Annotated in this window: 52 protein-coding genes and 1 pseudogene (2 of these 53 cut by a window edge); 24 read left to right on the forward strand and 29 right to left on the reverse strand. The window is 63.3% G+C overall.

The features are described 5' to 3' along the window. Positions 1-297, forward strand: the end of a protein-coding gene (locus UP10_RS12510; RefSeq protein ID WP_044587642.1) for an acyl-CoA dehydrogenase family protein. The gene continues 864 nt to the left of window position 1, outside the view; the window shows 297 of its 1,161 coding nt (coding positions 865-1,161); its start codon lies beyond the left edge, outside the window; the stop codon is at positions 295-297. 17 nt (positions 298-314) lie between these two features. Further along, positions 315-1,115, forward strand: coding sequence for an enoyl-CoA hydratase/isomerase family protein (locus UP10_RS12515; protein WP_044587643.1), 801 nt, complete (start codon positions 315-317; stop codon positions 1,113-1,115). Positions 1,116-1,276: 161 nt separating this feature from the next. Here UP10_RS12515 and UP10_RS12520 read toward each other — a convergent pair whose 3' ends face one another. The 4 genes from UP10_RS12520 to UP10_RS12535 form a co-directional block, all read right to left on the reverse strand. Continuing rightward, complete coding sequence (locus UP10_RS12520) at positions 1,277-3,391, reverse strand: acetate--CoA ligase family protein (protein WP_044587716.1); 2,115 nt, start codon at positions 3,389-3,391, stop codon at positions 1,277-1,279. Positions 3,392-3,548: 157 nt separating this feature from the next. After that, the gene (locus UP10_RS12525) at positions 3,549-4,304 is read right to left on the reverse strand and encodes a VOC family protein (RefSeq protein ID WP_044587717.1); all 756 of its coding nucleotides are present in this window, start codon (positions 4,302-4,304) and stop codon (positions 3,549-3,551) included. A gap of 15 nt (positions 4,305-4,319) precedes the next feature. After that, complete coding sequence (locus UP10_RS12530; RefSeq protein ID WP_044587718.1) at positions 4,320-5,114, reverse strand: enoyl-CoA hydratase; 795 nt, start codon at positions 5,112-5,114, stop codon at positions 4,320-4,322. 146 nt (positions 5,115-5,260) lie between these two features. Next, a complete protein-coding gene (locus UP10_RS12535; RefSeq protein ID WP_044587644.1) occupies positions 5,261-6,466 on the reverse strand; it encodes an ABC transporter substrate-binding protein in 1,206 nt (401 codons plus the stop codon). Positions 6,467-6,620: 154 nt separating this feature from the next. Between UP10_RS12535 and UP10_RS12540 the strand changes: the two are divergent. From UP10_RS12540 to UP10_RS12550, 3 genes and pseudogenes are all read left to right on the forward strand, one after another. After that, positions 6,621-7,405: pseudogene (locus tag UP10_RS12540) on the forward strand (thermonuclease family protein). Positions 7,406-7,495: 90 nt separating this feature from the next. Further along, positions 7,496-8,962: a M48 family metalloprotease gene (locus tag UP10_RS12545; protein WP_044587645.1), complete on the forward strand. Its 1,467-nt coding sequence runs from the start codon at positions 7,496-7,498 to the stop codon at positions 8,960-8,962. 191 nt (positions 8,963-9,153) lie between these two features. After that, positions 9,154-9,912 carry a transporter gene (locus UP10_RS12550; RefSeq protein ID WP_044587646.1) on the forward strand — a complete coding sequence of 253 codons (759 nt, stop codon included), beginning with the start codon at positions 9,154-9,156 and terminating at the stop codon, positions 9,910-9,912. Here the strand turns inward: UP10_RS12550 and UP10_RS12555 are convergent. After that, entirely contained in the window at positions 9,909-11,219 is a 1,311-nt protein-coding gene (locus UP10_RS12555; protein WP_044587647.1) for an MFS transporter, read from the reverse strand. The two genes, UP10_RS12550 and UP10_RS12555, sit on opposite strands and share 4 nt — an antisense overlap. A gap of 194 nt (positions 11,220-11,413) precedes the next feature. Between UP10_RS12555 and cyoA the strand changes: the two genes are divergently transcribed. From cyoA to UP10_RS12600, 9 genes are all read left to right on the forward strand, one after another. Continuing rightward, positions 11,414-12,580 carry a ubiquinol oxidase subunit II gene (gene cyoA, locus UP10_RS12560; RefSeq protein ID WP_044587648.1) on the forward strand — a complete coding sequence of 389 codons (1,167 nt, stop codon included), beginning with the start codon at positions 11,414-11,416 and terminating at the stop codon, positions 12,578-12,580. A gap of 9 nt (positions 12,581-12,589) precedes the next feature. Next, on the forward strand, positions 12,590-14,593 hold the full coding sequence (gene cyoB / locus UP10_RS12565; protein ID WP_044587649.1) for a cytochrome o ubiquinol oxidase subunit I: 2,004 nt from the start codon (positions 12,590-12,592) through the stop codon (positions 14,591-14,593). Then, positions 14,590-15,219 (forward strand): cytochrome o ubiquinol oxidase subunit III, encoded by a 630-nt coding sequence (gene cyoC / locus UP10_RS12570; RefSeq protein ID WP_044587650.1) that lies wholly within the window; start codon positions 14,590-14,592, stop codon positions 15,217-15,219. Before cyoB ends, cyoC begins: the two co-directional genes overlap by 4 nt. Next, on the forward strand, positions 15,216-15,599 hold the full coding sequence (cyoD, locus tag UP10_RS12575; RefSeq protein ID WP_044587651.1) for a cytochrome o ubiquinol oxidase subunit IV: 384 nt from the start codon (positions 15,216-15,218) through the stop codon (positions 15,597-15,599). The genes cyoC and cyoD overlap by 4 nt, the downstream gene beginning before the upstream one ends. A gap of 26 nt (positions 15,600-15,625) precedes the next feature. Next, positions 15,626-16,432: an SURF1 family protein gene (locus UP10_RS12580; protein WP_044587719.1), complete on the forward strand. Its 807-nt coding sequence runs from the start codon at positions 15,626-15,628 to the stop codon at positions 16,430-16,432. Between the two features lie 28 nt (positions 16,433-16,460). Beyond that, positions 16,461-17,792 carry an ATP-binding protein gene (locus UP10_RS12585; RefSeq protein WP_044587720.1) on the forward strand — a complete coding sequence of 444 codons (1,332 nt, stop codon included), beginning with the start codon at positions 16,461-16,463 and terminating at the stop codon, positions 17,790-17,792. Continuing rightward, the gene (locus UP10_RS12590) at positions 17,782-18,318 is read left to right on the forward strand and encodes a response regulator transcription factor (protein ID WP_044587652.1); all 537 of its coding nucleotides are present in this window, start codon (positions 17,782-17,784) and stop codon (positions 18,316-18,318) included. Before UP10_RS12585 ends, UP10_RS12590 begins: the two co-directional genes overlap by 11 nt. Positions 18,319-18,647: 329 nt before the next feature. Next, positions 18,648-20,411, forward strand: a complete 1,764-nt coding sequence (locus tag UP10_RS12595; RefSeq protein WP_044587653.1) for a cytochrome c biogenesis protein DipZ — start codon at positions 18,648-18,650, stop codon at positions 20,409-20,411. Between the two features lie 5 nt (positions 20,412-20,416). Beyond that, positions 20,417-21,070: a DUF1543 domain-containing protein gene (locus UP10_RS12600; protein WP_245321720.1), complete on the forward strand. Its 654-nt coding sequence runs from the start codon at positions 20,417-20,419 to the stop codon at positions 21,068-21,070. On the opposite strand, the gene UP10_RS12605 is transcribed toward UP10_RS12600, so the two are convergent. The 6 genes from UP10_RS12605 to UP10_RS12630 all read right to left on the reverse strand — a co-directional run bounded on the left by UP10_RS12605 (position 21,067) and on the right by UP10_RS12630 (position 28,627). After that, complete coding sequence (locus UP10_RS12605; RefSeq protein WP_044587654.1) at positions 21,067-21,486, reverse strand: RidA family protein; 420 nt, start codon at positions 21,484-21,486, stop codon at positions 21,067-21,069. The genes UP10_RS12600 and UP10_RS12605 overlap by 4 nt on opposite strands. A 130-nt stretch (positions 21,487-21,616) precedes the next feature. Continuing rightward, complete coding sequence (locus UP10_RS12610) at positions 21,617-22,453, reverse strand: CarD family transcriptional regulator (RefSeq protein ID WP_082077077.1); 837 nt, start codon at positions 22,451-22,453, stop codon at positions 21,617-21,619. A 419-nt stretch (positions 22,454-22,872) separates the two neighbouring features. Continuing rightward, positions 22,873-23,211: a ferredoxin FdxA gene (gene fdxA / locus UP10_RS12615; RefSeq protein ID WP_044536374.1), complete on the reverse strand. Its 339-nt coding sequence runs from the start codon at positions 23,209-23,211 to the stop codon at positions 22,873-22,875. 188 nt (positions 23,212-23,399) lie between these two features. After that, the gene (locus UP10_RS12620) at positions 23,400-23,684 is read right to left on the reverse strand and encodes an RNA-binding S4 domain-containing protein (RefSeq protein ID WP_044587655.1); all 285 of its coding nucleotides are present in this window, start codon (positions 23,682-23,684) and stop codon (positions 23,400-23,402) included. A 9-nt stretch (positions 23,685-23,693) separates the two neighbouring features. Further along, the gene (locus UP10_RS12625; RefSeq protein ID WP_044587656.1) at positions 23,694-27,182 is read right to left on the reverse strand and encodes a helicase-related protein; all 3,489 of its coding nucleotides are present in this window, start codon (positions 27,180-27,182) and stop codon (positions 23,694-23,696) included. Between the two features lie 593 nt (positions 27,183-27,775). Continuing rightward, positions 27,776-28,627 carry a DUF3108 domain-containing protein gene (locus tag UP10_RS12630; RefSeq protein ID WP_502692177.1) on the reverse strand — a complete coding sequence of 284 codons (852 nt, stop codon included), beginning with the start codon at positions 28,625-28,627 and terminating at the stop codon, positions 27,776-27,778. A 395-nt stretch (positions 28,628-29,022) separates the two neighbouring features. On the opposite strand from UP10_RS12630, the gene rpmB reads away from it, so the two are divergent. After that, the gene (rpmB, locus tag UP10_RS12640; protein ID WP_044587659.1) at positions 29,023-29,331 is read left to right on the forward strand and encodes a 50S ribosomal protein L28; all 309 of its coding nucleotides are present in this window, start codon (positions 29,023-29,025) and stop codon (positions 29,329-29,331) included. Positions 29,332-30,123: 792 nt separating this feature from the next. Further along, the gene (locus UP10_RS46620) at positions 30,124-30,687 is read left to right on the forward strand and encodes a hypothetical protein (protein ID WP_502692178.1); all 564 of its coding nucleotides are present in this window, start codon (positions 30,124-30,126) and stop codon (positions 30,685-30,687) included. Positions 30,688-30,699: 12 nt separating this feature from the next. On the opposite strand, the gene UP10_RS12650 is transcribed toward UP10_RS46620, so the two are convergent. Further along, positions 30,700-30,900: a hypothetical protein gene (locus UP10_RS12650; protein ID WP_502692179.1), complete on the reverse strand. Its 201-nt coding sequence runs from the start codon at positions 30,898-30,900 to the stop codon at positions 30,700-30,702. Between the two features lie 570 nt (positions 30,901-31,470). Between UP10_RS12650 and UP10_RS12655 the strand changes: the two genes are divergently transcribed. Continuing rightward, positions 31,471-31,659, forward strand: a complete 189-nt coding sequence (locus UP10_RS12655; protein WP_044536364.1) for a hypothetical protein — start codon at positions 31,471-31,473, stop codon at positions 31,657-31,659. A gap of 443 nt (positions 31,660-32,102) precedes the next feature. On the opposite strand, the gene UP10_RS44115 is transcribed toward UP10_RS12655, so the two are convergent. Next, complete coding sequence (locus tag UP10_RS44115) at positions 32,103-32,489, reverse strand: hypothetical protein (RefSeq protein ID WP_156179814.1); 387 nt, start codon at positions 32,487-32,489, stop codon at positions 32,103-32,105. Between the two features lie 1,051 nt (positions 32,490-33,540). Here UP10_RS44115 and UP10_RS12670 point away from each other — a divergent pair. After that, on the forward strand, positions 33,541-33,765 hold the full coding sequence (locus tag UP10_RS12670; protein ID WP_044536363.1) for a hypothetical protein: 225 nt from the start codon (positions 33,541-33,543) through the stop codon (positions 33,763-33,765). 44 nt (positions 33,766-33,809) lie between these two features. On the opposite strand, the gene UP10_RS12675 is transcribed toward UP10_RS12670, so the two are convergent. Both UP10_RS12675 and UP10_RS12680 read right to left on the reverse strand, forming a co-directional pair. Continuing rightward, positions 33,810-34,772 carry an alpha/beta hydrolase gene (locus tag UP10_RS12675; RefSeq protein ID WP_044587724.1) on the reverse strand — a complete coding sequence of 321 codons (963 nt, stop codon included), beginning with the start codon at positions 34,770-34,772 and terminating at the stop codon, positions 33,810-33,812. 66 nt (positions 34,773-34,838) lie between these two features. After that, positions 34,839-38,291 (reverse strand): acyl-[ACP]--phospholipid O-acyltransferase, encoded by a 3,453-nt coding sequence (locus tag UP10_RS12680; RefSeq protein ID WP_044587725.1) that lies wholly within the window; start codon positions 38,289-38,291, stop codon positions 34,839-34,841. Positions 38,292-38,375: 84 nt separating this feature from the next. On the opposite strand from UP10_RS12680, the gene UP10_RS12685 reads away from it, so the two are divergent. Next, positions 38,376-38,555, forward strand: a complete 180-nt coding sequence (locus UP10_RS12685; RefSeq protein ID WP_197086789.1) for a hypothetical protein — start codon at positions 38,376-38,378, stop codon at positions 38,553-38,555. 34 nt (positions 38,556-38,589) lie between these two features. On the opposite strand, the gene UP10_RS12690 is transcribed toward UP10_RS12685, so the two are convergent. The 8 genes from UP10_RS12690 to cobS form a co-directional block, all read right to left on the reverse strand. Then, positions 38,590-38,847, reverse strand: a complete 258-nt coding sequence (locus UP10_RS12690) for a hypothetical protein (protein ID WP_044587726.1) — start codon at positions 38,845-38,847, stop codon at positions 38,590-38,592. 165 nt (positions 38,848-39,012) lie between these two features. Next, entirely contained in the window at positions 39,013-39,432 is a 420-nt protein-coding gene (locus UP10_RS12695; protein ID WP_044587663.1) for a hypothetical protein, read from the reverse strand. 105 nt (positions 39,433-39,537) lie between these two features. Further along, positions 39,538-40,629: an LLM class flavin-dependent oxidoreductase gene (locus UP10_RS12700; RefSeq protein WP_044587664.1), complete on the reverse strand. Its 1,092-nt coding sequence runs from the start codon at positions 40,627-40,629 to the stop codon at positions 39,538-39,540. Between the two features lie 27 nt (positions 40,630-40,656). Continuing rightward, positions 40,657-41,769 (reverse strand): NADH:flavin oxidoreductase/NADH oxidase, encoded by a 1,113-nt coding sequence (locus UP10_RS12705; protein ID WP_044587665.1) that lies wholly within the window; start codon positions 41,767-41,769, stop codon positions 40,657-40,659. Between the two features lie 124 nt (positions 41,770-41,893). Then, complete coding sequence (locus UP10_RS12710) at positions 41,894-42,997, reverse strand: esterase-like activity of phytase family protein (RefSeq protein WP_044587666.1); 1,104 nt, start codon at positions 42,995-42,997, stop codon at positions 41,894-41,896. Between the two features lie 3 nt (positions 42,998-43,000). Then, positions 43,001-44,899: a cobaltochelatase subunit CobT gene (cobT, locus tag UP10_RS12715; protein WP_044587667.1), complete on the reverse strand. Its 1,899-nt coding sequence runs from the start codon at positions 44,897-44,899 to the stop codon at positions 43,001-43,003. Then, positions 44,896-45,306, reverse strand: coding sequence for a GNAT family N-acetyltransferase (locus UP10_RS12720; RefSeq protein WP_044587668.1), 411 nt, complete (start codon positions 45,304-45,306; stop codon positions 44,896-44,898). Before UP10_RS12720 ends, cobT begins: the two co-directional genes overlap by 4 nt. A 3-nt stretch (positions 45,307-45,309) precedes the next feature. Then, complete coding sequence (cobS, locus tag UP10_RS12725) at positions 45,310-46,308, reverse strand: cobaltochelatase subunit CobS (RefSeq protein WP_044587669.1); 999 nt, start codon at positions 46,306-46,308, stop codon at positions 45,310-45,312. Between the two features lie 290 nt (positions 46,309-46,598). Here cobS and UP10_RS12730 point away from each other — a divergent pair, with 290 nt between their 5' ends. Further along, positions 46,599-47,261 (forward strand): DedA family protein, encoded by a 663-nt coding sequence (locus UP10_RS12730; protein ID WP_044587670.1) that lies wholly within the window; start codon positions 46,599-46,601, stop codon positions 47,259-47,261. A 3-nt stretch (positions 47,262-47,264) separates the two neighbouring features. Here the strand turns inward: UP10_RS12730 and UP10_RS12735 are convergent, their stop codons facing one another. Next, the gene (locus UP10_RS12735) at positions 47,265-48,488 is read right to left on the reverse strand and encodes a citrate synthase family protein (RefSeq protein WP_044587671.1); all 1,224 of its coding nucleotides are present in this window, start codon (positions 48,486-48,488) and stop codon (positions 47,265-47,267) included. Positions 48,489-48,564: 76 nt separating this feature from the next. On the opposite strand from UP10_RS12735, the gene UP10_RS12740 reads away from it, so the two are divergent. The 4 genes from UP10_RS12740 to UP10_RS45185 all read left to right on the forward strand — a co-directional run bounded on the left by UP10_RS12740 (position 48,565) and on the right by UP10_RS45185 (position 53,297). Further along, complete coding sequence (locus UP10_RS12740; RefSeq protein WP_044587672.1) at positions 48,565-49,659, forward strand: citrate synthase/methylcitrate synthase; 1,095 nt, start codon at positions 48,565-48,567, stop codon at positions 49,657-49,659. Between the two features lie 379 nt (positions 49,660-50,038). Next, positions 50,039-51,238 (forward strand): tyrosine-type recombinase/integrase, encoded by a 1,200-nt coding sequence (locus UP10_RS12745; RefSeq protein WP_044587673.1) that lies wholly within the window; start codon positions 50,039-50,041, stop codon positions 51,236-51,238. Between the two features lie 499 nt (positions 51,239-51,737). Continuing rightward, on the forward strand, positions 51,738-52,442 hold the full coding sequence (locus tag UP10_RS12750) for an HK97 family phage prohead protease (RefSeq protein WP_082077075.1): 705 nt from the start codon (positions 51,738-51,740) through the stop codon (positions 52,440-52,442). A 330-nt stretch (positions 52,443-52,772) separates the two neighbouring features. Then, positions 52,773-53,297 (forward strand): hypothetical protein, encoded by a 525-nt coding sequence (locus UP10_RS45185; RefSeq protein WP_044587675.1) that lies wholly within the window; start codon positions 52,773-52,775, stop codon positions 53,295-53,297. Positions 53,298-53,468: 171 nt separating this feature from the next. On the opposite strand, the gene UP10_RS12760 is transcribed toward UP10_RS45185, so the two are convergent. From UP10_RS12760 to UP10_RS12780, 5 genes are all read right to left on the reverse strand, one after another. Continuing rightward, positions 53,469-55,238: an adenylate/guanylate cyclase domain-containing protein gene (locus tag UP10_RS12760; RefSeq protein ID WP_044587676.1), complete on the reverse strand. Its 1,770-nt coding sequence runs from the start codon at positions 55,236-55,238 to the stop codon at positions 53,469-53,471. 225 nt (positions 55,239-55,463) lie between these two features. Next, complete coding sequence (locus UP10_RS45190; protein WP_197086790.1) at positions 55,464-56,210, reverse strand: hypothetical protein; 747 nt, start codon at positions 56,208-56,210, stop codon at positions 55,464-55,466. Between the two features lie 89 nt (positions 56,211-56,299). Further along, positions 56,300-56,704, reverse strand: coding sequence for a hypothetical protein (locus UP10_RS12770; protein WP_156179818.1), 405 nt, complete (start codon positions 56,702-56,704; stop codon positions 56,300-56,302). A gap of 115 nt (positions 56,705-56,819) precedes the next feature. Then, on the reverse strand, positions 56,820-57,362 hold the full coding sequence (locus UP10_RS12775) for a hypothetical protein (RefSeq protein ID WP_156179820.1): 543 nt from the start codon (positions 57,360-57,362) through the stop codon (positions 56,820-56,822). Positions 57,363-57,631: 269 nt separating this feature from the next. Next, a protein-coding gene (locus UP10_RS12780) for a hypothetical protein (protein ID WP_156179822.1) crosses the window boundary here: on the reverse strand, positions 57,632-57,671 show its end. 743 nt of this gene lie beyond the right edge of the window; only the last 40 of its 783 coding nucleotides appear in the window; its start codon lies off the right edge, out of view; the stop codon is at positions 57,632-57,634.

Genomic DNA, 57,671 nt, shown 5'->3' on the forward strand with positions numbered 1-57,671 from the left:
GTGGCGCAGGTCCACACCATGCGCCGCATGTCGGTGTCGGTGGCGGGCATGCTGCAGGCCGGCAAGGAGCCGGTGGTAGAGGCCTCGATCGTCAAGGACATCGGCACGGTGTGGGAGCAGCAGCTGCCGCACCGCGTCCGCGATCTCGCCGCCTTCGTCGAGGAGACCGCGACCAACCGCGAGACGCTGGAGAAGCAGCTCGATTTCGCCATCAAGACCGCACCCAAGCTGACGATCCAGGGCGGCACCACCGAGGTGCTGCGCGGCATCATCGCCCGCGGGTTGGGTTTGCGCTAATTCAACGAGGACACATCATGACCAAGTACACGGATATCGGCGTCGAGACCCATGGCCATGTCGGCCTGATCGAAATTCGCAAGCCGCCGCTGAATTTCTTCGACGTCGCGCTGATCAACCAGATCGCCGACGCGCTGGAGGAGATCGACAACAATATCGAGATCCGCGCCTCGGTGCTCGCAGCGCAGGGCAAGGCGTTCTGCGCCGGCGCCAATTTCGGCGATCCGGCCCGCCAGGAGCAGGAAGATCGTACCAAGAGCGATCCGGCCTCGAACCTGCCGATCAATCATCTCTACGTTCAGGCGGTCCGCATCTTCCGCAACAAGAAGCCGATCGTCGCGGCAATCCATGGCGCCGCGATCGGCGGCGGCCTCGGGCTTGCGGTCTCCGCCGACTTCCGCGTCGCCTGCCCCGAGGCGCGCTTCTCGGCGAATTTTACAAAACTCGGCTTCCATCCGGGCTTTGGTCTCACCGCGACGCTGCCTGAGCTGATCGGCAAGAACAACGCCGAGCTGATGTTCTACACCAGCCGGCGCGTCACCGGCGAGGAGGCCTATCGCTGGGGCCTCGCCAATGTACTGGTGCCGCAGGACCAGGTGCGGGCCGAAGCGATGAAGCTCGCGCAGGAAATCGCCGAATGCTCCCCGCTCGGCCTGGTCTCGACCCGCGCCACCATGCGCGCCGGCCTCGCCGACCGCGTACTCGCCGCAACCAACCACGAGCTGGCCGAGCAGACCAAGCTGCGCGCGACCGAAGACTTCAAGGAAGGCGTCAAGGCGACCTCCGAACGCCGGGTGGCGAATTTCAAAGGGCGGTAGGCCTCTCGCACAAATCTATCAACGCGTCGTCCCGGCGCAGGCCGGGACCCATACGCCGCGGCCCGCGGAAGGGGCACAAGCGGAGTCGGCTTCTTCTCCCAACCGGATTCGGTGGTAATGGGTCCCGGCCTTCGCCGGGACGACGTTGGGGGGATGGCTCGCTAAACCTTTGGCACCACCAGCGCATCCACGATGGTGACGCCCTGCCCTTCGGCGTGCACCAGCACCGGGTTGACCTCGATCTCGGCGATCTCGCGCGCGTGCCGTGATGCCAGCATTGAGATATCCGAGATCAACTTGGCCAGCGCTGCGACATCGGCCTTCGGCGCGCCGCGGAAGCCCTGCAACAACGGTGCGGCCTTTAGTGTCTCGAGCATCGCGGATGCCTCCGCAGCACTGACCGGCGCGGGACGATAGGCCACATCCCTAAACAGCTCCGTGGTAATGCCGCCGAGCCCCACCATCACCATCGGCCCGAACGTCGTGTCCGTCATTGTGCCGACAATGATCTCGACGCCCTTCTTCGCCATCGGTCCGACCAGCACGCCCTGGATCACGGCCTGCGGCCGGCGTTTCTGCACATTCTCCAGCATGTCCCGATAGGCCGTGAACGCCTCGCCCTTGGCCGTGATATTGACGCTGACGCCGCCGACCTCGCTCTTGTGCGCGATCTCCGGCGACTGGATTTTCATGACCAGCGGAAATCCGACCCGCGCGATCGCAGCATCGAGCCCGTTGCGATCGGTCACCAGCACCTCGTTCGGGAGTGCGATGCCGGCGGCGCGCAGCAGCGATTTGCTGTCGAATTCGGACAATGTCCTTGACGTGAGATGCGCCGAGAGATCGCGCGGTGGCGATGCCGTGATCTCCGCCTCCGGCGCCAGCCTGAATTTTGCGTAATCGGCGATCCGCCGCATCGCGACGCCGACATGGGTCAGCCCCGAGAGCACCACCGCGCCGGATTTCGCGAAATCCTGCCGTGCGAATTGCGACGGCAACGTGTAGGAATAGAACACGACAGGCTTGTTCTGTGCCGCGATGACAGGCTTCAGCTCGGCCTCCTTGAACGGCATCCGAACCTCGCTCGACAGCGACAGCACGACCAGTGTGGCGTCGACCTCGTCCGACGCGTCGAACAGCGCGATGCTCTTCTGCAGGCCGCCGGAGGAGACGCCCTGCGCGGTGACGTCGACCGGATTGCCCGCCGCGCCATAGGACGGCATCCATTGCTTGATCTTGTCCTGGATCTGTGACGAGAGCTCCGGCACGCCCAGGCCCTGCATCGACACGGTGTCCGCGCCCCAGATGCCGGCGCCGCCGGAGACGGTCAGCACCGCGACGCGGTCGCCCTTCGGCAACGGATTGGTCGTCAACAGCGCCGCGATGGTCACGGCCTCGTCGAGATCATTCGAAACGATGAAGCCATATTTGGCGAACACCGCGTCATAGGCCGCCGACCAGCCGGCCATGCTCGCGGTGTGCGAGGCCGCAGCACGCTCGCCGGCGTGGGAGCGGCCGACCTTGATCACGATGACCGGCTTCTTGATCTCGGCGGCCCGCTTCGCTGCGGCGAGGAATTTGTCAACGTCCCTGATGCCCTCGATGAACAGCAGGATCACGTCGGTCGACGGATCCTGCGCCATGTAGTCGAGGAACTCGCCGGCACCGAGATCGCTCTCATTGCCGGCGCTGACGACATAAGAGAGCGCGATACCGAGCGCCTTCGCGCGGTGATAGATCGCAAAGCCGATACCGCCGCTTTGAGCCACGATGCCGATCCGCCGTTTGCTCGCGACGAGCACCGGCGTATCCGGCTTGACGTCGACGGTCGGGCTGAAGGTCGCGGCGACCTTCTGCACCTGGCTGTAAAACCCCTCGGCATTGGGCCCGGAGATCCGCATCCCCGTCCGTTTCGCCAGCGCCACGATCGCATCCTGCATCGCCGCGCTGTCGCCACCCTCCTCGGCAAAGCCGGACGAGATGATGACGGCATTCTTGACGCCGGCGGCCGCGCACTGCTCCAGCGCCGACAGCACCGCGCGAGCCGGAATCACGATCACCGCAAGATCGATCGGCGCACCGATGTCGGCGATCGACTTGTGGCATGTGAGCCCGTCGATCTCGTCATAGTTCGGATTGATCGGATAGAGTCGTCCGGGATAGCCATTCTTGCGCAGCATCGCGAGCAGTCGCCCGGGGATCTTCTCGTGATCGCGCGAGGCGCCGATCAGCGCGATGCTTGCAGGCGCAAAGAAGGAATCGAGCGGATGCGGCATGGGCGCGTTCCCTTGTTCTTGTTGGGCGCAATGATATTGGATCGCCGCCGCCAGCTCAATCTCCAACCCGTCATTGCGAGCGAAGCGAAGCAATCCATCTGTCTATTCGGGGATAGAATGGATTGCTTCGTCGCTTCGCTCCTCGCAATGACGCAAACTACACCGTCAGCTTGAACGTCACGCCGCAGAGGAAGAACGTATCGCCCGAAACGGCGCAGCCATTCGCCTTCGCCGCATTCAGCACCTTCGCTTTGTCGGCGACGCGGAACGTCAATCCGCTCATGATCTCGCTATCGCCCTTGACGAAGCGGAAGGTGCTGTTCGGCAACTTCACAATGGCTCCGTTAGCGGCAACGCCGATGATCTTGCCCCAATGCTCCGCCAAGGCCAGCGGCTCGGGGCTCTGCATCTCGACCTCGGTCAGCGCCAGGGTCGTGTCCTTGCGGATCGACTTTTGCCAGTCCGGGCCGGCGGGCGGATACGGACCGAGGATGTCGTCGCTGCCATCGGTGTGGTTGAACTCGATGAAGGCGGCGCGGCAATCGCGCGGGTGCAGTTGCACGCCGTGATACGGCGCATGCGTGATCACGTTCGCGGTGCGCACGCCAATGGCATTGGCCCTGGCGCCGCGCGCGTCGGGATCCTCGCAGCAGAAGATCGCCATGTAGCCGCCGCGGCCGCCGGTTTTCTCGATGAAGCGCCCGGCCGCCGTGCCCGGCCCCGGCTCGAACGGCGCGACGACTTCCAGAAGAATGGTGTCGACCGGCAGCAGCGCGTTCTCAAGGCCGTACTTGGCGACGTTGCCATCACGGTAGCAGACATCAAGGCCCATGATCGCGGAGATATCAGCGATGACAGGCGCGAGCTGCGGCGCCACCAGGCAGATCTGCCGCAGCCGCATGTAATCGGCCATCAAATCGGCCATGGCCTACTGTCCCTGGAAGGTCGGCTTGCGCTTCTCGACAAAGGCCTTGGCCGCTTCCTTGTGGTCGGCGGTTTCGCCGGCCCGCGAGTGATGGATCGCCTCGCCGTCGAAGCAGGCTTCCAGCGTCATGGTCTCGGCATTGTTGATGTTGCGCTTGATGTAGCCGAGCGCCACCGACGGTCCGTTCGAAAGCGAGCGCGCGAGCTCGAGCGTCTCCGCCTCGATATCGGCATCCGGCACCACCTTGGACACCATGCCGAGATGATAGGCTTCCTGCGCCGAGAGCACCGGCGACATCAGATAGAGCTCGCGCGCCTTGGCGCTGCCGAGCATTTTTGTAAGGAAGTAGGTGCCGCCGTAATCGCCGGAAAATCCGACCTTGGCGAAGGCGGTCGTGATCTTGCAGGAGGCGCTGGCGACGCGCAGATCACAGGACAGCGCGATCGACAATCCGGCGCCGGCCGCGGCACCGTCGAGCTGCGCCACGACGGGCTTTGGCATCTGGTGCAGGATACGCGAGACCTCCATGCCGCGGCGCAAATTCGCCGTCTTGGCTTCGAACGACATCGGAGCGCGGCCTTCGGCCATCGACTTGACGTCGCCGCCGACGCAAAACGTGCCGCCGGCGCCCCTGATCAGCACCGCGCGTACCTCGGTATCGTCCTGCGCGCGCCGCGCGGCATCGACGAGCCCGCGCGTCATGTCGGGATTCAGCGCATTGCGCCGCTCGGGGCGGTTCATGGTGATGGTGAGCAGGCCCTGATCGAGGGATTGAAGGACCATCTGATTGTCGCTCATGGCGTTTTGCCTTTCGTTGTTGTTGGTTGTTTCAGCGTCATTCCGGGATGGTCCGAAGGACCAGACCTCAGATGCGCAATTGCGCATCGGGGAATCTCGAGATTCCGGGTTCGATGCTACGCATCGCCCCGGAATGACGCTTCGCGTCACTTCTTCACCAGCGGGCAGCGCGAGGCTTCCAGCGGCTGGAAGGCCTCCTCGCCCGGCACGGTCGCGAGCAACTTGTAGTCGTCCCAGCGGCCTTTCGATTCCGACGGCTTCTTGACCTCGAACAGATACATGTCGTGCACCATGCGGCCATCCTCGCGGATCCGGCCGTTCCTGGCGAACATGTCGTTGACCGGAGTCTCCTTCATCACCTTCATGACGGCAGCCGAATCCGTGGTGCCCGCGGCCTTCACCGCCTTCAGATAATGCAGCACGGATGAGTAGACGCCGGCCTGTGCCGAGGTCGGCACTCGCTTGGTGCGCTCCATGAAGCGCTTCGAGAAGGCGCGGGTGTCGTCGTTGAGGTCCCAATAGAACGCTTCCGCCAGCAGCAGCCCCTGCGCGGTCTCCAGTCCGACACCGTCGATGTCGCTCACGAAGGCTAGCAGCGGCGACAGCTTCTGGCCGCTCTTCATAATGCCGAATTCAGCGGCCTGCTTGATCGCATTGATGGTGTCGCCGCCGGCATTGGCGAGACCGATCACCTTGGCCTTGGAGGCCTGCGCCTGCAGCAGGAAGGACGAGAAGTCCGAGGTATTGAGCGGATGCCGCACGCTGCCCAGCACCTTGCCGCCCGACTTCAGCACCACGGCGGTGGTGTCCTTCTCCAGGTCCTGGCCGAAGGCGTAGTCCGCGGTCAGGAAGAACCAGCTGTCGAGGCCGGATTTCACCGCGGCAAGGCCGGTGACGTTGGCCTGCGCGAAAGTGTCGAACACGTAATGCACGGTATAGGGGCCGCAGGCCTCGTTGGAGAGGCGGATCGAGCCGGGGCCGTTGAACATGATGATCTTGTTGCGCGCCTTCGCGATCTCGCCGGCGGCGAGCGCCGTCGCCGACGCCGCGACGTCGAAGATCATCTCGACGCCCTGGTTGTCGAACATGTCGCGGGCGATGTTGGCAGAAAGGTCGGCCTTGTTGAGATGGTCGGCGACCACGATTTCGACCTTGCGTCCCAGCACCTCGCCGCCAAAATCCTCCACCGCCATCTTGGCCGCGGTCTCGCTGCCGGAGCCGGTGATATCGGCATAGAGGCTCGACATGTCGAGGATGCCGCCGAGTTTCAGCGGAGGCTTGCTTTGCGCCAGCGCCGCAGTCGCCGACATCGCAAGCGCGCAGGCCAATACACCGGCCAAAACTCGTCTCATCAAAAGCCTCCCTTGAAGCCCGCGCCGTCGTCCATTGCGGCCGGTCCGTTTGTTTCGCGCGGGATCATGCCGCATGGCATCCACAGCGGCAAGCCACGGAGCCGCGAGGTGTTTTCCGCTCAACGGAATGGCTGGGATGTGCGAACATCGGCTGATGCAATTGGTACCGATGCGGATTCTGCCGACTTTGACTCGCGACGCGCTGCTGGTGTTTGCGACACTGTTCGCTTGCAGCGCAAGCCACGCGGCGGGATGCAATTTCGACGAGCAGGGCGATGGCCGCGTCGCCGCTGTTATCGACGCGCGCAGCTTACGGCTGGATGACGGGCGCGAGGTCAGGCTGGCCGGCATCGAGATGGCTGATCGGGCCAAGGCAAGTGCGGCGTTGTCGGCGCTGCTGGTCGGCCGCGACGTGACGCTGCGCGGTCCCGACGATGCGCCCGACCGCTACGGCCGCCAGCCGGCCTATGTCTTTCTCGCCGGTGCCGAGACACCCGTACAGGGCGACCTGCTGCGGCAGGGGCTCGCTCTGGTTTCATCCGAGATCGCCAACAAGGACTGCGCCGCGCTGCTGATGGCGGCCGAAGCTGAGGCGCGGCAGGCCAAGTCGGGAACCTGGGCCGGGTCCACGGTCATAAAAAACGCTGAAAGTCCGGGCGATATTTTGGCCGGGATCGGGCGCTTTACGGTGGCGAGGGCAGGGTTTTGTCGGTGCGGCAGGCAGGGGCAACGACCTATCTGAATTTCGGCCGAAACTGGACACGGGACTTTGCGGTGACTATTTCAAGGCGCATAGTTCCTGCGTTCGAGGCGGCCGGACTGGCGCCCAAGTCCCTCGAAAATCGAAGGATTCGTGTCCGAGGCTGGGTGGAAGAGCGGCGTGGACCACGAATCGAATTGCTCCAAGTGGGGCAGATTGAAGTGCTCGGCGGGAACTAGCGGCCATGGTGGCATGGATCATGCCCCGATCGGTTCGCTCGACAATTGTGAGTTTTGGACGTGATTGCGCGCGCAGGACGGCGTGAGGGAATGACAGGCCGCGGCCTCTCGGCTGCGCCAGCGCTGATCTGTGCCGCGCTGATGCTGTCGGCCTGCGGCAATGCCGGCCGGTTCGAGCAGGCGTCGCCCGCGGCATCGGCGGCAGCGCCTGCGAAACCAAACCGCGTGGTGCAGCAGACGCCGGCGACCGAGCGCGAGCATGAGCGCATCCTGTCCTCCTATGGTGGCGCCTATGACGACCCGAAGCTCGAGGCGTTGATCGGCCAGACCGTCGACCGGCTGGTCGCGGCCTCCGACCGCCCCGACCAGGCCTACAAGGTCACGATCCTCAATTCCGGCGCGGTCAACGCCTTCGCGCTGCCGACCGGCCAGCTCTATGTCACGCGCGGCCTGATTGCGCTCGCCAGCGACACCTCCGAATTGTCCTCGGTGCTCAGCCACGAGATGGCGCATGTGCTGGCGAAGCACGCCTCGATCCGCGAGGACCAGGCGCGGCAGGCGGCAGTGGTGACGCGCGTCGTCACCGACATGAGCAGCGATCCTGATCTCACCGCGCTGGCGCTGGCCAAGACCAAGCTGACGATGGCGAGCTTCTCGCGGCAGCAGGAGTTCGAGGCCGACGGCATCGGCGTCGGGATCGCCGCGCGCGCGCATTTCGATCCCTACGGCGCGGCGCGCTTCCTGACCGCGATGGAGCGCAACGCGGCGCTCAAGGTCGGCAGGACCGCGCTCGACCCGCGCGCGCAGGACTTCCTGTCGTCGCATCCAGCCACCCCCGAGCGCGTCGCCAATGCGCAGGCGACCGCGCGGCAATACTCCTCGCCCGAAAGCAACGAGCGCGACCGCGAGACCTATCTCGCCGCGATCGACAACATCGTCTATGGCGAGGACCCCAGCGAAGGCTTCGTCCGCGGCCGCCGCTTCCTGCATCCCAAGCTCGGCTTCACCTTCACCGCGCCCGATACATTCACGCTCGACAACACCGCGCAGGCGGTGATCGGCGTGCGCGAGGGCGGCAACCAAGCGATGCGCTTCGACGTCGTGCGGGTTCCGGCCGAGCAGTCGCTCGGCGACTATCTCAATTCCGGCTGGATGGAAGGCGTCGAGAAGGCATCGACCGAAGACCTCAACATCAACGGCTTCCCGGCGTCGGCGGCGACCGCCCATGGCGACCAGTGGCAGTTCAAGGTCTACGCACTGCGCTTCGGCAGCGACGTCTACCGCTTCATCTTCGCCGCCAAGCAGAAGACCACCGAGAGCGAGCGCAATGCGCGCGAGACCGTCAACTCGTTCCGTCGCCTGACGCTCGAGGAGATCCAGTCCGCGCGTCCTTTGCGCATCAAGGTCATCAACGTGCAGCCCGGCGACACCGTGGAATCGCTCTCGCATCGTATGGCCGGCGTCGATCACCCGGCCGACCGCTTCCGCGTGCTCAACGGCCTCGACGTCCACGCCCAGGTCAAGCCGCGCGACCGCGTCAAGATCGTGGTGGATTGAGGCCGGCGCGCGCGCCCAATCACCGCCGTCGTCCCGGCGAAGGCCGGGACGACCCGTGAGAGAGCGGGAATAATCACGCCGCCTGCGCGATCTATCCTGCGGGCTCAGAGCGACCGCCAGAGCGTGGAGGCACAAGGCAGTTGGGTTCGTACCGGTTCGATGGTGTCGCGCAGGTCTGTCGTCGCTTGTGCATGCTTGCTGCACTCGCGATATCGACGGCTGCCAGCGCGCATGCGGATGGTTGCCCCAAGGCGAGCGATGAGATTGCGACCGACCGGCCCGACGTCACGAATTCGAGCATCGTCGTGCCGGTCGGCAGCCTGCAGAACGAGAACGGCGTCAACCTGACCGGCCGCGATGGCGGCCGCACCATCGACGGCACCAACAGCCGCTGGCGGCTCGGCATCGCGCCCTGCCTCGAAGTGCTGGTCGACCTGCCGAGTTACACCGGCAATGTGAAGTCACCTGGAGCATCAGGTTTTTCGGACGTCGCGCCGGCGATCAAATGGCAGGTCAGCCCGGTGCCCGGAAAGATCGATCTGTCTGTTACCGCCGGCGTCGCGCTGCCGAGCGGCGCGGCAGGAATCGCCGGGCGCGGCACGCAGCCTTACATCCAGTTGCCATGGTCATGGGAGCTCGATCACGGCTGGGGCGTCAGCGGCATGTTCACGGAATTCTTCCGTCCCGCCGAGCTGACGGGCCAGCACATGTCGGAGGCGACTTTCGTGATCGAGAACAAGCTGACCGAGCGGATCAGCGTGTTCACCGAATATGTCGGCGACTATCCGGATGGCGCACGCCCGACCCAGCTGATCAATTCCGGCGGCATGTATCACCTGACGCCGACGCAGCAGGTCGACTTCCATGTCGCGTTCGGCCTCAACCGCAATTCGCCGAGCTACATCGTCGGCCTCGGCTATTCGTTCCGCGTCGACGGGTTGTTCCGCTAATCAACCTCGGCTTCGCGCAAGCCGCTCAGCCACAGCGCCAGCAGCGTCCACACTGCGCCCGACAACAAGTAAGCGCCCGCCGAGATCAGCCCGAAATGGGTCGCGAGCAGCAGCGCTGCCAGCGGCGCAAAACCGGCGCCGAACAGCCAGGCGAAATCCGAGGTCAGCGCGGAGCCCGTGTAACGATAGGCCCGCGCGAAGCTGGAGGCGATCGCGCCCGACGACTGGCCGAATGAGAGGCCGAGCAGGATGAAGCCGAGCACCATGTACACGGTCTCGCCGACCGCACCGGCATCGAGCAGCTGCGGGGCGAAGCCGCTATACACGGCGATCGCGATCGCGGAACCGATCAGCAGCGGCTTGCGCCCGACGCGGTCAGCGATCATGCCCGAGGCCACGATCGCGCCGACGCCGACCATCGCGCCGACCATCTCGATGATCAGGAAGCGCACCGGGCTCTCGCGGGTGAACAGGAACACCCAGGACAGTGGAAACACCGTGACCATGTGGAACAGCGCAAAGCTCGCCAGCGGCGCGAACGCACCAAGCAGGATGTGGCGGCCTTCGTGCCGGATCGTCTCGGCGACGCGCGCCGGCTGCAGATCGCGGCTTTCGAACAGATCGGAATATTCAGGGGTTGCCACCATGCGCAGCCGCGCAAACAGCGCCACGACGTTGATGGCGAAGGCGACGAAGAACGGATAGCGCCAGCCCCAGTCGAAGAAATCATCCGCCGACAGATTGCCGGCAAAGAAGGCGAACAGCGCGCTCGCCACGATCAGCCCGAGCGGCGCGCCGAGCTGCGGCACCATCGCATACCAGCCGCGATGCTGCGGCGGCGCATTGAGCGCGAGCAGCGAGGCCAGGCCGTCCCATGCACCGCCCCAGGCGATGCCCTGCGCGAGACGCGCCGCGGCGAGCAGCCAGATCGCGGCCATGCCGATCTCATTGTAGCCGGGCAGGAACGCGATCGCGACCGTGGAGGTGCCGAGCAGGAACAGCGCGATGACGAGCTTGGCGCCCTTGCCGTGGCGACGGTCGACCGCCATGAAGATCACGGTGCCGAGCGGCCGCGCGGCGAAGGCCAGCGCGAAGATCCCGAAGGAATAGAGCGTCCCGGTCAGTTCGTTGACGAACGGGAACACCAGCTTCGGAAACACGATCACCGAGGCGATCGCATAGACGAAGAAATCGAAGAATTCCGAGGTGCGCCCAATGATGACGCCGATGGCGATTTCGCCCGGCTTCGCCTGGCCGTGACCGGCGGCCTCCGGGGCTCCGAGGGTGCTTGCAGGGGCCTGTGCCATCGCGATTGCGCCGTTGTCAGTCGGTTGAACATGGTGGCCACGGGCGGATTCTGCCACGCGGTCCGGTTGACTGTTTGGCGGCTTATCCCGCACTGCAACATTGGACAAATTGTCCAATGTCCAATTTGCTGCATCGCAGCTACCCCTTGGCATAACTCATGAAATTCGTGCCAAAGATCCCTTGGGGGTGAGCCGTGCGCGCCTTGAAACTATTGGCCTTATTGCCGTTTGCGACCCTGCTCGGAGGGTGTGACTTCGTCGTCCTGGCGCCAGCCGGCGACATCGCCGTGCAGCAACGCGACCTCGTCCTGATCTCCACCGTCCTGATGCTCCTGATCGTGCTGCCGGTGATGGCGCTGACGGTGTTCTTCGCCTGGCGCTACCGGCAGTCGAATACCACGGCGACTTACGAGCCGGACTGGGATCACTCGACCCAGCTCGAGCTGGTGATCTGGTCGGCGCCGCTCTTGATCATCGTCTGCCTCGGCGCGCTGACCTGGATGGGCACCCATTTGCTCGATCCCTACCGCACGCTCGGCCGCATCGCCGCCGACCGGCCGATCGAGGGCAAGGACGCGCCGCTCAACGTCGAGGTGGTCGCGCTCGACTGGAAGTGGCTGTTCATCTACCCGGATTACGGCGTCGCTTCGCTCAACGAGTTCGCCGCTCCCGTGGATCGCCCGATCCGCTTCCGCATCACGGCGTCCTCCGTGATGAACTCCTTCTACATCCCCGCCCTCGCCGGCCAGATCTACGCCATGCCCGGGATGGAGACCAAGCTGCACGCGGTCGCCAACAAGGCAGGCACCTTCAGGGGCTTCTCCGCCAATTACAGCGGCGCCGGCTTCTCCGGCATGCACTTCGAATTCAAGAGCACCTCGGCCGCCGACTTCGACAAATGGGTCGCGGCGGCAAAATCCAGCGGCGGCATGCTCGGCCGCAGCGATTATTTGCAGCTCGAGCGCCCGAGCGAGAATGAGCCCGTTCGCCTCTATGGCTCGGTCGATCGCGACCTCTACAAGGCGATCCTCAACATGTGCGTCGAAACAGGCAAGATGTGCATGAGCGAGATGACTGATATCGACGCCAAGGGTGGGCTCGGCCGTGAGGGCCTCAACAACACACTGCCGCTGGCTTACGACAAATATGCCCGCCGCGGCGCGCCGCTCGGCAGCGAGCCGACCTTTGTCGCCGGCATCTGCGCGATCGACGAAATCAAGGGCGCGCCGACGCGCGAGGTGAACGCCCCGTTCGACATGACGCCGCTGCGCGGGGTCGGGCTGAAGCGGCCGCCGTTCTCGCCGGCGCATCCATCATCGACATCATTGCTGCTCGGCCAGCGCACGAAATCAGACTCCTAAGAGGGCCGCATGAACCCCGACATCATCAAGGCGATCTTCGGCCGCCTCTCCATCGAATCGCTGCCGCTGCACGAACCGATCCTGGTCGGCACCTTCGCGGTGGTCGCCACCGGCGGCCTCGCGCTGTTCGCCGTCGTGACTTACTTCCGGCTGTGGACCTATCTGTGGCGCGAATGGTTCACCACCGTCGACCACAAGCGCATCGGCATCATGTACATGATCCTCGGCATCGCGATGCTGCTGCGCGGCTTCGCCGACGCGCTGATGATGCGCCTGCAGCAGGCGATCGCCTTCAACGGCTCCGAGGGGTTCCTCCCCGCGCATCACTACGACCAGGTCTTCACCGCGCATGGCGTGATCATGATCTTCTTCGTCGCAATGCCGCTGGTGACGGGGTTGATGAACTATGTGGTGCCGCTGCAGATCGGCGCCCGCGACGTCTCGTTCCCGTTCCTCAACAATTTCAGCTTCTGGATGACGGTCGGCGGCGGCGTGCTGGTGATGCTGTCGCTGTTCATCGGCGAGTTCGCCCGCACCGGCTGGCTCGCCTATCCGCCGCTGTCGAACCTCGGCTACAGTCCCGATGTCGGCGTCGACTATTACGTATGGGGATTGCAGGTCGCCGGCGTCGGCACGACGTTGTCGGGCATCAATTTGATCTGCACCATCGTCAAGCTGCGCGCGCCGGGCATGACGATGATGAAGATGCCGGTGTTCACCTGGACCTCGCTCTGCACCAACGTCCTGATCGTCGCCTCCTTCCCGGTGCTGACAGTCGTGCTGGCGCTGCTGTCGCTCGACCGTTACGTTGGCACCAACTTCTTCACGAACGACTTCGGCGGCAACCCGATGATGTACGTGAACCTGATCTGGATCTGGGGCCATCCCGAAGTCTACATCCTGATCCTCCCCGCGTTCGGCATCTTCTCCGAGGTGACCTCGACGTTCTCGGGCAAGCGGCTGTTCGGCTACACCTCGATGGTCTACGCGACCGTCGTCATCACCATCCTCTCTTATCTCGTGTGGCTGCATCATTTCTTCACGATGGGCTCCGGCGCCAGCGTGAACTCGTTCTTCGGCATCACCACCATGATCATCTCGATCCCGACGGGCGCGAAGATGTTCAACTGGCTGTTCACGATGTATCGCGGCCGCATCCGCTTCGAGCTGCCGATGATGTGGACGATCGCCTTCATGCTGACCTTCGTGATCGGCGGCATGACCGGCGTGCTGCTGGCGGTGCCGCCGGCCGACTTCGTGCTGCATAACAGCCTGTTCCTGGTCGCGCATTTCCATAACGTGATCATCGGCGGCGTGCTGTTCGGCCTGTTCGCCGGCATCAACTACTGGTTCCCGAAGGCGTTCGGCTTCAAGCTCGATCCGTTCTGGGGCAAGCTGTCGTTCTGGTTCTGGGTCACCGGCTTCTACCTCGCCTTCATGCCGCTTTATGTGCTCGGTCTGATGGGTGTCACCCGGCGCTTGCGCGTGTTCGACGATCCCTCCCTGCAGATCTGGTTCATCCTCGCCGGCATCGGCGCGTTCCTGGTCCTGCTCGGCATCATGTCGATGCTGGTGCAGTTCGCGGTCAGCATTCTCAAACGCGAGCAGTTGCGCGACCTTACCGGCGATCCCTGGAACGCGCGGACGCTGGAATGGGCGACCTCATCGCCGCCGCCGGACTACAATTTCGCCTTCACACCCGTTGTCCATGACACCGACGCCTGGTGGGACATGAAGCGCCGCGGCTACCAGCGTCCGCTGACCGGCTTCAAGCCGATCCACATGCCCAGCAATACCGGAACGGGCATCATCCTCGCCGGCCTCGCCACCGCGATGGGGTTCGGCCTGATCTGGTACATCTGGTGGCTCGCTGCCGTCAGCTTCATTGCCCTGCTCACTGTCGCGATCGGCCACACCTTCAACTATCACCGCGACTTCCACATCGCGGCAGATCAGGTGGTGCGGGCCGAGGACGCGCGCACGCAGATGCTCGCCGCGGGAGCCAAGTCATGACCATTGCTGTCGCGCCAACGCAGAATTCCGAGCCGGTCTTCCACCTGATCGACGAGCATGAGCACCCCGAAGGCACCAGCACCATGCTGGGCTTCTGGCTCTATCTGATGAGCGATTGCCTCATCTTCGCGATCCTGTTTGCGACCTATGGCGTGCTCGGCGGCAACTACGCCGCCGGTCCGGCGCCGAAGGACCTGTTCGACCTCAAGCTCGTCGCGCTCAACACCACGATGCTGCTGCTGTCGTCGATCACCTACGGCTTCGCCATGCTGACGATGGAGAAGTCGCAGGTTCGCGCGACGCAAGCCTGGCTCGCGATCACCGGACTGTTCGGCCTCGCTTTTATCGGCATCGAGCTGACCGAATTCGCCCACATGATCCATGAGGGCGCGACGCCGCAGCGCAGCGCCTTCCTGTCGTCCTTCTTCACCCTGGTCGGCACCCACGGCCTGCACGTCACCTGCGGCCTGATCTGGCTGGTGACGCTGATGACGCAGGTCGCCCGTTTCGGCCTGATCGAGGCCAACCGGCGCCGGCTGATGTGCCTGTCGATGTTCTGGCACTTCCTCGACGTGGTCTGGATCGGCGTCTTCACCTTTGTCTATCTCCTGGGAATGCTGCGATGACAACAGACTCTCATGCCCTGCACCCCCAAAGCAGCGATCACGCCCATGATGCGGCCTCGCACGGGTCGCTGAAGAGCTATCTGATCGGCTTCGGCCTTTCCGTCGTCCTGACCGCGATCCCGTTCTGGCTGGTGATGACAGGCGTATTGGGCGACAAGCAGGTCACCGCGCTGATCGTGCTGGTGTTCGCCGCCGTGCAGATCGTCGTGCACATGGTCTACTTCCTGCACATGAACACCCGGTCCGAGAACGGCTGGACCATGATGGCGCTGATCTTCACCGTGATCATGGTGGTGATCGCGCTGACCGGTTCGCTGTGGGTCATGCATCACCTCAACACCAACATGATGCCGATGCACGACATGAGCCAGGTGCCGTGACGATCCGCTCCTCCAGGCCCTCGCTGCTGCTGCTCACGCTCGGCATGCTGGGCGTGGTGGTACTGACCGCGCTCGGTGTCTGGCAGATCGAGCGGCGGACCTGGAAGCTGGCGCTGATCGAGCGGGTCGAGGCGCGCATCCATGCCGCGCCGGCCGCGATACCCGCACCGCAATCATGGCCCAAGATCACGGTGGCGAGCGACGAATACCGCCGCGTCACCGTCAGCGGCACCTTCCTGCATGCCGCCGAGACGCTGGTACAGGCCGTGACATCGGATGGTCCCGGCTTCTGGGTGCTGACCCCGCTGCTGACGGCTGACGGAACCACCGTGCTGGTCAACCGCGGCTTCGTCCCGCCTGACAGGCGCGATCCCGCGACCCGGCGCGAGGGCGACCCGCAGGGCACGGTAAGCGTCGCCGGCCTGCTGCGGATGTCCGAGCCCAAAGGAGGTTTCCTGCGCAACAACGACCCTGCGGCCGGCCGCTGGTTCTCGCGCGACGTCGCCGCGATCGCCGCCGTGCACGGATTGCCGCAGACAGCCCCCTTCTTCATTGACGCCGACGCTGTCCAAAGCCCCGGCGGATACCCGGTCGGCGGCCTCACGATTGTCCGGTTTCCAAACAATCACCTGATTTACGCGCTGACATGGTTCGCGCTGGCCTTTATGCTGGCGGCTGCGCTCCGGCGCGTCATCAGCGGCAGGGGTCGCGCCGGCGGTACCGACCCAACGCGGGACCCACGGCGCGCCGCCGCGCGCGGCCTGATCGGCGCAGCACGCAATCTGTCTCGCACCACAGGCCCAGATGCTCGAGCGCACATCGGATCTGCATGACGGGGAAGCAGCACCAGGCGGCATCGTGATGCCACCAGCCGGCAGCGTGCCCACGGGCACGCCGTTCGACCTCGCTACGCTGCCGACCAACGACGCCGTCAATCGCAAGAACATGGCGCTGCTGATCCAGCTGCGCTGGACGGCGGTGATCGGCCAGATCGTGACGATCGCCTTTGTCGAATTGTGGCTCGGCATTGCCTTGCCGCTGGCCGCCATGGTGGCCGTGATCGGCGCGCTGGTCACGCTCAACATCGCGAGCATGATCTGGGTACACGACCGCGCCGGGATCGGCAGGCGCGGGCTCTTGCTCGCACTGATGCTCGACGTCGCTGCCCTGACCGCCCAGCTCTATCTGAGCGGCGGAGCGACCAACCCGTTCACCTCACTGTTTCTGCTGCAGGTGACGCTCGGTGCTGTCTTGCTCGACACACGGTCGATCTGGTCGCTGGTGGCGCTCGCCTGCTTCAGCTTCGTCTGGCTGACCGTCGCCTATCGGCCGCTGGGAGTGCCGCTGTACGACTTCTACGACCACTTCAGCCTGTATCTTGCCGGCATGTTTATCGGATTCGTGCTTGATGCCGTGCTGCTCGTGGTGTTCGTCACCCGCATCAACCGGAACCTGCGCGAGCGCGACGCGCATCTCGCCGCGCTGCGCCAGCATGCCGCCGAGCAGGATCACATCGTCAGGATGGGCTTGCTGGCGTCGGGCGCGGCGCACGAGCTCGGCACGCCGCTGTCGTCGCTGTCGGTGATCCTGAACGACTGGCGCCGGATGCCGGCGTTCGCCTCCGATCCTGAATTGTCGCACGATCTCGGCGAGATGGAGACCTCGCTGCAGCGCTGCAAATCGATCGTGACCGGCATCCTGCTGTCGGCCGGCCAAGCGCGCGGCGAAGGCTCCGCGCCGACCACGGTCGCGGCCTTCCTGACCGCCTTGGTCGACGAATGGCGGACCACGCGGCCGTCGGCCACGCTGTACTTCCGCAACGCGTTCGGCGCGGACCTCTCTGTGGTCTCCGACATCGCGCTCAAGCAGGCGATCTTCAACGTGCTCGACAATGCCGCCGAGGTCTCGCGCGACTGGATCGAGCTGATGGCCGAACGCAAGGCCGATACGCTGGTGCTGTCGGTGACCGATCGCGGGCCCGGCTTTCCGCGCGAGATGCTGCCGCATGTCGGAAAACCCTACCAGTCGACCAAGGGCAGCCCGGGCAGCGGCCTCGGCCTGTTCCTGGTCGTCAACGTCGTGCGCAAGCTTGGTGGCGTGGTGACGGCATGCAACCGGCCGGATATCGGCGCCTCGGTCCGGCTCGAGCTGCCGCTGTCGACGCTTGCGATCGGAGATGGCCTTGACGGATGACCGCCAGCTCCTGATCGTCGAGGACGATGCCGGCTTCGCCCGCACGCTGAAACGCTCGTTCGAGCGCCGCGGCTACGGCGTCGTCGTCGCAACATCGCTCGACGAGGTCCGTCACCTCATGGACGCGCAGTTGCCCGGCTACGCCGTCGTCGACCTCAAGCTCGCCGGCGGTGCCTCGGGCTTGGCTTGCGTCGAAGCGTTGCATGCCCATGATCCGGAGATGCTGATCGTGGTGCTGACGGGCTTTGCCAGCATCGCGACCGCGGTCGAGGCAATCAAGCTCGGCGCCTGCCACTATCTGGCAAAGCCGTCGAACACCGACGACATCGAAGCCGCGTTCCAGAAAGCCGCGGGGAATGCCGACATCGCGCTCGGCGCCCGTCCGACCTCGATCAAGACGCTGGAATGGGAACGCATCCACCAGACCCTGATCGAGACCGATTTCAACATCTCCGAGGCGGCGCGGCGGCTCGGCATGCACCGGCGGACCTTGGCGCGGAAGCTGGAGAAGCAGCGGGTGAAGTAGGCGTCATCGGCGCTGCGTAGCCTATTGCGCGATCTCTCGGCGCGTCGTCCCTGCCTAGTGCGCAATTGCGCACGGGAGCAGGGACGACGGTGGTGAATGGGCGCGAGCTATAGCTGCGGATGCGCCGGCCCGGGATTTCGCGGAGTCTGTCATCGGGCGCGCATTCGCGCGACCCGTTGGCTTCATCCAGGCTACAGACTTCACATATCCGCGATTATGCCGCTGTCTGCGCACCGGACAGATAAGGCATCGGCGTCGGCTACTGGACCGTTATATAATTACCGATATAAAGCGGCCGAGTCGCGACCAGCCGCCGAACGGACACACCCATGATCCTGCCCCTGCTCGCCTACCTCGCAGGCGTGCTGACCATCGTCAGCCCCTGCATCCTGCCGGTGATTCCGTTCGTGCTGGCGCGCGCCGACCGGCCGTTCCTGAGCAACGGCCTGCCGATGCTGATCGGCATGGCGCTCTCCTTTGCCGTCGTAGCAACCTTGGCGTCCGTCGCCGGCGGCTGGGTCGTGTCGGCCAATCAATATGGCCGGAGCGTCGCGCTGGTGCTGCTCGCGCTGTTCGGCCTGACGCTGCTGTTTCCGTCCCTTGCGGATCGCCTGATGCGTCCGCTGGTGTCGGTCGGCGCGCGGCTGACGGAGAGCGCAGGACAGGGATGCGAGCGCGCGTTCCTCACCCCGCTGCTGCTCGGCGTCGCGACCGGCTTCCTGTGGGCGCCTTGCGCAGGGCCCGTGCTCGGCCTGATCCTCACCGGCGCCGCGCTGAAGGGCGCCAATTTCCAGACCACCCTGCTGCTGCTGGCCTACGCCGCCGGCGCGGCGACGTCGCTGGCGCTGGCACTCCTGATCGGCGGTCGCGTCTTCGCGGCGATGAAGCGCTCGATCGTTACAGGGGAATGGACCAGGCGCGGGCTTGGAGCTGCGGTGCTGGTCGGCGTCGGCGCGATCGCGCTCGGCCTCGACACCGGGCTGCTAACCAATCTCTCGGTTGCAGGCACCAACTCGCTTGAGCAGGGCCTGCTCGACAAATTGCGACCGCGCGAGAACACCACGGCGATGACCGGCAGGCCGTCGATGACGATGACCATGCAGGGCAAGCCCAGCGAGACGCAGGCGCTGCCCTCCGAAGGGCCGGCACCGGCACTCGACGGCGCCACCCAATGGCTGAACTCGCCGCCACTGACGACCGAAGGCCTCAAGGGCAAGGTCGTGCTGGTCGACTTCTGGACCTATTCCTGCATCAATTGCCTGCGCTCGATCCCTTACATCCGCGCCTGGGCTGAGAAATATCGCGACCACGGGCTCGTGGTGATCGGCGTGCACGCGCCGGAGTTCGCCTTCGAGCGCAATGCCGACAATGTGCGCGCGGCGATCGCGACACTCAAAATCGGCTATCCCGTCGCGATCGACAACGAATACGCGATCTGGCGGGCCTTCGAGAACGAATACTGGCCGGCGCATTATTTCATCGATGCCGCCGGCAAAATTCGCCACCACCATTTCGGCGAAGGCGAGTACGACGAGTCCGAACGGATCATCCAGCAACTGCTTAACGAGGCCGGCAACACCGACGTTCCGAACGGCATCGTCGCCGTGAATGCGTCCGGCGCGGAAGCTGCTTCCATCTCGGATCAGGTCAACTCGCCGGAGACCTATGTCGGTTACAACAGGATCGACCGTTTCGTCTCGCCGGGCGGCGTGGTCCAGGACAAGGACAACACCTACGCGGCAGGAACGCCCACGCTCAACGACTGGTCGCTGACCGGCAACTGGACCATCGGCGACGAACGGGCGATGCTCAACGTGTCAGGCGGCAGCATCGTCTACCGCTTCCATGCGCGCGACCTGCATCTGGTGCTCGGTCCGGCGCCCGACGGAAAGCCGATCCGCTTCCGCGTCACGATCGACGGCAAGCCGCCGACTGACGCGCATGGCGTCGATACAGATGCCGACGGCAACGGCGTCGTGACCGGGCAGCGGCTCTATCAACTGATCCGCAACACCGGTGCGGTCGCCGACCACACGTTCGAGATCCGCTTCCTCGACGCCGGCGTGAACGCCTACGCATTCACCTTCGGGTAACGCGCATGAAGCTGTTCATGTTCTATATCGGCGGCGACTGCCAGAACTCCAATGTCGAACTGCACGATGTACGTTTCTCGGTCGGACAATCCATCGAGGATTGCTACGACGATTTGCGCGCCCAGTGGTGGGGAGACCCGAAAAGCCTGCATTTGGACTGTTGGGGCGAAATCAATCAAGCGGATGGATACGACGTATCCCTGACCAGGGAGCCGGCAGCTGCGGCCGGTCGGCTCTTCTTCGTCAATCTTGGCGGCTATGACCCTAAGCAATTCAGCGAATTGCACCGCAATGTGCTCCTCGTTGCCTCCGACGCACCCGCAGCCAAGGCCAGGGCGCTCACGTTGATCGAGGGCTGGAATCTTCCTCACAAGGACAGACTGTTCGAGATCGAGAAAGCGGTCGACATCAGCGCGGCCATGGAGCGGCGCGGCTATTCGCTGCGACTGAGCAAGGCTGCACTCAGGCAAGCCGTTCGAGTTCTCGTGTGGCTACGTGCCGATCGGTTGATCGCCGGCCACGTAGCCGTCTCAATCTCCGGTTGTCATGAGTCGCGGCTGTCAGCCAAGAGCGATATTCGCGGCGGCGCCTGCCCGAATGAGCCGCTGCGCCTCCCCACGCTCCGAAGGGTCGCGGCCACCGACCAGCGGTTAGCTTAGTCGTCAATTGCAGCAACCGCCTCGATCTCGATCAGCCATCCCGGCCGCATCAGGCGGCTCACGACAACAAACGTACTGGCCGGCGGCTTGGCAACATTGAGATAGCGATCGCGTATCGGACGCATTTTCGGCACGTCGGCCTGATCGACCTCGGCAGCGAGGAAGTAGTTCAGCTTGACGATATCGGCCATCACGCCGCCGGCGGCTTCGACTGCAATCTTGAGATTGGCGAAGACCTGCTCAACCTGTGCCTCGAAATGGCCCTCGCCAATGATCTTGCCGGACGCGTCGCTCGGGACCTGGCCGGAAATATAGACAATCGTTCCGCGATTGACCTTGGCGATGTGCGAATACACGGCCGCTGCCGGCGCTATCAGGGTCTTCGGGCTAATGAATTCCTTCGACGGCTTCGACATAATCATCTCCGTGTTGCGACCGCGACGCCGGGCTAATTATCTCAGAGACCTCACTGCAAAATAAGAGGCCCGCCAAAGCAAAAAGCCCGGTCTGGCGACCGGGCTTTTGTTTTTAATCCGTCGAACCCTTTCAGGCGGCTTCGTCGGCCACCGCGGTGTCGTCGCCGTCGGCATCCTCACCTTCGGCTTCGCCCTCGGCATCGCCTTCACCGGCTTCGGCCTTGGCGCCGCGGCGCGGGCTCTTGGCGAGCTGGCTTTCGATTTCCTTGACCGCTTCGGTCTCGGTCGAGTGCTGGACCACGGCGATTTCGCGCGACAGGCGGTCGAGCGCGGCTTCGTAAAGCTGGCGTTCGCTGTAGGACTGTTCGGGCTGTGATTCCGAGCGATAGAGATCGCGGACCACTTCGGCGATCGCGACGATGTCGCCCGAGTTGATCTTGGCTTCGTATTCCTGGGCGCGGCGCGACCACATGGTGCGCTTGACGCGGGCGCGGCCCTTCAAAGTCTCCAGCGCCCGCTTGACCAGCGCCGGGTCCGACAGCTTGCGCATGCCGACATTGGCGACCTTCGCCGTCGGGACGCGCAGCGTCATCTTGTCCTTCATGAAATTGATCACGAACAGCTCGAGCTTGGCGCCCGCGATCTCCTGCTCCTCGATCGCCAGGATCTGGCCGACGCCGTGAGCCGGATAGACGACGAATTCGTTGGCCTTGAAGCCCTGACGCTGGGTCACGACCTTCTTCGGCTCCTCGACACGGGGCGCAGCCACCGGCTTGGCGGCAACCTTCGGAGCGACGACGGGGGCAGCAGACTTCGGCGCAGCGGCAACGGGCTTGGCTACGGAAGGCTTGGCAACAGGAGCCTTGGCAACGGCAGGCTTGATAACGGGAGCCTTGGGGGCGACCTTCGCGGCAGCGGGCTTCGCAGCTGTCGCTTTCGCGGCAGTCTTGGCAGTCTTGTCTGGCATCAGGCTTCTTTTGTTCTTTGAGGACTTTGCGGCCGGGGCCTTCTTGGCGACCTTCACGGACGCCTTGGCACGGCCCTTGGTTGCGCTGCGAGCAACGACAGCGGCTTTTTTCGTGGTCTTAGAAGCACTCTTTTTACGCGTTTTCTGTGACACAGCCTGCGCGCGGAAACTGCCACGCCCCTGTTCGATGTTTGCGGGAACCTCGAAGCCACAAGGTACGCATGGCAGCGAGTTCTTGGCTTGTAATGTGCCCAATATAGCACATTTTCCGCAAAAATCAATGATTTACGCCCGATTCCGGACCTATCCATAGACCATTCGGTCATATGTCCGTCATTAGGGTTAAACTGGCAGGCCGATCAGAGGTCTGCAGGGGCCGGAACGCGCCGCAGCCCGCCCTTTTCGCGCGGGGTAGCGAATCAGTCGCCTGAACCCGGATTCGCAGAAAAATATTTCTCGAACTTGCCTTCCTTGCCTTCCCACTCCTTGGCGTCCTCGGGCGAGTCCTTCTTCTGGGTGATGTTCGGCCAGCTCTTGGCGTATTCGGTGTTGACCTCGAGCCACTTCTCCAAGCCCGGCTCGGTGTCCGGCTTGATCGCGTCGGCCGGGCATTCCGGCTCGCACACGCCGCAATCGATGCATTCGTCCGGATGGATGACGAGCATGTTCTCGCCCTCGTAGAAGCAGTCGACGGGGCAGACCTCAACGCAGTCGGTATATTTGCACTTGATGCAGGCTTCAGTGACGACGTAGGTCATCCAAAACTCCGAAACGGTCAACTAATTCAGGGGTTGCCTAGCCCAGGAATACCGCAGCCGCAAGGGAAGCGGGCTGCGAAAAACCGGGCATTCCGGCGTCCCTGCCCGCCGGCTTTGGTATGGCGCATGATCTTGTCGGAAAACCGGGGCCACTTTTCCGGATCATGCACTTGGCAAGGCTGAGATAACTACTCCTTACCGGCTTGCAAATTGCGCCCTTGCAAATCCTCGTAGAGTTCGCGCGCCGCAGACGCATCGCCGCGCCGCTCGGCAAAGCCCACGACTTTCAGCACGCGGACGCTGTTGTCGAGCGCGACGGTGACGACGTCGCCGAGCTTGACCGCATGCCCCGGCGATTTCTCACGCGTGCCGTTGATGCGGACATGGCCTTTCTCGACCAACTCAGCGGCACTGGTGCGGGCCTTCACGACCCGCGCGTGCCACAGCCATTTGTCGAGACGCTGCCGATCCAATCGAGATAATCAATCCTTGCGGTTGCCCGCGAGCTGTTCCTTCAGCGCGGCGAGCTTGGCGAATGGCGAGTTCGGATCGATCGGCCGGTCGCGCTCGCGCGGCGGCGCCGCACTGGAGGCGTAGGGCCGATGCGACGGCCCGCCCTTGTCGCGTCCGCCCTTGTCACGGCCGAAATCGCGGCCGCCACGATCACGATCGCCGCCCTTGTTGCGATCGCCGCCGAATTTCTTCGGACGATCATTGTCGCGATCGCGTCCCTTGCCCTCGAAGCGCTCGCGGCGCGGACCACGGTCGCCTCGGTTATCAGGTGCAGGTGCCGGTGCGCCGTCAACGGGCGCGGCGGGTGCAGCGCCCGCCTCGGCAGGCGCGCCCTCACGCGGCGGCACGCGGAAATCCTGGTGACGGCGCGGACGGCGATGATGCTCGCGCTTCTCGCCCGGGGCCGCTTCGCCTGCCGCGGCGGCTGGCGCGCCGCCCTCGGCGGGCTTGCCCTGGTGACGGCCGCGATTGCGATCGCGGTTGCGGTCGTGCTGGCGCGGACGATGCTCGTCGGAGCGGCCGCCGGGGCGCCAGACATCGACCAGTTGCGGCTCGGCCGGCGCCTCGGGCGCGGCCTCAGATGCGGCTTCGGCGGCAGCAGCTTCGGTCGTTGCGGTCTCGGCAGGCGCTTCAGCGGCGGCTTCCGCCGGGGCATCGGCAGCAGCAGCCTCCTCGGCCGCAGGCGCTTCCTCGGCGACGGGCTCGGGCACAGCCTCAGCCACGGGCTCGGACTGCGCCTCGACGACGACGGGCGTCTCCTCGGGCGCGGCGACCGGCGCGAAGCCGACATCGGGCAGCAGCGCGGCTGACGGCGCAGGATCGCCGGAAACCTCCATATCGGTGGCAGCTTCCGCCTCCGGCGCGTCGGCGACGGCCTCGGGACCAGCATCGACCGAGGCATCCACAACAGCGTCCGCGCTCGCCTCGGCGGGCAGCGCCTCGGCGGCGACGGTCTCGGTGGCCTCGACCGTGACAGCCTCAACCGGCTTCGGCGGCAGTGGCGGGCGGCGGTCCATGCGATAGCCGAGCGCGCGCAGGATCGAGGCGAAATCCTCGCCGGCCGATCCGGTCAGCGAGGTCATCGCCTGCGTGACGACGAAGCCGCGGCCGTCGAACGCGCCGGCGGGCTTGTCGCCGGGATTGGTCTCGCGCCAGGACAGCGCCGGGCGGATCAGATCGGCGAGCCGCTCCAGGATGTCGACGCGCACCGCGCGCTCGCCGCACTGGCGATAGCCGAGCACGCGATAGGCGTCGCGGGCGAGCTGCTTGTCGACCGGGAACGAGGTCCGTCCGCTCGAGGCCAGATGCTGCACGTTCGACAGGATAGCCATGTCGACATTGCTTTGTTTTTCGGCCCACAGCAGCGACGCCAGCGAGCGCGCCGCGGGCTTCAGCAGCAGCGGGAAATAGATGTGATAGGCGCCGAAGCGGACGCCGTATTTGCGCAAAGTCGCGCGCGACGGCTGGTCGAGATCCTTCATCTCGGCCGAGATCTTCGCGCGTTCGAGCACGCCGAGCGCTTCCACCAGCTGGAATGCGATGCCGCGCGCGATGCCCTGCAGATCCTCGGCCTTGGACAATTCGAACAGCGGCCCGAGCAGCTTTTCGATATGCGTTTTGAGCCAGAGGTCGAGCCGGGTCTGCACAGCCTCGCGCGGTGCGCCGCTGAGCCGCTCGTCGGAAATGATCCGCAGCCGCGGATGCAGCGCGTCCTCGGCCGCGACCAGCTTGGCCACCGCGTCGCCGGTCCAGCGGATGGTGCCGTCGGAGGTCAGCACGAACTGGTCGTCCGCGCCGGCGCTCAATTTCTCGGCACGCGCGTCGATCTCTTTCGCCAGAACCTGCTGGGCTGCGGCCTGCAGCGCCTTGGCGTCTGAGCCCGCTTCGGCCGCATCTGGTGCAAAGGTGAAACCGTCGAGGCGGCCAATGGCATGGCCTTCCACGATCACTTCGCCGGTCTTGCCAATTTCCGTATTCAAAACTGAGTTCTCCCGCAGGCGGCGCATCAATACACTGGTCCGCCTGTCAACGAAACGCTCCGTGAGCCGTTCATGCAGCGCATCGGATAATTTATTTTCGAGCTCCCGCGTGGTCCCCTGCCAGTGATCCGGGTCGGACAGCCAGTCCGGCCGGTTGGCGACGAAGGTCCAGGTCCGGATCTGCGCGATCCGGCCCGACAGCGTGTCGATATCACCGTCGGTGCGGTTGGCCTGGTCGATCTGGGCGGCAAACCACGCGCCGGGGATACGCCCCTTTTGCATTAGGAAGCCATAGAGCGTGGTCACGAGTTCGGCATGGGCGGCCGGTGCCAGTTTTCGATAGTCCGGAACCTGGCAGGCCTCCCACAGCCGCTCCACGGCGGCTTTGCCATGCGCCATATCGCGCACATCGCCGTCGCGCGCGACGTGGTCGAGCACGCGCTGGTCCTCCGCAGGCTGCGCCCGCGTCAGCGCCTCATGGCCCGGCGGCAGCGCCAGCGACACCTGCAGCGCCCCGAGCGAGGCGAAATCGAGTTTTGCATTCCGCCATTGCAGCATTTTCACGCTGTCGAAGGTGTGGTTCTGCAGCGCGTTGACCAGCTCCGGCTCGAACGGCGCACAGCGGCCGGTGGTGCCGAAGGTGCCGTTGCGGGTGGCGCGGCCTGCTCTGCCTGCAATTTGCGCAAACTCCGACGGCGTCAGGCGGCGGAACTGATAGCCGTCATATTTGCGGTCGGAGGCGAAGGCGACGTGATCGACGTCGAGATTGAGGCCCATGCCGACAGCGTCGGTGGCGACGAGATAATCGACGTCGCCGTTCTGGAACATCTCGACCTGCGCATTGCGTGTGCGCGGCGAGAGCGAGCCCAGCACCACCGCCGCACCGCCATGCTGGCGGCGGATCAGCTCGGCGATCGCGTAGACTTCGTCCGCAGAGAACGCGACGATCGCGGTCCTGCGCGGTTGCCGCGTGATCTTGCGGTCGCCGGCGAATTCGAGCTGCGACAGGCGCGGCCGCGTGACAACAGAGGCGCCCGGCAGCAGCCGTTCGATGATGGGGCGCATCGTCGCAGCCCCCAGCAGCAGCGTCTCGTCGCGGCCGCGGCGGTTGAGGATGCGGTCGGTGAAGACGTGGCCACGTTCGAGATCGGCGGCGATCTGGATCTCGTCGACCGCGAGGAACGAGACGTCGAGATCGCGCGGCATCGCCTCCACAGTCGAAACCCAGAAACGCGGCGCCTTCGGCTTGATCTTCTCCTCGCCGGTGATCAGCGCGACATTTTCGACGCCGACGCGCGCGACGGCCTTGTTGTAGACCTCGCGCGCGAGCAGCCGCAGCGGCAGGCCGATCAGGCCCGACGAATGCGCCAGCATCCGCTCGATCGCCAGATGCGTCTTGCCGGTGTTGGTCGGCCCAAGCACGGCAGTGACGCCGGCGCCAGGTGCGCGGTCATGTCCGAACGAATGTGAGAAAGCCATATTTTACAGGTGTTTCTTTTATGGGCCGGCGCTTTCAGCCGTCATTGCGAGCGACAGCGAAGCAATCCATCGCGCGGCATACCGGGAGATATGGATTGCTTCGTCGCTTCGCTCCTCGCAATGACGAGAAAACCTTGAGCTGATCGATGGTGGGCATCATCTGCGCCAAATTTGTCCCATTACGCGACGCTCTCTGCGCCGGATTTAAACATCGGAACGAGTCCGGAACGAATCGCGGCCGAATCGGTGACTCCGTTTCAAGTCTGTTCCGTTCGCCGCAACATCTCGCGTGGACTCCAATGCGGCGGCACTAGATCAAGTTTACGAGGGCTCCACAAGCGGCTGATACGGGTGCCATTTTGTTAAATTCCAGATGCGAGCGAGTCGAATCAGAAGCGGGCAAGAGTCAACTGGATTCCGGTGGTCTCGTTGCACGCAAGCGAAGCGCCTCCGAAGTACCCTCTCCCCTTGTGGGAGAGGGTGGATTCGATGCGGAAGCATCGAAGCCGGGTGAGGGGTCTGCCTCCGCGGAGAGAACCCCTCATCCGGCGCTTCGCGCCACCTTCTCCCACAAGGGGAGAAGGGAAGATCCCCTACTGCGTCTTCGCCACACGCGGAGGGGCGGCCGTGGTCACGAACGAGGTCGCTTCCAGCATCGCGGGACCCAGCGGGGTCGGGATCATCATGCGGAACGGCACCAGGATGCGGGTGCCGGCGATCGGCACGAAGGCGATCTCTATGTTGCGCTGGGCGGCGAGGTATTTGATGACCGGGCGATCCGGGATGTAGCCCGCAACAGGCACGAAATAGATCGCGCAGACCAGCGCCGGGCCGTGATAGCCGTGCTCGGCCTTGACGGTCTCGACCCGCTTGAAATCGAGCCTGAGATCGTAGCGCATGCGCCCGTCGAACACGCCGGCGCCGGTGCGGCAGACATCCGGGCTCATCAGGTCGGCATTGCCGGGGGCGCGCAGCATCGAGCCGGTCATCGGGTCGAACACGCCCTTCTTCTGCGCTTCGGTGACCGGGATGCGGTCGGCATCGACCGGCGGTTCCGGCTCGATCGCGAAATCCTTGATGTTGCCGTTGGCCAGCACCATCCGGATGGTTTCTGATTTCTTCGAAGTGGTGGTGGTCGCGGTGTAGGCGGTGGCGGCCAGCGCGCCGTTGACGACGCGCCCCTGCGAGGCCCCCGTGCCGGTGCCGCCGGAAAACGCCTTCAGAAGCCCGGCGGTGCCGCCCTGGGCCGAGGCCGAGAACGTCTCGTCGCCGATTTCGATGGCCCAGGCGCCCTTGCCGACCGGGATACCGGCGAGCGTCGCCTCATACTGGGCGTCGAGCCGCCCCTGGGCGCTCGCATGGTGCGCGCCGAACAGCAAGAAAGCGCCGGCGCAAAGGCCGAGCAGCCGCCCGAGCGGGGCCAAAAAGGCGATTGGGGTGGTCACGTACCTGACGGTCCTGCTATTCGGCGCTGCGTCGTGTCCATTTAGGCAGTCAAATCGGCCGGACAACGCGCGCGTCTTGTATGGAACCCAGAATGGCAGCCGAATACGCCCTTTATATGGTTGCTATATCTGACGTTAAGTGGCTGCAACGGCTTATGAACAGGGCGTTTTCAAGCGAAGTGGCCTTCCGGTTCGCGGTGCAGGAAAACGGGTCAAAAAAGAACGCCGCAGGCCCCGGGGGACGCGGGGTCGAAACGGCCTAAAACCTTGACGCTCCGGCGATCTGCCCCTATACACCCGCGGTTCCTGGAAAATGGACGCGAATTCAAAACCCCCGCGCGGGCCGCGTGATCGCACGTGCCGCCTGATGCGGGGATGCAATAAGGATTTTTAAGATGTCCCGGCGCTGCGAACTGACGGCCAAGGGCCCGCAAGTGGGCCACAAGGTGAGCCACTCCAACATCAAGACCAAGCGGCGCTTCCTGCCGAACCTGGCCAACGTCACCTTCATCTCGGAAGCACTCGGCCGCAACGTGCGCCTGCGCGTCTCGACCAATGCGCTCAAGAGCGTCGACCACAATGGCGGCCTCGACGCCTTCCTGATCAAGTCCAAGGCCGACGTGCTCTCGCCCCGCGCACTCGATCTCAAGCGCGCGATCGAGAAGAAGGTCGGCAAGCCGGTGTTTGTGAAGAAGGCGAGCTGATTTAGCTAGCTGCGGCGCAGAAAAGCGCGGAGAGAGTTTTGAGCGGCCGGGTCGGAAGACCCGGCCGTTTTTGTTTGGGATCAACCAGAACAATTCGGCTTGCGAACGCAACCAACGCGGGTACTGTTTAGCAACGTCATTTCCCCCCATCATTTGCATATTTGTTTCTTCATGGAAGAAATCCAAATACATCGCTTGGGCTGGAAGGCCTTTCAGGATCTTTGCGTAGCCTTGGTTGAAGAGCAAACAAACCGAGCTGTTCAAACCTTCCTTCCGACCAGGGATGCGGGGCGAGACGGCGCGTTTGGAGCAGAGAGTACTCTCCGGAGGATTATTTTGACCGGTTCGAGACAGCTGTCGGAAATTTTGCCACAGCGCTTGGCGCCAACGAAGAGAAGATAATGAATGAGCTCTCGAACGCCATAAGGTCGGCGATGAACGAAATGTACTCTCAATATGAGGAGAGTCCCGCCGTAAGCGCTCCCCTCCAGCAGTCGAAATCGAAGCGCGACTCGCTGGAGGAAATGTTTCGAGATGTGAGTGATTAGGAAGTTATTTAACATCGAGCGATGCAGCCGATGACTGAGAGCGATTGGCTTGCGTAGCTCTTGCACCTGCTGCGCCCGACTTCGAGAAGGGTATTGTCCGATTTGCCCGTAAGACGCAATCATGCACCATTGCATAATAGTAACATATATGATACCAAATGACCCGAATTGAAGAATACGTCTCGGAAGGAAGCGGCCATTCCGCCGCTGGTTCGACGATCTCGATGCGCAGGCGGCGGCGAGCGTGACGGTCGCGATCGAACGGCTCGCGGACGGCAATACCTCCAACGTCAAATCGATTGGCGAAGGAGCCGCCGAACTCAGAATCAGTCGCGGACCGGGCTATCGCGTCTATTTCGGCTGGGACGGGAATGTGCTGGTGATCCTGCTCGGCGGCGGCACCACAGCAGAACGACATCGAAGCCGCACTGCGCCGCTGGCGGGACTACAAGGCGCGAAAGCGCAAATGAAGGATAAGGCCATGCCACTGACCCGGAATTTTCGCGACACCGTGCGGGCGCGGGCGGAGCGCGAGCCCGCGTTTCGCAAGGCGCTGTTCCAGGAGGCGATGCAGGCCCTGCTGGCCGGCGAAACCGATGACGGCCGCGCGGCGCTGCGGGCCTATATCAATGCGACCGTTGGTTTTGAGCGGCTGGGCGAGGTGCTGGGACGTCCGCCGAAGAGCCTGATGCGCATGTTCGGGCCGGACGGCAATCCGACCGCCGACAACCTGCTCGGCGTCATCAGGGCCTTGCAGGACGAGACCGGCATGCAGCTGAAGATACGCGTGGTCACCGAAGCGGCCTGATCGCTTGGTCGCTCACTTCGGCGGCTGCAATCCCGGCGATCCCACCCATGCATTGACGCGCGACGCGGTTTCGGCGCGGCGCGCCATGCGGATCAGGCGATCGCGCTCCACGCCGGGAGGCATGGCGTTGGCCTCGTCGCGCAGGCGGATCGATTCGTCCGCGAGATGCTGCTCGACGGAGCGGCGGCGGTTGGAAAGGTTGATCTGCATCACGCGGCTCCATTCCGTGAAAAGGCGGGAGCGCAACGGGCGTTCTCAGTCACCGATAGCTGCCACAAGGTCCGCGCGGTGATGGCTGGAAGCTACACCTGCAGGGCGCGGCGTGACGGTGCACTTGTGAACACAGCGGACAAGGAAATCGCGCGCGGCAGGCGCCGCGATCGCCCCCGGGAGTGCACGGCCAAGGCTTTGGGGGCAGGAGAATACAAGGCCGTGCAGGCCGGCAAACCGACCCGTTGCATCAAGTCGATGCCACGGCGCTGGTTCCTCGGTGGCGACCAATCGCCGCGCGGTGCGACCATGCCGGGTATTGTTCGCACTTTAACCTCAGGTGTCCTGGGCTGATTTTGAGCGTCCTCGCTCGCCTGATCGAAAGGAAACCAGGGCTTGGCCGGCGTTCGTAGCAAGGATTGCGGCGCGGTGAATGTTCGCTTTCAGCGATAGCGGGCCTGGCTTGAGGAATGATGACAAGCATCTATATGAGGACCATCGCCGCGCGCCCCATGGCCACTATCGGTGACTGAGAGTTCGGTAGCACTCCCGCCCGATCCAAGGGAGAGCCATATGCCGGAATACCGAGCTTACATCATCGGCCAAGACGGCCATTTCCACACCGCTGTTCCGCTTGAATGCGCCGATGATACCGAGGCCATGGAACAGGCTGAGCAGCTCATTGACGGCCACGACGTTGAGCTTTGGCAGCGAGACCGCAAGATAGCCAGGTTCGACCACATGCGGAAAATACAGTTCTAAATGAACGTTTCGGGCGCTTCCCCTTCGTAAACTACGGGGGAGGATCGCAATGAACGACCATAGCGACCGCGCAGAACCCCAGCGGCGGTCCTATCGCGTTCGGGGCCCGGCCCAAATCGTTAATCTCTTCCGAGAGTGAGCAAAACAGAACAGCGGCGGAGCTTCGGCCGTTCCAGACTTGTCGCATCACCGGCCTGTAACGGCACTGCCGGTGACCGAGAGTTCTGTCGTGCTCTCGTCCGATCGAGGCGCGCACCATGTTGCAGCAACCGCTATGCCCGACGTGTCGAACAACAACCATGCTGGCTCGGATTACGCACGGCGCATGGGACTTCGATGTCCGCACCTATCAATGCCCCGTGTGCACCGACATCCATCAGCTTGTCGCCGGTCTGGCTGACTCAATGAAATCCCCGAAAGCAAACGGCTGGCTTCATGGCCAATTACAGGCACCCCGGTAAGGCGGTGGTTTCGTGACCGCTGATGGCGAGCCGCAGATGCAAGACTACCGCGCCTACATCATAGGTTCGCAGGGCCGGATCCGACGGCGTATCGACTTCCTCTGCGAGAATGACGAGGCCGCCAGGCGCCGCGCCGAAAACCTCGTCAACGGTCACGACGTCGAGCTTTGGCAACTCAATCGCATGGTTTGCGAATTCAAAGCCAAACGCCACGCCCGCCGCGAGATCGACGCGTAAAGTTGCCTTCAGTCCTTGTCCGCAATCTTCCCCTTGCCGCCACATGACGTGCATTTGGCGGGATAGATTCTGTGGTTCTCCTGCACCGGCTGCTTCACGGCGGGGAAACCCGTTCCCATGCACGTCGGGCAAATATGTTCTCTGATCTTCATCGTCATGTGCCTTTCAGGCCGCCCCCATTGACGGCTGCTCTCGTTGGTCGCGGCCGGGCTCTCGATCGCTAGGCCCCCTTCGGCGCGGAATTGAGACGGCGAAGATCGCGACTGCCGATTTAAGCTTTGGATCGACTCACCGAGTTCTGTTTGGTTCCAGGCGTGAGCAGAACGGCCCCAGCGCGGGGGCTGGCGAGCGCTGGGGCCATCTGGGGGAACGGCGCCAAGTGCGGCCTGCGCGGCACTCCAGTCGCAATCGATCACATCCAGCCAGACCTGACTGGTCAATTTTGACCGTCGCCGCATTCATTCTGCGCGCCGCCTCCTGACGACGGATGACTGGCTGGCCCTGCCCACCGGCCTCCTGAACATGATGAGGTCAGGTTGAGTCGGTCGGACGGCAGACTGGCTGCACCTCTCCCGCTTGCGGGCAGGGCAATCGCATGTGGCTACGGCCACGTCCCATAGCCCGGCCATGACGACGTGGAAACGTCAGCTGCAGAAGTCCGCAAACGCCATATGCGATAGTCCGGGCGAGGGGCGCTCGTGTCGAACGCCGGTAGCCGCCGGCTACTTTGCATGGGGTTGTTTTCGATATTTTGGCAGTGCGCCCCTGCGGAGGCAGGCGCGAAGCAATCCATTCTATCGTGCCGCGCGTGGAGAGACGGATTGCGTCGTCGCTAGCGGCGCTCTCGCGAGACAGTTCGCTGACGTTGCTCATAATGACGGCAGAGCTGCGAACTGCCGCCGTTGCAGGCACAAAAACCGCCGCGATCCCGGTGAAGAAAACCCTAACAAAACCGGGCTGTTCACGGCATTGCGCGCGCATGAGGCGCATGCATCGGACGCGATCATTTCCAATTGTTTGTGCGCAAACGACGCAGTACACCACGCCTCCGATTCGGGAGAGGGGCCGTGAATATCACGGCCGGCACAACTCATCGTGAGGCGCGTGCGCCGCACCCTTGGGAAGAAACCGAACCGCTCCTAGATCGTATCTGCAAGACGACCCGAATAAAGGAATTAATAAAATGCAAGTTCGCGCATTCGATACGCGCGGAAGACTGGTGCCCGCACTCGCAACCGCCATTGTGGCGGTGCTGGCGACGGCCGCACTGATTCTCCTCGAATTCACCCCGCGCCACGATGTGCGCGCCGCCGGCCCCGGCATGATCACCTCAGCCGCCGCCGACCGCGCCGGCGCCACCGTGCTGCCGACCGATCCGATCACTACCGGCAGCGTGCGCGCGCGGTAGCGACTGTCTTCGTCGTCCCGGCCTGCGCCGGGACGACGGGGAATTCATACTTCCCTCTCCAACAACACCCTGAAATCCGCCCGCGCCCGCTGCGCCTCGGCGCGTGCCGCCTCCGACGCATCGCCCAAGCCGAAATAGCCGTGAATCAGGCCCTCGCCGGGATGATACTTCACCGGCACACCGGCGGCCTGCAGCGTCTTCGCATAAGCCACACCCTCGTCGCGCAGCGGATCGAACCAGGCGGTGGTGACGACGGCCGGTGCGAGACCTGCGAGGCTCTTCGCGCGTAGCGGCGAGACGCGCCAGTCGGCGCCTTGTGCCTTGTCGGCGAGATAATGCCCGGAGAACCATTCCATCGTCGCACGGGACAGGAAATAGCCTTCCGCATTCTCCGCGCGCGACGGAAATTTCGCGTTCTCCGCCGCATCGGCGAAATTGCCTGTTACATCGGTGACGGGGTAGACCAGCAATTGCGCGGCAAGCTTGATCCCGGCATCGCGGCAGGCGAGCGCAGTGGTCGCGGCGAGATTGCCGCCGGCGGAATCACCGGCGACGCCGAGGCGCGACAGGTCGCCGCCGAATTCGTTGATACGAGCGATCACATCGCGCGTGGCCGCGAATGCATCCTCAAACGCGCCGGGGAAGCGCGTCTCGGGCGGCCGGCGATAGTCGACCGAGATCACCACCGCGCCGGTCTCGATCACGAGGTTGCGCGCCTGGCGATCATGGGTCTCGAGATCGCCGGCAACCCAGCCGCCGCCGTGGAAGAACACGACTGTCGGCGCCTTGCTAGTGCCGTTGCGATAGACCCGCGCCGCGAGTTTTCCCGCGCCGCCCTTCACCTCGATATTCTCGACGCGATCGACCGGCGGCGGCGGCACCGCCGCCCGCGCATCGGCCAGCGCCCGCAGCGAGTCACGCGCGCTCTGCGGCGTCATGACCGCGGGATCGCGCAACGGCAGCAGCGGAATGATTTTTTCTATGACGGGATCGAGCGGCAGCGGCATCATGGTGTGCTTTCTTTGGGAGCAGTTGCCAGCCATCTGACAACAAGCTCCCGAAAAGCACAACCATCATGCGACGTGTTGCTGCAGTGGCTCCGGTGCGGGCTCCTCGCCATCGGGCTCGGCCTGCGCTGCAGGCGCAGCCGCCAACTCCTTCGCCAGCGCGGTGGCGCCAACATAGTCGGTCTTGCCGGTGCCGAGCAGCGGCACCTTGTCGACGATGCGGATGTCGCCGGGCACGGCGAGCTCGGAGGCGCCGACGCTCTTGGCCTGGCGCTGCATGGCGGCGCGGTCGGCGTCCTTCTGCGTGGTCAGCAGCACGATGCGTTCGCCCTTGCGCGCGTCTGGGATCGAGACCGCGACCGACATCGCCTGCGGCCAGATTGCTGCGGCCATCGTCTCGACTGCCGACAGCGAGACCATTTCGCCGGCAATCTTGGCGAACCGCTTGGCGCGGCCCTTGATGGCGATGAAGCCCTGCGCGTCGATCGCGACGATATCGCCGGTGTCATGCCAGCCGTCCACCAGCGGCTCGAGCACGCCTGGATTTTCCGCGCGGAGATAGCCGAGCATTACATTCGGGCCACGCACCGAGAGGCGTCCGCCTTCCTCGATGCCGGGGACCGGATCGAGGCGGCATTCCATCAGCGGCGAGATCCGGCCGACGGTGCCCTGGCGGTTCGCCATCGTCGTGTTCATCGCCAGCACCGGCGCGGTCTCGGTGACGCCGTAGCCTTCGAGGATGCGGATGCCGTAGCGCTCCATATAGATCTGCCTGGTGCGCTCCTTCACCGCTTCCGCACCGGCGATCACCAGCCGCAGCGTGCGGAAATCATAGGCATGCGCCGAGCGGGCATAGCCGGTGAGGAACGTATCGGTGCCGAACAGGATGGTCGAACCGGTCTGATAGATCAGCTCGGGCACGATCCGGTAATGCAGCGGCGACGGATACATGAAGATCGGAATGCCGCCGAGCAGCGGCATCATCATGCCGCCGGTCAGGCCAAACGAGTGGAACACCGGCAGGACGTTGAACACCTTGTCGTTGGCATTGGCATCGACCCGCGCGAATGCCTGTGCCGCGTTGGCGAGGATGTTGCGATGGGACAGCACGACGCCCTTCGGCGTGCCCTCCGAGCCTGATGTGAACAGGATGACGGCCGGATCGTCAGCCTTGCGAGCGAGGCGCGGCGCGATGCCGGCGCGAAAACCAGCGATCTTGTCGGCGAGGCTGATGCCGGTGCGCACGTCCTCGAGATAGACGACACGTGCCTGCTCGGCGATAGCCGTCATCAGCTTGTCGAGCTTGCCCTTCTCGATGAACGCCTTCGAAGTCAGCACGGTCTTGACCTGCGCCGCCTTCATCGCCGACAGCACGTTGACGGGACCGGCGGAGAAATTAAGCATCGCCGGCACGCGACCGATGGTCTGCAGCGCCATGAACACGACGGCGACCCCGGCCGAGTTCGGCAGCAGCACGCCGATGTTCTCACCAACCGAGGTGCCCAGCTCGAGCTTGCGGCTCAAGACCTGCGCACCGAGGATCAGCTTGCGATAGGTCAGCTTGGTGCCGAGCGCATCCTCGATAACAGGCTTGCCGGTGTCGCGGTCGCGATAGGCGTGGCCGAGGCCCTCGAACAGCGTCTGGTCGAGCATCGCGTTCTTGACCATGGCGTCGATCATGACGTCCTGCAGCGCGGCGCCGGCGGCGTTGCGGCGGGCCTTGCCCTTCAGCGCCTGGTCGATCGGCAGCTTGACCGGCGGCAGGATCGAGATCGTCACCTTGGGGAACCAGGAGCGCTTGATCTCGCCATGCTTGAGATAGCTGAGATGCGAGCGCTGCGCGCCCTCGATACGGACCGGCACGACGACGGCGTCGGCCTTGTCGGCGATCATCGCGGTGCCGTCATAGACCTTCATCAGCGAACCGGAGACGGTGATCCGCCCTTCTGGAAAGATCACAACCGGCTCGCCGGCGGCGACCAGCTTGATCAGGTCGCGCGCGGCCAGCGGCTTGGTCGGGTCCATCGTGTAGTGCTTGATCATCTTGAGGAACGGCTTGGCCCACCACGCCTTCGAGATGCCGGTATCGACCGCGAAGCTCGCGTCGATCGGCAGCATGGCGTGCAGCAGCGGACCATCGACCAGGCTGACATGGTTGGGCGCGATCAGCATGCGCGTGCCTGCGGGCGGCAAATTCGCCATGCCGCGCACCTCAAGGCGGAACATGGCACGGAACAGCAGCGCGCCGAAATCACGCACGCCCTCCTTGCCCCATTTGCTCAGCACGAACCAGACGGTGCCGAAGCTCGCGATCGCAAGGCCGAAGAAGATCCAGGCGATCGGCAGCCCCGCGGCCTGCAGCAGCGCGACGAACAGCGCGCCGGCAACCATGAAGCCCGCCTGCAGGATGTTGCCGGCGGCGATGATGCGGGCGCGCTCGGAAGACTGAGTCCAGGCCTGCACCGCGGCAAAGGACGGCACCACGAACAGGCCGCCGCCGAAGGCAAACAGGAAGAAGTCGATGAGCATGCGAACGCCACCGAACGACGTCGCGAACGCGGCCGCGGTGACGTCGTGGCCGAGCGAGGTGTGGCCGATCGCCCAAGCGAGATCGAGGCCGACGAGGCCCATCACGATGGCGCCGATCGGCACCAGCGCGATATTGGGTCTGATATGGCTGAGTTGCGCGGCGAACAGCGAGCCGACGGCGATGCCGATGGCAAAGACCGCAAGGCAGAGCGGGACCACATCCTCGGTGCCGCCAACGCCATCCTTGACCAGCGGGGGCAGCAGCCCCAGCACGATCGCGCCGACCATCCAGAACCAGGACACGATAATCATGCCGTCCCACAGCCGCGGCTCGGCATGGAGCGCCTTCAACAGACGCACGGTTGAGGTCCAGGGATTCCTGGTTATCGGCAGATCGGGCGCCGAAGGCTGCGTCACCGGGATGCGCGACGCAAAGCCCCAGGACAGCAACGCCAGGCCGATCACGGCGGCGCAGATCCAGCCCATGTGGCTCGCCCCGGCGACGAACAGACCACCGGCAATGGTGCCGATCAGGATCGCCATGAAGGTCGCGCCTTCGACCAGCGCGTTGCCGGTCGCGAGTTCGGGAACCGAGAGCTGGTCGGGCAGCATGGCATATTTCACCGGACCGAACAGGGCCGCAACGATACCGAACAGCGCCAGCGCGATGAACAGGAGCGGGATCGAATGTGCGAAGAAGCCCGCGGCTGCAAAGCCTGCGGCGAAGATCTCGAAGAACTTCAGGCGCCGTGCCACGACGGATTTGACGTATCTGTCAGCGAGTTCGCCGCCGAGTCCCGACAGGACGAAGAACGGGAAGATGAAGATCGCGCCCGCGAGTTGAACCAGCGTCGGTCCCTGCTCGACCGTCGCGCCGTAAAGCAGCATGATGACCAGCGCATTCTTCAGCACGTTGTCGTTCAACGCCGAGCAGAACTGGGCCCAGAACAGCGGCGCGAAGCGGCGGGACGACATCAATTCCTTGATCATGACCGTTTCCTTGTGTTCGGGCGTGCGGCCCCGAAGGATCTGCAATCTCGGGTGTCGGAGGACGAGCGATGGGAAATGAGAGAGATGCCGCAGCCTTTAGTCTTCTTGGTTGCGTATCGGTTCGATCTGGCGCTGATCGTGCGCGCCGGAGCGGCGCCACCATGCCCAGCAGAAATGTACGAGACCTTTCTCAGGGCTGCGGTCGATCGATCCGGAGAGGTGCTGGCGCGGGACATGGTGAGTGCTTTGTTGAGCATTTGGTGACAATTCGGTGCGCACGACCGCTGCCGTCCTGACCTCAGGTCAGCTCGCTCAGGCCACCGAACAGCGAGAACCAGCCGTTGCGCAGATTGCGACGGCGGCCGAGATGCGGAGCCGGACGCGGCGCGCTTATGTCCGCGCGCCGCTGCTCCAGCACACCTGCGACGTCGCAGGCCCGTGCGATGCGCTCAATCGGCGCGGTCGCGAGCTCGACGATGCTTCGGCTGATGTCCGTCACGAACGCGATCGCGTCATCAACGAAGGTGGTGGTCAGTTGAAGTGCTAGGGTCTGCATGTGCATGGCCTCCTATGCCAACTTGAGCAACGCTCAAGATATAGAACAATAATGAGCGACGCTCAAGATAATTCTGCATGGAGTGATAAGGAATCTTGCGCCGATCGCGTTATCTCGCGGCTACATTCCGATTAAATTATTGAAACCACTATCAATTGTCGAAACTCAGGTGCGTAGCCGCGCGATCGTGCCGGCCACGATCTGCATGGCGATGCCAAGCACCCAGCCCACCATGATCGCCGCGGTCCAGCCGATCTGCGGCTCGCTGCGCAACACGATCACGCCGACCGAGAAGAAGGCGACCAGGGTCGCGAGGAAAGTGCCGACCGCGCTAAGGAACTCCGCCGCATCGATCTTGCGCGTCGAGCCGCCGTTGGTCGGATGAAACGCCAGCTGCGGCGTATCGATGCCCAGATAGAATCCAACAGCGCCGCCAAGCATCATGACGAGCAGGAAGGCCTGCGAGGTCAGCGCCGATACGCTCGAGCCGACATGGACGGCCACGAACAGACCGCTCCCGGCGCCGGCCATGGCAAGGCCGAGACGTTCAAGGATGTGAGCAAATTTCCGCACGCGGGCCCGCATTCGCCGTGCCCTAATCGATCGCCCCGAAGATCAGGCTAGGCCTTTTCGCCGCGTTGCGAAAGACGTGCCATCTCACATGCCCGCGACCACGTCACGCTTTTAGGGCTAGGCGATCGCGGCGTCGAGATGTTTCAGCCGCGGCAGCACGTCCTGCTTCAACAGCCGCAGCGAATTGTGCCACGCCTCGGGCCTGTGCTTGTAGTCGAAGCCGAACACCAGCAGCACGCCGAAGCCGCCGACCTCGCGATAGATCTTCTCGATCTTCTCGGTGACGGTCGCGGGCGAGCCGACGATCCAGTTGTTGCGGGCGCAATATTCGACGGTGACGTCGCTGTCGGCCACGTCGGGTGACGCTTTCAAATAATCCTTGAAGCCGAAGTGCCCGAGCAGCGGCAGGAAATACTCGCCCATCATGCGGCCCATCATGTCGCCGGTCGACAGCCTCCATGCCTCCTCATCGGTGTCGGCGACGAACACTTCGCGCACCATGCGCCAGTCCTTGCGGCTCGGCTTGCGGCCGGTCTTGGCGGCACCGGCCTCGACCGAGTCCCAGTGGCTGCCGACATAGGCGGGATTGAGATTGAGGCTCATCGGGATGAAGCCGCGCTCACCGGCAAGCTTCAGCGTGTCGGAGTTCTTCGATAGTCCCGCGACAGCGATCGGCGGATGCGGCGCCTGCTTCGGCTTGATGTGCGGTTTGAGGAAGTCGAACATCGTGTCCGGCTTGGTTACCGTCCAGAACTTGCCCCTGTGGGTCCACGGGCCCGGCTCGGCCCACATCTTCAGGATGATCTCGAGCGCTTCGCGCGTCATGTCGCGGTTCTGGCCACTCAGCCCGTCGACATTGAACATCGCCCAGTCGCTCGGCAGGCCCGAGGCTGCGATACCGAAATTGAGCCGTCCGTCGGAGAGGTGATCCAGCATCGCGACACGGTTGGCGAGCTCGGCGGGATGATGATAGGGCAGCAGGAAACCGCCCGGCCCGATGCGGATATTTTTTGTTTGCAGCAGCGCCTGCGCGATCAACAGATCGGGCGACGGATGCGGCTCCCACGGCGCGGTGTGGTGCTCGCCGATCCAGGCTTCCTGATAGCCGAGTTCGTCCAGCCACCGCAGCACCTGAAGATCCCAGTCGTGGCCCTCCTTCAATCCGCACTCCGGCGGATGCGAAGGCATCGCGAAGTATCCGAGTTCCATCAGGATTCCTCTTGTCTCGTATTGAAGTTACCTTGCCCCGAACGTTGTCGTGCCGAACAGCGCCTTCTGCGTCGACGGCTGCGAGCGCCAATATTGCGGCGGCGCCGTCACCTCGCCGCCGAGCGTGGCAGCGGCGTGCCAGCCCCAACGCGGGTCGTAGAGCAGGCCACGGGCGAGCGCGACCATGTCGGCCTTGCCGGTGGCAACGATCTCTTCCGCCTGCTTGGCTTCCGTGATCAGGCCGACCGCCATCGTGGTGACACCGGTCGCCTCCCTAACTGCCTGTGCCGCCGGCACCTGGTAACCCGGGCCGAGCGGGATCTTCTGCAGCGGCGAGACGCCGCCGGAGGACACATCCATCCAGTCGACGCCGCGTTTTTTCAATTCCTTGCTGTATTCGATGGTTTGCGCGACGTCCCAGCCGCCTTCGACCCAATCGGTCGCCGAGACCCGCACGCCGACCGGCTTGCGGTCCGGAAACGCGGCGCGCACCGCGTCGAACACTTCCAGCGGATAGCGCATGCGGTTCGTCAGCGAGCCGCCATATTGATCGGTGCGCTTGTTTGCGATCGGCGACAGGAACTGGTGCAAGAGATAGCCGTGCGCGCTGTGCAGTTCGAGCGCATCGATGCCGAGCCGCTCGGCGCGCTTCGCAGCGGCGACAAATTCATCGCGGATCCGCTTCAGCCCGGCGTCATCAAGCGCCAGCGGCGACGCCTCGCCGTCCTTGTGCGGCACGGCCGATGGCGCCACCGTCTGCCAGCCGCCTTGCGCGACCGGGATCAATTGCCCGCCCTCCCAGGGACGCTGGCTCGACGCCTTGCGGCCGGCATGGGCGAGTTGCATCGCGACCGCCGCCTTCGAATGCTTGCGTACCGAGGCCAGGATCGGCTTCAGCGCCGCCTCATTGGCGTCGCTGTAGAGACCGAGGCAGCCCGGTGTGATGCGCCCGATGTCCTCGACATGGGTGGCCTCGATGCAGAACATCGCGGCGCCTGACAGCGCCAGCATGTTGATATGGGTGAAGTGCCAGTCGGTGGCCGACCCGTCGACGGCAGAATACTGGCACATCGGCGAGACCATGATGCGGTTGGCAAGTTTCAGGCCGCGCAGCTCGATCGGGGAGAACAGGGTGCTCATGCGAGGAATATCCGGACCTTCATGAAAGGGTGCTGACAACATAGAGGCGGTGCGTGCGATCACCAACCGCCCGCCGGAGCGGCCGGGACGCAGGTCAGCAATGCGGTAACGGCGCCCCCTCGCCCTAACCTCGCTCCACCAGCGTGAACTGCAGCAGCAGATTGCGCTGGATCAGGGAGAAATTGTCGTCGGAGACCATGGTCAGCACGGTCTCGCCCTCATCTGTCACATGGGAGTCGATGCCTTCCATGTTGTCGATCTCGTTGCTGAGATCGACATTGAAGATATCAGGACCGTCGACGACGGCGCCGGGCGCGATCTCGGACAGCGTGAGACGGCGAATGCGGATGCCAATGCCGCCGAGCCAGGAGAATTTTCGCTCCAGGATCAACAGATCGCCCGACGGCAGCAGCACGGCGTCGCTGATGTCGAAATTCTCGGTGCGGCGCACGCTGAACTGGCCGGGGGTCTTGCCACCGACCAGGAAGGCGATGAGATTGCCGTTGGCATCGAGCCCGCGTTCGGACATCGCGATCAGCGTGCCCGCAAGCGGCAGCCCCTTGGGGGATTCCTTGGACGATTCCTTGGGCACGAAGACCAGCGCCTCGAGCCCCTTGTTGGAGGGAAGCTTGCGCGCCGCCGCCGGCAGCGGCACCACCTCGCCGGATGCACGGGTAAAGCCCTTGGCGAAATCGTAGCGTAGCACCTGATTGACGCGCTCAAGCCCGACATAGGCGATCGAGCCATCGAGCGCGAGCGATTCGGAATCGTACCAGCCGCGCGTGGTGATCGGTTTGCCGTCGGGCCCGAGCAGCGGCGCGGCTTCGACATCGTCGAGCCCGGTCATCACGCGGCCGCGATAGACGATGCGGCCGGTGAACCACGTCCCCTTGTCGCTGAGCGAAATGAAGCGTTCGCCCTTGGCATCGAGCCGCAGCGCCGACAGGCCGCCGAACGCGGAGAACGGCGAGGTCAGGATCAAGCCGCTGCGATATTCGAGCGAACCGAACCGCACCCGCGAACGATCGCGGATATCGAACGACGGCAACGGCCGCGCCTTGACCTCAATCGAAACAGGCTCGTTGATGGAATACGGGCTGGGCTTGGTGGCTGGCTTTGGCGGCGGCTGCGTCGCGCTCTGTGCCCAGGCAATATCCGACAGCGCGGCGGCCGAAAGGCCCGCCACCACATCCTGCAGGACGCGGCGGCGGCTAGGAGTTGAGCGCATGTCTCACGAGTGGAGCCGGCGCCGGGTGCCCTGTGCAGGCGCGGCGCCGCTGGTCTCGCTGAACAATTCGGCGAGCTTTTCAGTGATGGCGCCGCCGAGTTCTTCGGCGTCCACGATCGTGACGGCGCGACGATAATAGCGGGTGACGTCGTGACCGATGCCGATCGCGATCAGCTCGACCGGCGAGCGGGTCTCGATCTCCTCGATGATGTGGCGCAGATGCCGCTCGAGGTAGTTGCCGGGGTTGACCGACAACGTGGAATCGTCGACCGGCGCGCCGTCGGAAATCATCATCAGGATCTTGCGCTGCTCGGAGCGCCCGAGCAGGCGCTTGTGCGCCCAGTCCAGCGCCTCGCCATCGATGTTTTCCTTCAGCAGCCCCTCGCGCATCATCAGGCCGAGGTTCTTGCGCGCGCGACGCCAGGGGGCATCGGCGGATTTGTAGATGATGTGGCGGAGATCGTTGAGGCGGCCGGGATTGGCCGGCTTGCCGGCGGCAAGCCACGCCTCGCGCGACTGCCCGCCCTTCCAGGCGCGGGTGGTGAAGCCCAGGATCTCGACCTTGACGCCGCAACGCTCCAGCGTGCGCGCCAGGATGTCGGCGCAGGTGGCGGCGACCGTGATCGGGCGGCCACGCATCGAGCCGGAATTATCTAGCAGGAGCGTCACCACGGTGTCGCGGAACGTCGCCTCCTTCTCATGCATGAAGGACAACGGATGGTGGGGATCGGTGACCACGCGCGACAGCCGCGCGGGATCGAGGATGCCTTCTTCGAGGTCGAACTCCCAGGCGCGATTCTGCTGCGCCATCAGGCGGCGCTGCAGGCGGTTGGCGAGCCGCGCCACGATGCCCTGCAGATGCGCGAGCTGCTTGTCGAGATAGGAACGCAGCCGCTCGAGCTCGTCGTGATCACAGAGGTCTTCGGCTGCGATCACCTCGTCGAACTTCGGCGCGAAGGCGTGATATTCCGGACCGCGCGGCTCGTTGGCGCCGCGCGAATTCGGCCGCGTCGCCTCGCCCGGCGTTTCGTCGTCGCCGAGCTCGCCGTCGTCGAAGGTGTCGCTGGTGGAGGCCTGCGCGCTCTCCATCGCGCTTTCGCTCATCTCGTCGGCCGTCGCCTGTGCCTGGTCGGCGCTCATCTCCTGCGCAGCGTCGGAATCGGGCGAGCCTTCGGCGCCGGACTGATCGTTCTCGCCGTCCTGGTTCTCGTCCTGGTCGTCGTCATCGTCGCTGTCCATGTTGCGGTCGTCGCCGAGATCGAGCGCCGACAGCAAATCATGGACGAGGTCGCCGAACTTGGCCTGGTCTTCGGCAAAGCGGCTCAGCTTGTCGAGCCGCGTGCCGATCTTGTCCTCCAGCGCCGGACGCCAGAGATCGACCATCTTCTTCGCAGCCGCAGGCGGCGCCATGCCGGTGAGGCGTTCGCGCACCAGCATTGCCAACGCATCCGACAACGGCGCGTCGGCGCGGTCGGTGATCTCGTCATACTTGCCGCGGTGGAAATGATCGTCGAGCATCGCAGTGAGGTTCTTGGCAACGCCCGCCATCCGCCGCGAACCGAGCGCCTCGACGCGCGCCTGCTCCACCGCCTCGAACACGCCGCGGGCCTGCGGATTGCCGGGCATCAGCTTGCGATGCACCTTGGGATCGTGACAGGCGATCTTCAACGCGATAGAATCGGCGTGTCCGCGCACGATCGCGGCGTCGCGCTTGGTCATCTTGCGCGCCGGCTCGGGCAACCGCGCTTTACCGGGCGCAAGCCCCGGCCGCTCGGCGGCGAAGGTGACTTCGAGCTCAGGCTTTTTCGCGATCGCCTTCAGGCACGCGGAGACCGAGCGCTTGAACGGCTCGGTCGGCGCTTCCTTTGATCCGGGACGGAATTTGATATTGGAGGTTGTCATAGCGATTTCGTAAGCCAGTGGCGCGTGACGCCGCCGGGATACCCCTCAATCGAGCCAAACTCTTCATAGCCGTTGGCGCGGTAGAAACCCGGCGCCTGGAAACTCATCGTGTCGACATAGGCACGAACAGCCCCAAAGCGCCGCGCCTCGTCCTCGATCGCCTTGATCAGTTTCCCGCCAAGACCCTTCTTGCGAAACTTCTGATCCATCCAGAAGTACTGGATGAACAACACCGCGGTCCACAGTTCGCCGATAATGCCGCCGACGATCTCGTTGCCTTCGTGCAGCGAGATGGCGAAGCGTTTGTATTTCTGCTTCCCCATCTTCTCGTCATTGTAACGGCCCAATCCGCCGAGCACCGCCTTCTTCGTCTGGGTCAGTGTGCGCTCGACGGAGATTTTCGGCATGGGCTAGCTGAGCGCCACGTTGACGGAGGATTCCGGCAGCTCGACGTTGAAGCAACGCTGGTAGAACTCGGCGACCAGCGGCCGTTCCAGTTCGTCGCACTTGTTGAGGAAGGTGACGCGGAACGCGAAGCCGATGTCGTTGAAGATGTCAGCGTTCTCGGCCCAGGTGATCACCGTGCGCGGGCTCATCACCGTCGACAAATCGCCATTGGCGAAGGCGTTGCGGGTGAGATCGGCCAGCCGCACCATCTTGTTGACGATGTCGCGGCCTTCCTGCGTGCGGTAGTGATGCGCTTTCGCCAGCACGATCTCGACTTCCTCGTCATGGGCGAGGTAGTTCAGCGTGGTGACGATCGACCAGCGGTCCATCTGGCCCTGGTTGATCTGCTGGGTGCCGTGATAGAGGCCCGAGGTGTCGCCGAGACCGACCGTGTTGGCGGTCGAGAACAGGCGGAACGCCGGGTGTGGCTTGATCACCTTGTTCTGGTCGAGCAGCGTCAGGCGGCCGGAGACCTCCAGCACGCGCTGGATCACGAACATCACGTCGGGGCGGCCGGCATCGTATTCGTCGAACACCAGCGCGATGTTGTGCTGCAGCGCCCAGGGCAGGATGCCGTCGCGGAATTCGGTGACCTGCTTGCCCTCCTTGACCACGATGGCGTCCTTGCCGACGAGGTCAATACGGCTGATGTGGCTGTCGAGGTTGACGCGCACGCAGGGCCAGTTGAGGCGCGCCGCGACCTGCTCGATGTGGGTCGACTTACCGGTGCCATGATAGCCGGTGACCATCACGCGGCGGTTCCTGGAGAAACCGGCAAGGATGGCGAGCGTGGTGGCGCGGTCGAAGCGATAATCGCTATCGATGTCCGGCACGTGCGGATCGACTTCGGAATAAGCGGGAACTTCCAGGTCGGTATCGATCCCGAAGACCTGCCGAACCGACACCTTCATGTCGGGCAAACCGACGGATTCCTGCGCTTTGGTCTGGACGGCGGTCGTCATTCATCCTCCGAGGTCCCGGGCGTTTCCCGAAACCAGATTTGTCGTTTGGCTACGGATTGGGTGCTAAGCACAAGCCTAGCAGAGAGCAACGGCTGGCAGAAGCCCGCGGGCTAATCAAAGTTCCGTTGTTCTATCATGAAGATAGGGTCAGGCCTCGGTTTTTGGAAGGCTGCCCTGCGAATCACGCCGTACTTTCGCCGCTCCGTCACAGACACCTCCCCGCTTGGCACTTTTCACCCCGGCGGGGAGTTGTTAGGTCTGCAATCACGCCACCGCCGCACAGGATTTTTGTGACTTCCTTCCTTGACCCCTTAATCGCGTTCGTTTCGGCCCATGCCTGGCTTGCCTATCTGACGCTGTTCCTCGCCGCCCTGCTGGAAGCGGTCCCGGTGGTCGGCTCCCTGGTACCGGGCTCGACCATCATCCTGGCGCTGAGTGCGCTGGTGCCCGGCGGCGAACTGAAGCTGTGGCCGGTGCTCGCGGCCGCCGCAGCCGGCGCGTTGCTCGGCGACGGCACCGCCTACCTGATCGGCCATCGCAGCCAACGCGAGATTCTCTCGGCCTGGCCGCTGTCCAATTACCCTGGCGTGGTCGCGCAGAGCGAGGCCTTTTTCAACCGCTGGGGCGGGCTCGCAGTGTTCTTCGCCCGCTTCGTGCCGCCGATCCGCGCCTTCGTGCCGATCACGGCAGGCGCGCTCGATATGCCGCCGGCGCGCTTCTACGCCATCAATATCCCCGCGATCCTGCTCTGGGCGCCGGCGCATGTGCTGCCCGGCGTGCTCGCCGTGACCGCGCTGCACGACTATGCCGGCCTACCGCATCATGAGCATATCGGCAAGCATCTCTGGATGTTTGCGGTCGCGGGCAGTGCCGTGATCCTCGCGCTCGCAGTCTGGACCATCCGCCGCCGTAACGGCGGCGGCCTGATCGAACCGGCCAAGTCTGCGAAATAGCCGTCAGAGGCTGTTGGTCGTTCCACTGCGGCCGGGTGCCGGACCGACATAACGCGCACGGGGCCGGATCAGCTTGCCGTGCTGGAGCTGTTCGCTGGCATGCGCGATCCAGCCGACGCAGCGCGCCATCGCAAACAGCGCCAGCTCGCTGCCCGCCGGCATTCTCAGGGCGTGCACCAGCACGGCCAGCGCGTAATCGATGTTGACGAACTCGCCGGTCGCTTCCGCGATCCGCTCCGGCACCTCCCTGGTGAATTTGCGCGGCGCGCCGGCGCGCGTCAGCGCCTCGAGCAGCGAGATCGCGCGCGGATCGCCCTTTTTGTAGACGCCGTGGCCGAAGCCGGCGAAACGCTCGCCGAGCGCGACGCGCTCGCGAATCACCGGGGCGACATCATTGTCGATCAGCGTCCTGACCAGGTGCGAGGCGAGCACGCCGGCACCGCCATGCTTCGGGCCTTTCAGCGCCACGAGGCCCGCGATGACTGCGTCGTAGAGATTGAGGCCGGTCGACGCCGCGCAGCGCACCGTGAAGGTCGAGGCGTTCAGTTCGTGATCGGCGAGCAGCACCAGGGCGCGGCGGATCAGGTCGGGCGCGTGCTTGTTGCCTGATATCCAGACCCGCGCGACCTGCTCATGCAGCGGGTCGGCCGATGTCGGCGCGTTCAGCATGGTTGCGACCAAGAGCCGCAAAATCCGGGCACCAACCATCGCGCGGCCGTCGGGCGCGCGGGTGAACGCCCCGGGATCGGCGCTCGCCGCCAGCGCCAGCACCGCGACGGTCCGATCAATCGGCGCAGCGCGGCGCGCGGCCTCCGCGATCGCGCACATCTCGCCGGAGATATGCGGACAATTGTCCGGAGCGAACGGATCGACGCCGGTGACATCCCACAACAGCGTCGCGGTGTGCTCCAGCGTGTCTCGCTCGGCGAGCTCGACGCAGTTCACGCCGCGATAGATCGGACCCTGTTCGGTGATGGTCGCAATCGCCGAATCCATCACCGGCAAATCCGCGTCGAAATTGCGCCAGCCGCGCGGCTCCGGCGAGGGCGCACGGCGCTCCTTCAATCCCCTGATGTCTTCGGCACGGTAGCGATGGCTGCGCGAATCCGGCGACGGCTCGGAACGGATCAGCCCGCGGCTGACATAGGCATAAAGGGTCGCCGGCGAGATCGCGAGTTCGGCGGCGGCTTCCGGGGCGGAGAGGTAAAGCGCGGGCGATTTTTTCATCTTGATTTATATAATCAAGATTGATCAACTCGTCGAGAGGCCCGATCTTTCCAGGTGTGAAACAGGAGATCGGGCAATGAACATGCTTCTCACCAAGAGCCAGATCGGTCTGGACGGCGTTCCCGCCGCCGAGACCGTGTTGAGCCATGTCGACGGCGAGCGCGGCGAGTTGATCATCGCCGGCGAGCACGTCGCCGAACTCGCCGGAAAATCCAGCTTCGAGGGCGTTACTGCCCGGCTGTGGAACGGCGCCACCGGGACGACGCTGAGCGAGGCCAATGTCCGCGCCAGCCTCGGTGCTGCTCGCGAACGTGCGTTTGCGCGCCTGCCGGATTTGCTGCCGGCGACGCGCGGCATGTCGATCGTCGACGGTTTCCGCGCCGCAATCGCCGGACTGCGCGGCGAGAACGGGCTGGAGCATGAGGCGACCATCGTCGGCGCCTTCCCGGTGATTGCGGGCGCGCTGGTGCAGCGCGCCAAGGGACACGATCCCATCGCGCCGGATGCAAATATCAGCCACGCCGCGGACACGCTGCGCATGCTGCTGAAACGCAAGGTCGAGCCGCGCGAGGTCGCGGCGCTGGATGCCTATTTCGTCACCGTCTGCGACCACGGCATGAACGCCTCGACCTTCACTACGCGGGTGATCGCGTCGACCCAGGCCGATCTGTTCGCGGCCATCACCGGCGGCTATTGCGCGCTGACCGGGCCGCTACATGGCGGCGCGCCGGAGCCGGTGCTGGAAATGCTCGATGCGATCGGCACGCGCGAGCGGATCAAGCCCTGGGTCGACGACGCGCTGGCGCGCGGCGAACGGCTGATGGGGTTTGGCCATCGCGTCTATCGGGTGCGCGATCCGCGCGCGGATGTGCTGAAGGTTGCGATCGAGCGTCTCGCGGCCGACGGCGCCGACCTACCGTTTGCCGGCGAGGTCGAGGCTTACATCCGCGCAGCACTGCGGCGGAAGAATCCGGACCGGCCGCTCGAGACCAATGTCGAGTTCTTCACCGCGATCCTGCTCGACGCGCTGCAAATCCCGCGGCAGGCGTTCACGCCGATCTTCGCGGTCGCCCGCGCCGCCGGCTGGACCGCGCACGCCAGGGAACAGCAGCGCACCGGACGGCTGATCCGGCCGAGTTCGTCCTATGTCGGGGTGATGCCGAAGGGGTGAGTGAAGCGGAGGAAGTGCCGCAACCCCACTTCCTTCTCCCCTTGTGGGAGGAGTGGCGTAGGCGGCCTGCCGGCCGCCGTCTATTAAATTAGAACGCCGATGCCCTGCATCGGCTACGGCGCCGGATGAGGGGTTGTCGCCGCTTGCTCGGAACGAGGGAGGTCGACTCGGGGAGAGATACCCCTCACCCGGATCGCATTGCCATGCGATCCGGCCTCTCCCACAAGGGGAGAATTCGGACTCTATAGCACGCCACAGCGATCCATACAGCCCTCCTAAATCATTGTAATTGCTAAAGTTATATCCACTCGACTACTATCGGCTCCATGCCCATCTACCCCCATCGTGAGGACACTTCGGGGGACACTCGGGGAAAATCATGGCTCGCCGCACGCGTTCTGCATCCCTTGAAAATCGCACGCAGCGCTTGAAGCTCGCTGCACGTAAGAAGCCGTACACGGCGCTGATCGCGCCCGGCATCTTCCTCGCTTATCGTCGCAACGCTGGCCCTGGCACATGGTCTGTGAAGTGCAACGGCTGGCTCAAACGTTTTGCGCTCGCCGATGATCATGAAGATGCTAACAGCGAGACCCTGATGAGCTATTGGCAGGCGCTGGAGCACGCCAAGAGGTTGGCACGTGCCGGCGAAGGCAACAGCGAGCAGCCGATCAGCGTTGCCGAAGCGATCGACGCCTACGAAGCTGATCTCGCAACGCGCGATGGCAGCAAATACAACGCCACCCTCGTTCGTCGTCACTTGGGCACACTGGCCAGCAAAGCCGTTGCGCTGCTCACCGAGCGCGAACTGCGCGACTGGCGCGCTGGTCTAATCAAGAAGGGCCTGAAGCCTTCGTCGGCCGACCGCATCGCGCGCTCGTTCAAGGCAGCGCTGGCACTGGCAGCGAGTAACGACAAGCGGATCACGAGCGTTGCAGCATGGAAGAACGGATTGAAGAAGCTGCCCGACAGCGAGGTCGCGCGCAACGTCATCCTGACGGATGAAACTGTCAACGCACTCGTGGCAGGAGCCTACGACGAGAGTCCAGACTACGGCTTGTTGATCGACATCTTGGCCGTGACTGGTGCTCGTGAGTCACAAGTGCTCAGACTGAGAGTTGACGATCTGCAAAATCGCAATCCAGTTGCGCCGAGGCTGATGATGCCGACAAGCCGCAAGGGTCGAAGCCGCAAGGTCGAATATCGACCGCTGCCGATCTCGCCGCGATTGGCGAAGCTGTTGCGGCAACAGGCGAAGGGCCGTGCCGCGCATGATCGCTTGATTGACCGTATTCCGAAACTGTCGGGTCGGTTTCACCCGATCGCAAAGCGGCTTGGTCTAGGGCCGGAAGTCACGCCTTACGCGTTGCGCCATAGCTCGATTGCGCGACAATTGTTGAAAGGCGTGCCGACGCGCATCGTTGCCGCGCACCACGACACGTCAGTCGCGATGATCGAGAGGAACTACAGCCGGTGCATCATCGGCGATCCGAGCGAGGCGCTGACGCGGGCGACGCTGCTCGACTTCGCGGCGTCGGCAAGTTCAGCGGATGTCATCCCGCTTGAGCGGCTGGCGTCATGACTAAGCGTCCGGCTGGGTCGGATAACAGTCAAATACGAATCACTAAGGTGAGTCGCGATGCCGGAGAAATCGCGCCAAACATATAGCGGCTCGATAGCGGCGTGACACTTACAACCATCTGCTCAGGCAGATATCAACATGGTTTCGACGATTTTCGGCAGGAATGCGTGAGGTTCCGTCCTCGCTCTTACTGACAACGGCTCACGAAGGCCTATTGATACAGCTCCTCTCGACGCGAGTTCAAATGACCTCACGTAAATAACAGGAGCTTACCGATGCACTCCCCATTGCTACCAAATGTACTGGATGGCGCCGACGCTTACAGCGTTGACGAGTTTTGCGCGCGCCACCGCATTAGCACGCAACTTTTTTATAAGTTGAAACCGCAGGGCCTGATGCCCGCGACCTTCAACGTTGGCACTCGCGTGTTGATTTCACGTGAGGCTGCCGCGCGGCGCCAGCCATTCGCACCTACAACCATGGCGCCGGCTCCCGCAGTGTGAAGGCGACAGGGCCGCCACGATCGATCGGTTCGAACTCGACGGTCTGCGGCGAGCTGCCTGGCGGCGTCGCGTGCTCCTCGCCAACGGCGTCCAAGTCGAGACAGGCCCGCGGCCAAGTCGATACGCGTTTCGCGGATGTCGCACCGTCGAGTTACGATTCAAAATCCCACACCGTCGAGTGTGTGATCTCGACCGGCTCCCCGGTCGTTCGTCCGTATGGCACCGAGGTGCTGCGCATCGCGCGCGAGGCCGTGAAGCTCGATCGTATGAAGTCGAGCGGCATCCCGTTGCTCGATTCGCATCAACAAGTCGGCCTGAATAACCACCTCGGCCGCTTTGTCGATATGTGGATCATGGGCGGCGCCAAGCCAGCGTTGATGGGCCGCATTCTCTTCAACGAGACGCGGGAGGGCAAGCGCGCGGAAGGCATGGTCGCCCGTGGCGAGATCGCCGGCATCAGCGCCGGCTATCGCGTCAATGAATGGGAGATCAAGGATAGCAAGGGCCGCGTCATCGATCCCGAGGTCGAGAACCTGCGCTGGGACGACGACCTCACCTTCACCGCGACTAGTTGGGAGCTGTTCGAGGGCTCGCTTGTGTCAGTTCCAGCCGATGCCGCGCGGCTATGGTTCGATCCCTGGGCGTCGAGCATCACGGAAAAGAAATTATCTTGGCGCGCATGTGGGCTCGGCAACGTATGATTGAGCGCATGAACATCATTGATCGTGACTGATCAGCTAACTGGCGAAGGAGGGATCGCCGGTAAGGGCGGCCACCACGTTGTCGTGCCCTTCCTTCGCGATGACTGGTGGCCGCAGCGGGGAACTTAAAGATGATTGATCAAGCGACAATTACCGATGACGACGATGATGAGTGCCCCGTGCCTGGTCGCACGGGCGAAGATGATTTACGGATTTCCATCCACGAAGCAGGGCATGCCGTAGCAGCCCGACTTCTGGGTCATTCCCTTGCCGGCGCTACCGTTGATCCCCGGCCCCGGCTATGAGGGCTGTGTTTGGGGTGAGCACCACATGGAAGCCCTCAAGGATGGTTGCGGCGACGCCTCGAACGTTCGCGAGGTTCTTGCGCCGATGATGCCTAAAGCCGGCGAGGATCGTAGCCCGGTCGAAGACATTTTCGGTAGTGTCTATAGCAAGGTTGTCGAACTCATGGCTGGTCGAGCGGCAGAGCGCATGCTGCTTGATGATGAGCCCGCCGTGCCCACTGACGACCACCGGCAGGCGCGCGAGTTGGCCGTACTAATCTGCCGTAGCGAGGAGGCAATCGAGACATTCATTGCGCACTGCGATGTCGCTGCGCATGATTTGCTGATGCCCTATGGCGATGTTGTGATCGCGTTGTCTACCGTGCTGCGCATCACGCGCACGCTTGCGGGACCTGAGATTGATGAGATCATCGAGGGTGTGGTGGCGCGCAAGGCATTGGCGATGGAGCGGCAGCGCCGAGCCGCGTGGCGAAAGCGCGAGCTGGCCGCGAGCGGCTTTGGCGCTGAATGGGATTACCTCGATTGCGCAGTTGCCACAATCCGGCCCTAGTCAGGCACCGTAATCAGCGACACTCGCGATCGTATGGCGCGGCGGATGTACCTGTGTCAGATGATCTCGAATGGCCTCGACGTAAAGTATCGTCGAGGCCATTTGTTTGGAGCCCAATCATTTGCGCTGAGATGCGATCCGGCGTTACGAGTTGCGATCAATCACCGACTGTCACCTCTCTGGCACCCCGACCATTCGCAGTCCATCAGCGAAGCGCGCAGCTCGGCCATGCGTGAACGTCATCAAGCGATGGATAGTAAATGTCGGATCAAACGTGAACCCTGTTTTTGCGGCAGCCTGCGCCTCATCCAGCTTGCCGAGATGAGCGAGCGTAGCGGCGAGCCCAAAGTGCGTAAGAGGCCAATTTCGGTTAGCTTCAACACCGCGAAGGAACCAATTGACCGCTTCGAGGTCTGCCGCGAGCTGCAACTTGGCAAAGCCAACGTTCGCCAACCACCTGAATGCGGATATATCGCGAGGTGAAAGGCGCAACGCTTCGTTGACATGAACCTCGGCTTCCGCGCTACGATCGCTGTAAGTCTTGGCGATCCCGATTAGTGCGTGCGCGTCAGCCAAATTGCGATCCAGCGCCAACGCCCGTTCGCATTCTGCTATGCCTTGCGGCGCACGTCTCGTATAGGTTAGCACAGCGCCCATCGCGAGGTGAGCAAACGCATGGTTTGGCGCTTCTGAGAGCACCTTTAGCAATATCGTTTCCGCACGTGCCAAACATTGCCGATGGTCGTCGGTCAAAAGGGCCGCTCCGAGGGTTAAATCGACCGCCGCGATCCAGATCATCGCATCCACATTCTCAGGATCGATCGCCAAGGCTCCCTCAAAACAGCGGCGAGCTTGTGCCAAATATTCGGACGTGAACCCTTTATTCCACCAATGGCGCCCTAGAAAATATAACCCCATTGCATCGGGATGCAGGGAGCGTCCCACCTGTCGCGCCTCGACCTCAATAAGTTCGGCATTCAGAGCGTTGGCGAGCCGCGACACGATCTCGTCCTGCATGTCGAACAGATCGGCGATAGGTTTGTCAAAACGATCGGACCACAGGTGCGCGCCGGCTTCCATGTCAACAAGCTGAACATTTACGCGAAGTTTACTGGCGCTACGCTGTACCGATCCTTCAAGCGCGTAGCGCACATTCAGCTCGCGACCGACTTGCCTGAGACCGAGTGCCTTGCCCTTGTAAGTGAATGCAGTGTGGCGGCCGATCACGAATGACCCGCCGATGCGCGACAGGTCTGTCGTCAAACTCTCTGTTACGCCATCGACGAAGTAGTCTTGTGACGGATCATCGCTCAGGTTAGCGAAAGGCAACACAACAATTGATAGACGAGGCGGTGAAGACAGAGTTCTTGCGCTGTCAGACGATGTCACCGCGCGGGATGATCCATCCCTAGCGATCGCATAGACCCTGACCGGCCGCGCAATGTTCTTGAGAGACTGCTCGCCCAAGTCAACGAACTCAACCCCCACCTTACCCTGCACTTGATCGTAGACAGAAGCCGAGATGCAAATGCCGCCTGGCTCTGCAATGCCCTCAAGTCGAGCGGCAATGTTGACGCCGTCTCCAAAGATGTCATGTGGCTCGACGATCACGTCGCCAATATTGACGCCCACGCGGAAAGCAATGCGGTTGTCTTCCGCTTCTGCGCTTGTAAGCTCGTTTGTGCTGGCCTGAAACTGAATTGCAGCTCGCACCGCTTCGACAGCGCTTGGAAACTCCGTCAAGAACCCGTCGCCGGTATTCTTCACGATGCGACCACCGTGCTCCGCAATCGCAGGCTCGATAACGCCCACTAGAAGCGCCATCAGTCTGGAGTGGGTAGCCTCTTCGGCATGGTGCATAAGCCGCGAATAGCCAGCAACGTCGGCAGCCAATATCGCGGACAACCTGCGCTCGACCCGGTTTGGCGTGTCTTGCGGCATAGCGCGCAGCTCCGATCCGGACGATACTCTATGCTGGATCAAGGGGCCGTGCCAAACGTGTTTTGGTGGAACGCGACCTACTGTAGTCTCTTGTTGGCCTATCGCGTTGGTTAGGAAATGGCCTGCTTTAGCGCCGACCTGATGATCACGAATGGCCCCGACGTGTAAGATCGTCGGGGCCATTGTCGTATGCGGTGTCGTTTCAAATACAGTCCTCTTGCTTCGCTATGAAGCACTGTTTTGTGATTGGGCCAGGAGATTTCGTCCGAAGCGAAGGATTTGATCATTCGTTCTTAGGTAGGAGGTCGATGTGTCGTTCTTGAGAAGAAACGTTCCATCGCTTTGGGTACTGAGGGCGTAGCCGGACTCCTTCGCTTTACGAAGGACGTTCAGCGATTCTTCAGAGCAAGGCTCCCTATCGGCGGTGCAGCGAAACTGAGCATTCCATTCTTCGCGATCGAATTGCTGAGACTCTTCCTTCAACTTTTGAACGATCTTAAGGAGATAGCTCTTATCTTCGTTCAGAGCGAAAAAATCACGGCCGAGCTTGTCCACCCAAGCACCCCCAAACGGCCGCAGCTCTTCTACGGCAGCCTGTATTTCGGGGTCGTATCTAGTCAGAGCCCGCCATCGATCGAGAGTTTGAGGGTTCTGTGGTCTTTGCGCGTGATCAGAATTGGATAGGTCGCGCTTGTTAATGTCGGAATCATCCGACCCCCGTCGGTCAGCCGTCAACTCAATCGCAGTTTGGTTGATTGGATTAAAGCCCTTGCTTGCCCACTTTAACGCGTCACGCTTCATTGCCACTTCGCTGTTAGGAAGAGGATTCATTATGATTGCATGGGGAAGCGCGACGATGAAAAGCAACGCGCCGTATAGCCACCATAGACCAAAAGACCGGCCTTTCTTTTGAGCCAAGTAGGCCGGAATAAGTCCCAGCAAAACTGCGAATATGAGTATGTACATTGGCATCGATGATTGCCTCGATGATCGAAGAAGCATGCAGAAAATGCTCGTGCCGTAGAAGAGCGTCAGTTATCCTTCATCGGTGGCACTCGCATTTAGTCTATACCATTCGGTTTTCCCTTTGCCAAAAACGACCAAACGAGCGCCGCCACCCAGCCAAGAAACTCCAAGGCACTCATGAGTGATAAGACGGTGGCCAAGGTGCCATCGAAATGGATCGCGATAGCTAACGCTATCGAAAGTAATACCATCAAAAACACAACCAAGTTCAGCACAAAGATCGCGATAGCGTTTCGATGCCCCCGTCGACCCGCAACATATGTCGGAATGAAAATCACATTTCCAAACACAAGCAAAAGGATAAAATGCCAGATGCTGAGCGTGTTCGAAAACATCAGCAACATCACGATCAGTGCCGCAGGGAGTGCCCACAGAGGCCACAACTCGACACGCCGTCGAGCATCTGACGGCAAATTGTTTGCGGACGAATTCACGCTCATCGCTCGTTCTCCTCGAATCGAGGGTCAGGGGTGAAATCGTTCTCCCTTACGCCTCAGATTAGTTGCGTCGCCTTATAGTCAACTGCTCACTTACGACGGTCAGCTCTTCCGCGCTTCACCGCGGATAGCCCGAGATCACAACTGCGGCTTCGTCGTGCGTAATGACCCGTTGAAAATTAGATACCCGCTCGTCTGACAGCATGTCTTCGCCGCAAAACAGAACGGTGGTCCAATCACTATGAGGGTTGATCTTCGGTGGCGTATTTTTGGCAAAACAGCTGGCACGTAACGGATAAGACTCGGGCTGTCCGTACTTAAAAGCCTCGAATGCGTGCTTGAACTCTACGTGCACGGCAAGGACCCGGTTGCTCCGAGATCGAAGAAAAAAGATCGCATCAGTCTCCAGCCCCTTGCTGCCCTCAATTCGGCAGGTGCAACGAGAGTCCTTCCCGCACCAATAGTTCGCCCAAAACTCTTGCTTCGTTTTGCCCGTTCGCCATCGCACTCTGCGCTGCTCTTCAAGGAGAGCGTGAGAACCGAGGTATTCAGCCTCGGCCGCGGTCCCCTCGATCATCCAATCTCTCACTTTTTGAGAGGAAAAAACGCCGTTGGCAATCGCATCCAAATAGGGCTGTGCCTTTGAGGAATATGCTGGCAAAACTCTTCATCCTAGGAAATAGGTTGTAGCGGCGGCGCACGCCCGCAGAGAGCAATTAATTCGTGTCTGCTAAAGGCAGCATTGTTCCGCAACTTGCACGCGTGCGCAAGCTGTGCTGTCTAGCAACAGGCCACCCGTAGAAATACGGGCCAAACGTCGGCTAGTCGGCGCTCAGCCTCGATCCGTGGCGTCGGAACGATGATTGAGTTGGTAGTAGATCGCTCTAGTAAGACTATTCCCGCCTGGGACAGGGTGGCGCGGCGCTATTGCTAGGTTTTTCGATTGTAGATTGGAGTGGAGTCTACGAGG

Origin of the sequence: Bradyrhizobium sp. LTSPM299 (assembly GCF_000938235.1) — a bacterium.
Taxonomy (GTDB): Bacteria; Pseudomonadota; Alphaproteobacteria; order Rhizobiales; family Xanthobacteraceae; genus Bradyrhizobium.

What these genes read in the sequence shown, in the direction of transcription:
- UP10_RS12685 (WP_197086789.1), top strand. Translation starts at nt 38,376, where the DNA reads ATGCCGCAGCCTTTAGTCTTCTTGGTTGCGTATCGGTTCGATCTGGCG.
- UP10_RS12705 (WP_044587665.1), bottom strand. Translation starts at nt 41,769, where the DNA reads ATGAGCACCCTGTTCTCCCCGATCGAGCTGCGCGGCCTGAAACTTGCC.
- UP10_RS12720 (WP_044587668.1), bottom strand. Translation starts at nt 45,306, where the DNA reads ATGCCGAAAATCTCCGTCGAGCGCACACTGACCCAGACGAAGAAGGCG.
- cyoC (WP_044587650.1), top strand. Translation starts at nt 14,590, where the DNA reads ATGACCATTGCTGTCGCGCCAACGCAGAATTCCGAGCCGGTCTTCCAC.
- fdxA (WP_044536374.1), bottom strand. Translation starts at nt 23,211, where the DNA reads ATGACCTACGTCGTCACTGAAGCCTGCATCAAGTGCAAATATACCGAC.
- UP10_RS12700 (WP_044587664.1), bottom strand. Translation starts at nt 40,629, where the DNA reads ATGGAACTCGGATACTTCGCGATGCCTTCGCATCCGCCGGAGTGCGGA.
- UP10_RS45185 (WP_044587675.1), top strand. Translation starts at nt 52,773, where the DNA reads ATGGAAGCCCTCAAGGATGGTTGCGGCGACGCCTCGAACGTTCGCGAG.
- UP10_RS12585 (WP_044587720.1), top strand. Translation starts at nt 16,461, where the DNA reads ATGCCACCAGCCGGCAGCGTGCCCACGGGCACGCCGTTCGACCTCGCT.
- UP10_RS12545 (WP_044587645.1), top strand. Translation starts at nt 7,496, where the DNA reads ATGACAGGCCGCGGCCTCTCGGCTGCGCCAGCGCTGATCTGTGCCGCG.
- UP10_RS12680 (WP_044587725.1), bottom strand. Translation starts at nt 38,291, where the DNA reads ATGATCAAGGAATTGATGTCGTCCCGCCGCTTCGCGCCGCTGTTCTGG.
- UP10_RS12740 (WP_044587672.1), top strand. Translation starts at nt 48,565, where the DNA reads ATGAACATGCTTCTCACCAAGAGCCAGATCGGTCTGGACGGCGTTCCC.
- cobS (WP_044587669.1), bottom strand. Translation starts at nt 46,308, where the DNA reads ATGACGACCGCCGTCCAGACCAAAGCGCAGGAATCCGTCGGTTTGCCC.
- cyoB (WP_044587649.1), top strand. Translation starts at nt 12,590, where the DNA reads ATGAACCCCGACATCATCAAGGCGATCTTCGGCCGCCTCTCCATCGAA.
- UP10_RS12535 (WP_044587644.1), bottom strand. Translation starts at nt 6,466, where the DNA reads ATGAGACGAGTTTTGGCCGGTGTATTGGCCTGCGCGCTTGCGATGTCG.
- UP10_RS12625 (WP_044587656.1), bottom strand. Translation starts at nt 27,182, where the DNA reads ATGGCTTTCTCACATTCGTTCGGACATGACCGCGCACCTGGCGCCGGC.
- UP10_RS12610 (WP_082077077.1), bottom strand. Translation starts at nt 22,453, where the DNA reads ATGCCAGACAAGACTGCCAAGACTGCCGCGAAAGCGACAGCTGCGAAG.
- UP10_RS12520 (WP_044587716.1), bottom strand. Translation starts at nt 3,391, where the DNA reads ATGCCGCATCCGCTCGATTCCTTCTTTGCGCCTGCAAGCATCGCGCTG.
- UP10_RS12735 (WP_044587671.1), bottom strand. Translation starts at nt 48,488, where the DNA reads ATGAAAAAATCGCCCGCGCTTTACCTCTCCGCCCCGGAAGCCGCCGCC.
- UP10_RS12600 (WP_245321720.1), top strand. Translation starts at nt 20,417, where the DNA reads ATGAAGCTGTTCATGTTCTATATCGGCGGCGACTGCCAGAACTCCAAT.
- UP10_RS12555 (WP_044587647.1), bottom strand. Translation starts at nt 11,219, where the DNA reads ATGGCACAGGCCCCTGCAAGCACCCTCGGAGCCCCGGAGGCCGCCGGT.
- UP10_RS12670 (WP_044536363.1), top strand. Translation starts at nt 33,541, where the DNA reads ATGCAAGTTCGCGCATTCGATACGCGCGGAAGACTGGTGCCCGCACTC.
- UP10_RS12605 (WP_044587654.1), bottom strand. Translation starts at nt 21,486, where the DNA reads ATGTCGAAGCCGTCGAAGGAATTCATTAGCCCGAAGACCCTGATAGCG.
- UP10_RS12595 (WP_044587653.1), top strand. Translation starts at nt 18,648, where the DNA reads ATGATCCTGCCCCTGCTCGCCTACCTCGCAGGCGTGCTGACCATCGTC.
- cyoD (WP_044587651.1), top strand. Translation starts at nt 15,216, where the DNA reads ATGACAACAGACTCTCATGCCCTGCACCCCCAAAGCAGCGATCACGCC.
- rpmB (WP_044587659.1), top strand. Translation starts at nt 29,023, where the DNA reads ATGTCCCGGCGCTGCGAACTGACGGCCAAGGGCCCGCAAGTGGGCCAC.
- UP10_RS12550 (WP_044587646.1), top strand. Translation starts at nt 9,154, where the DNA reads ATGCTTGCTGCACTCGCGATATCGACGGCTGCCAGCGCGCATGCGGAT.
- cobT (WP_044587667.1), bottom strand. Translation starts at nt 44,899, where the DNA reads ATGACAACCTCCAATATCAAATTCCGTCCCGGATCAAAGGAAGCGCCG.
- UP10_RS45190 (WP_197086790.1), bottom strand. Translation starts at nt 56,210, where the DNA reads ATGCCAATGTACATACTCATATTCGCAGTTTTGCTGGGACTTATTCCG.
- UP10_RS12760 (WP_044587676.1), bottom strand. Translation starts at nt 55,238, where the DNA reads ATGCCGCAAGACACGCCAAACCGGGTCGAGCGCAGGTTGTCCGCGATA.
- UP10_RS12675 (WP_044587724.1), bottom strand. Translation starts at nt 34,772, where the DNA reads ATGCCGCTGCCGCTCGATCCCGTCATAGAAAAAATCATTCCGCTGCTG.
- UP10_RS12695 (WP_044587663.1), bottom strand. Translation starts at nt 39,432, where the DNA reads ATGCGGGCCCGCGTGCGGAAATTTGCTCACATCCTTGAACGTCTCGGC.
- UP10_RS12530 (WP_044587718.1), bottom strand. Translation starts at nt 5,114, where the DNA reads ATGAGCGACAATCAGATGGTCCTTCAATCCCTCGATCAGGGCCTGCTC.
- UP10_RS12655 (WP_044536364.1), top strand. Translation starts at nt 31,471, where the DNA reads ATGCCGGAATACCGAGCTTACATCATCGGCCAAGACGGCCATTTCCAC.
- UP10_RS12515 (WP_044587643.1), top strand. Translation starts at nt 315, where the DNA reads ATGACCAAGTACACGGATATCGGCGTCGAGACCCATGGCCATGTCGGC.
- UP10_RS12770 (WP_156179818.1), bottom strand. Translation starts at nt 56,704, where the DNA reads ATGAGCGTGAATTCGTCCGCAAACAATTTGCCGTCAGATGCTCGACGG.
- UP10_RS12690 (WP_044587726.1), bottom strand. Translation starts at nt 38,847, where the DNA reads ATGCAGACCCTAGCACTTCAACTGACCACCACCTTCGTTGATGACGCG.
- UP10_RS12525 (WP_044587717.1), bottom strand. Translation starts at nt 4,304, where the DNA reads ATGGCCGATTACATGCGGCTGCGGCAGATCTGCCTGGTGGCGCCGCAG.
- UP10_RS12710 (WP_044587666.1), bottom strand. Translation starts at nt 42,997, where the DNA reads ATGCGCTCAACTCCTAGCCGCCGCCGCGTCCTGCAGGATGTGGTGGCG.
- UP10_RS12745 (WP_044587673.1), top strand. Translation starts at nt 50,039, where the DNA reads ATGGCTCGCCGCACGCGTTCTGCATCCCTTGAAAATCGCACGCAGCGC.